Genomic DNA, 56,885 nt, shown 5'->3' on the forward strand with positions numbered 1-56,885 from the left:
AGACCCGCATCCGCGGGCAGGTGGCTGTGAAGCGTCTACCCGGCACCGCTGCGGCGGGTCAGACCGGGACCGTCCCACCGCAAGGCGGGACTACCCAACGTGTGCTCACTAAAGCTCACTGAGAGGTAACGGCGAAACTCGCGGGCGCGGATCTGCGGGGGGCGGATCTGCGGGGGGCGTATCTGATCGCCGCTGATCTGGGTGGTGCGGATTTGCGGGGCGCGGACATGATCGGTGCCGATCTGCGGGACGCGAACCTGGCCGGTGCCGATCTGAGCGGGGCGCTGTTCGTGACCCAGGCGCAGGTCAACGCTGCCCGCGGTGACGGCGCGACGCGGCTGCCGGCGGCCGTGGCCCGGCCTGCGCACTGGCCGTCTGTGGGCGCGCAGCGGCCTGCCCGCCGTCGCGGGCCTGCCGGTGGGCGAGCCGTGCCGGGGCGGGCTGCGGGGCGCGCCGGACGGCGACGATGAGGGTCTGTCGCCGCTAGGCTGACGCCGCAGGCTCCTGCGGAGAGGGCCGGCGCCCTGCGGGGCGGGTTCGGGGACGGGGAGGCCACTGTGGTCAGTGGGAGCGCGGTGGCCGGGATCGTGCTGGTGGCGTTGGGTCTGGTGCTGACTCCGGGACCGAACATGGTGTATCTGGTGTCCCGTTCGGTGACTCAGGGGCGGGCGGCCGGGATGGTGTCGCTGCTCGGGGTGGCCGCCGGGTTCGGGGTGTATCTGGTCGCCGCGGTGGCCGGGCTCACCGCCGTTTTCGTTCTGGTGCCGGCGTTGTACACGGCCGTGAAGCTCGCCGGCGCCGCGTATCTGGGTTGGCTGGCGTGGCGGACGTTGCGACCCGGGGGCAGTACGCCGTTCGCCCCGAAACCGCTGCCGGTCGACCCGCCGCGGCGGTTGTTCGCCATGGGGCTGGTCACCAACCTGCTCAACCCGAAGATCGCCGTTCTGTACGTTTCGCTGCTGCCGCAGTTCGTCGACCCTGACCGCGGTTCGGTGGCGGTGCAGAGCCTGGTTCTCGGTGGGGTGCAGATCGTCATCGCGTTGTCGGTCAACGCGATGATCGTGTTCGGCGCGGCGTCGCTGGCGGTGTTCTTCGCCCGCAGGCCGGGCTGGCTGCGGGCGCAGCGCTGGGTGATGGGCACTGTTCTGGCGGGGTTGGCGGTGCGTCTGGCGACGGACCGGTCGCGGGCGGCTCTGGCCTGAGCTGCGCCGGGCGGTTGGCGCGGGTGCGGTAGCGTCGATCGCTGTGACTTACCCTCCCCTCCCGTCTGGTCTGCCTGCGGACCTTCATCAGCGGTTCAGCGGCCTGCGTCTGGTTGGCCACAACTCGGTGGCCGAGCTGTACACCGGTGTGGAGATGACCGGGCAGCCGGTGACGGTCGTGGTGCTGCGTGCCCAGGCCGGTGCGGACCATGCGGTGCGCAGCGCGTTCGCCGAGGCGGTGAATCGGGGCAGCTACAGTTCCGACCCCGGGCAGTTGCCGATCCACGCCGCCGACCTGTCCGCGGCGCAGCCGTGGGCTGCCAGTTATCAGTCGCCGGGGCGGTTGGGCGCCGAGCGGGCGCTCGACGGTCTGCCCGGCGGTGGGGCGTTGGAGACGATGTCCTATCAGGTGTCGGGCCCCGCGCCGTTCGACGGCCGCCCTGCCCCGGCGGCGCCGGGCTGGGCGTCCCCGGCCGCGCCGGCTTCCGGTTGGGCGCCGCCGCCGGGCGGTGCGCCGTGGGCGCCGCCGGCTCCGGCGGGCGGCGGCATGTCCCGCGGTGGGTTGATCGCGCTGGTGGGGATGGTGGTGCTGGCGGTGCTGCTCGGGTCGGCGGCGGTGCTGGTACTGGTCCTGCGCGATGGCGGGGCCGGCCAGGTGGCGGCTCCGGTGAGTCCTTCCCCGGCGCCGGTGACGGCCGCCCCGTCGGCGCCGCCGAGCCCGAGCGCGCCGGCCGGGACCGGTACGCCGGACCCGGATTCGTCGGACAAGCCGCTGCTGCGGCAGGTGAACCCGGTGACGGTGCTCGGCCCGTCCTTCGCCACCGGCGACGACACGTACACGATGGCGTTCCGCGGGTGGCCGTTCGCGTTCCGTACGCCCGGTTCGTGGGGTTGCATGGCCGCTGAGGCGGACGCGTTCCCCGACGCCAGGATCTGGCGCTGCGTCGACGAGCGCAACCGGCAGTCCGGGCAGCGGGTGGATCTGGTGCTGAGTCAGTGCGCCGACGGCTGCCCGGCGGCGCGGCAGAAGCAGCTGCGCGACGAGTGGCTCGACGACCCGGACAAGGCGGTGACCTCCGGTGAGCGCACCCACTATGTGGAGTATCCGCGCAACGACAAGGGCCTGTACATGGTGGACGCCAGTCACTTCTTCGGCACGGGAGACCAGCAGTGGCACCTCGGGGTGGCTGCTCTGTCGCCGCCGGAGACCAAGGACACCGTGTTGAAGATCTTCAACGACATCGTCACCCAGGCCGGCTGAGTGTCCCGCTCCACCGGCACGGGTGTCGCCGCGCTGGCCTAGAATTCGCCTGCGATGGAGACCGAGGCGCTTGAGACGCGACCCTGCGCGCACTGTGGCCGGCCTGTCCCCCAGCGCGTGGGCGCGGGACGGCCGTTCCGCTACTGCCGTGACAACGACGGCGCCTGCCAGCGGGAGTCGCGCAATGTGCGCATGCGTCAGCGCAACTCACCCGGGTTGCCGGGGCAGGTGGCCCGCACCTGGGAGGTCGTGGAGCGTCTCGAGCAGCTGACCGGCAACCTCACCGAGGCGCTGCACGCCGAGTTGTCGCCGGTGGGGGTGGAACGGCAGTTGGCGCAGGTACGCGCCGAGACCGCTGCGCTGGTCGCCGGCGCGCAGGCCGAACGGGACGAGGCGCGCACGGCGGCTGAGACCGCTGCCGCTGCAGCGGCGCAGGCCCGCCGGGCCGCCGAGGCGGCGGTTGCCGAGCGTGACACGGCCCGCGCCGAGGCCGCCGACGCCGTGCGGCAGGCGACCCAGGCCGGTGAGCGGGCCGCGGTGGCCGTCGGTGAGCGTGACGCTGCCCGGCAGGCGGCCGGGACGGCGCAGGCGATGCGCGCGCAGGCCGAGCAGGATCGTGACGCGGTGCGGGCGCAGTTGGCGGTGGTGCTGGAGCAGCAGTCGGCCGAGCGCCGGCAGCTGGCGGAGGTGGTCCGGGACCGGGACGCCGCGCGGGCGGAGGCGGCCCGGGCGGTGTTGGCGGCGGCCGAGGCCGGGCAGTCCGCCGAGCGGGCGCGGACGCAGGAGCGGGCGGCGACGGCGCAGGCGGAACAGGACCGTGCCGAGGCCAAGGCGGCCCGTGCGGAGGCCAAGGCGGCGGTGGAGGCGGCGGCGCGGGCGCAGCGGGACCGGGACGCCGCCGAGCAGGCCCGCCGGGACGCCGAGGCGGCCGCGGCTTCGGCGCGCGCCGAGTGTGACAGTGTCGCCGGGCAGCTGCGCGGGTTGCGTGACGAGGCGGCCGCGGCGCAGGCCCGGGTGGCCGAGCTTGCCCGGCAGTTCGAGGAAGCGCAGGCCGCGCGCGACGCCGCGCAGCGTCGCGCGGAGCAGCTCGCCGGGCAGGTCAGTGATCTGGCCGCGGCGCTGGCCGGCCTCAGCGCGGCCCGTCCGGCGGCTGGTGAGGGCGCTGCCCGCTGAGGTCGCCGCCGGTTACCTCCGGTGACCGGCGGAGGGTAACCTTGCCGTGTGCCGCGCGGGTTGCCCTGCGCGGCTGCCCACTGCGGCGGCTACGCTTCATCACGTTGCCGGCGCGATGAACATCATCACGTCAGTGACGCGATGGGCGTCATCAGCGTCGTTGGCGCGATGTGCGTCGCTGTGGGGAATGCGTCTCCCGGTCGGCGCTGTTGTAACGATGAGACCAGGACATCAACGAGGGGAAGCCGATCATGGGCGAGCGCATGCTGCGTGGCAGCCGTCTGGGCGCAGTGAGTTACGAGTCCGACCGCAACACGGAGCTCGCGCCACGCCAGACCCGCGAGTTCCTCTGCGCCAAGGGCCACCAGTTCGAGGTGCCTTTCGCCGTCGACGCCGAGGTGCCCACGACGTGGGAGTGCAAGTTCGACGGCAGCGTCGCGCGGCTGGTCGACGGCAATGAGCCGGAGCAGAAGAAGGCCAAGCCGCCGCGTACCCACTGGGACATGCTGCTGGAGCGCCGGTCGATCGCCGAGCTCGAGGAGATCCTCGACGAGCGGCTGCAGGAGATCCGCACCCGCCGCGGCCGCGGCTGACACCGGCCCGCAAGACACAGCGAAACGCCCCCGCGTTCTGCGGGGGCGTTTCCGTGTCCGGTGGCTCAGCGCCGCGGTTCGATGATTTCGCCTTCGAGCACGGGCGCGGCCGGGTCGGCCGGTGCCGCCGTGCTCTGGGCGGCCGGCGGGGCGTCCGCGGGCGGTGGTGTGTCGGCGCGTGGCGTGCCCTGACGCACCCGTACCCGCCGGGGCCCGAACAGGTCCCCGGCGACCATCGACGGCATGCGGCGTTCGGTGGCGCGCTGCACACCCGCGCGGGCGCCGGCGCGCAGCGGCGGGATCAGCAGCAGCAGCCCGGTCACCCCGGTGACCACACCGGGCATGGCCAGCAGCAGGCCCGCGCCCAGCCCGATCAGCCCGTCGGTGACCTGCCGTCCCGGTGGTGTCCCGGACTCTGCGGCCGCCCGGAAACGCCGCCAGGCGCGTACCCCCTCGTGGCGCAGCACCAGCAGACCGGCCAGCGAACCGGCGAAGATCAGCAGGATCGTCGCGCCGTAGCCGATCGCCCGGCCCAGCACCACGAAGACCACGATCTCCACCAGCGCGGTCAGCGCCAGCGCGGGCGGTGCCCACTTCATTGCGCCTCGCATGTCACCCCATTCGGTTGCCGCGTGTCTCCAAGCATGACACGCCCCCGCGCTATGCCCGGCCGGCCTGGACCGCGGGGGCGCCCACGCCCCGGTGGGCCCGCCGGGGCGACATGCGGTCGCGCACCCCCCAGACGGTGATCCGCCACAGCGCCTCCAGGATGATCGCCGGGCTCATCTTGCTGGCGCCGCGTTCCCGCTCGGCGAAGGTGATGGGCACCTCCACCAGCCGCAGTCCCGCCCGGTGCGCCAGCCGGCACAGTTCCACCTGGAACGAGTAGCCCTGCGAGCAGACCGACTCCAGGTCGAGCTGGTCCAGGGCGTCACTGCGGTACAGCCGGTAGCCGCCGGTGGCGTCGGAGACGGGCATGCCCAGCAGCAGCCGCGCGTACAGGTTGCCGGCGCGGGAGAGCAGCAGCCGCCGCAACGGCCAGTTGACCACCTGTCCGCCGCGGGCCCAGCGGGAGCCGAGCACCACGTCGGCGTCCCGGGCGGCCGTCAGCATCGCCGGCAGGTCCTCCGGGGCGTGGGAGCCGTCGGCGTCCATCTCCACGACCGCGTCGTAGCCGTTGCGGGCGGCCCAGGCGAACCCGTCCAGGTACGCCGCTCCCAGGCCCTGTTTGCCGGGGCGGTGCAGCACGTGCACCCGCCGGTCGGCGGCGGCCAGGTTGTCGGCGAGCGCTCCCGTGCCGTCGGGGCTGTTGTCGTCGGCGATGAGCACCTCGGCGCGGGGCACCGAATGCCGCACGCGGGTGACGATCGCGCCGATGTTGTCGATCTCGTTGTAGGTGGGGATGACCACCAGCACCCGCCCCACTCCGGGACATCCCACCGTCGGGTCGTCGACGTTGCGCTGTTCGCTCACCGCTCCTCCGTCTCTGCCGGGCTGCCGGCGTCCCCCGTCGCCTGCCGGGCGGATCGCCGCAGCAGGCCGGCCGTGACCAGCACCGACACGGCCAGCAGCACCAGCACCGCCTCCGGCCACTGGCCGACCCGGGTGGCGACGGTCGTGCCGTCGCCGGGGCGTACCTGCCGGACCACCACCGCTTCGGTGAAGAACTCGGTGGCGCCGCTTACCCGCCCATCGCGGTCGACGAACCCGGACACCCCGACGGTGGAGGCCATCAGGGCGGGCATACCGTGCTCGACGGCCCGCAGCCGGACCATTGCCAGCTGCTGCAGCGCCTCGGCGTTGTTGAAGGTGGCGTTGTTGGTCTGCACCACGATCAGCCGGCCGCCGCCGGTGACGGTGTCGCGGACCACGTCGTCGTAGGCGACCTCGAAGCAGATCACGTCGCCGATGGTCACCGCCGGGGTCGCGACCACCCCCGGTGTGGTGCCGGCGACGAAGTCGGAACGGACCCGGTCGACTTCCTTGCTGACCAGCCGGGCGAGGTCACGGAAGGGGACGTACTCGGCGAACGGCACCGGCCGGCGCTTGATGTAGAGCTGGTCCAGGTCCGGGCCGCCGCCGGGCTGCCAGAGCAGTCCGGCGTTGCGGACCTGACCCGGTCCCGGGCCGGACAGCACGGCGCCGACGAGGATCGGCGCACCCACCGCGTCGGCCGCTTCGCTGATGCGCGCCGCGGCGGCCGGGTAGCGCAGCGGGTCGATGTCGCTGGAATTCTCCGGCCACACCACCAGGTCGGGACGGGCGGCCTGGCCGGCGGCGACCTGCCGGGCCAGTTCGACGGTGGCGTCGGCGTGGTTGTCGAGCACCGCCTGCCGCTGGGCGTTGAAGTCGAGTCCCAGCCGGGGCACGTTGCCCTGCACGATCGCCACGGTCACCGCGCCGTCGGTGCCCACCGGGTCGTCGGTGACAGCACCGGAGCTCACCGGCACCAGCAGCGCGACAGCGGCCACGGCGATCACCGCCGCCCACGCCCCGGTCAGCGGCCGCCAGCGGTGCCGCAGCGCCGCCCAGGCGGCCGCGGCGAGCAGCCCGCCGACCAGCGCCACCGCGAACGTCACCAGCGGCGCGCCGCCGAGCGCGGCGAAACGCACCAGCGGGCCGTCGGCCTGGCTGAACGCCAGCCGGCCCCACGGGAACCCGCCGAACGGCACCGTGGACCGCAGCGTCTCCTGGGCGACCCACAGCAGCCCGGTCAGCACCGGCCAGCTCGCCCGCCAGCGGTCGGCCACCGGGCTCGCCCACGCCGCCGCGGCACCCATCAGCGCCAGGTAGCAGGCTTCGAAACCGCCCAGCAGCAGCCACGGCAGGTTCCCGACCTCCAGGTTGGTCCAGCTCAGCAGCGGCAGGAAGAACGTCAGCCCGGTGAGCAGCCCCAGTCCCAGGCCGGCGCGCAGCCGGCGGCGGTGCACCGCCGCAGCCAGCAACGCCACCCCGATCGGGGCCAGCGGCCACCAGCCGTACGGGGGGAAGGCCAGCAGCATCGCCACTCCGGCGGCCGGGGCGGCGAGCAGCGCCGCCCACAGCGGCATCGGGCTGCCCGGCGGGCCGGTGACCGAAGGCGGCTGCGCGGCGGTGGTCTGCACCTGGGTCGTCACCCGCCGAAGGCTACCGGCGTGAGCCCGCGGTGCCGAGCGGGGCCACTGCGGCGCCGGCGGAGACAGAAATCGGGGCGTGACCTGTGGTCACGCCCCGATGCTCCCAGGCCCTCCCCGGCCGGTGCGATGCATGTTCGTGCGACGACCTTCGGACCGACCGGACGCGGACTGGCTGTCCCCGTCCACCCGTTGTCTACTGGCCGTGCCCGAACCTGCACCCCTGCACCGGTATTTCGCGGCCGGTTCGCGCCGCCCCGCCGACCCCCGCCCGCTGGACCTGGCCGTTGTGGCGTAGAAACCGCCACTCGGCCAGCGGACGAAGGGACGAAGCGAACAACAGCCGCCTCCCGTGGTAGGACTCAAAGACGGTACGTGGTGACCGGGGGTGCCTGTCAACTGCCCCGGCCTGTCGTGCAGTTCCCCACGGCGTGTCGCCGCCGGCGGGCGTACGGGTGCCCGCCCTCAGCCGGCCTGCGGGGTGAACTGCCGCCGCAGCAGCGCCCGCGCGGCCGCCGGATGCTCCTCGGCGAGCAGTCCACCGGCGGCCAGCACGTAGTCGGTGTCGACAACCGCCCGGGCGGCCCGGGGCAGCGCCCAGCCGCCGCCGTGGTCGGTCAGCACCGCGGCGAGCAGCGTCGCCGCGTCGCCGGGCGGGGCGTGGCGCAGCACCCCGCCGGAACCGATCAACAGCCGCACGTCGCGAAGATCACGTCCGTGGCGTTCGCCGGCGGCCGGTCCGCGCGCGTGGCGCCGCAGCGCCACGGTCGCCGCCAGGGTGGCGATGCGCAGATCCGCCGCCCGGCCCGCCGCGTCGGCGGCCAGCGTCTGCGGTTCCGCGGCCAGCGTCCGCGCCAGCGCACCCAGGGTGGTCTCCTCGCCGGGGGCCAGGAGACGTTCGGCCGCGGCCGCGGCGACCACACCGGGGGCGCTCCAGCGCATCCCCAGATCGCCCTCTACGGTCCGGGCCCGCCACAGGGTGCCCGCCACCTCCTGGCTGGGCCCGTCGGCCCGCTCGTCGGGCGTCAGGACCGAATACACGTCGGTGGTGGCGCCGCCGACGTCGACCACCGCCAGGTCGCCGCCGAGGGTGTCGGCGAGCGTCTCCACGCCGGTGAGGACCGCGTCGGGCGTCGCCGCCCGTACCAGGGCGGCGAAGCGCGGCCCCCGCGACAGGCGTTTGCCGCCGATGACGTGCCGCAGGAACACCTGCCGGATCGCCGTACGCGCCGGCACGGGCGCCAGCACCCCGATGCGGGGCAGCACATTGTCGGCCGCCGTCACCGGCACACCCGCGGCGGCGAGCAGCGCGGTCAGCTCGGCGCGGACGTCGGCGTTGCCGGCCAGCACCACCGGCACCCGCCAGCGGGCCCGCGCCAGCCGGGTGGCGTTGTGGGTGATCGTCTCGGCGTCCCCGCCGTCGGTGCCGCCGACCAGCAGCACCACATCCGGGCGGGCGGCCCGCAGGTCCCGCACCCCGGCGCCGTCGAGGCGGCCGGCGTCGACGCGCACCACCCGGGCGCCCGCCGACAACCCGACCCGCTCGCCGGCCTGCGCGGTGACCAGCCGTTCGTGTCCCACCACGGCCAGCCGCAGCCCACCACCGGCCGAGGAGCAGACGTAGCGGGGCGCGCGTGCGGCGGCGGCGCCGAGGTGCGCGGTGGCCGTGGCCACGGCGGCGTCCAGGCCGTGCAGCACGTCGGTGCCGGCCGTCGTCGGGGTCGCCGCGGCGCCCACCAGAGCCCCGTCGGCCAGCGCCACCACCGCCGCCTTCGTCCAGGTGGAACCGACGTCGGCGCAGACCGCGTAGCGGCTCACCGCGCCGGCGGGACGACCACCGTGCCGGCCGCGGTGACCGCCACCAGCGGCGGGTCGCACACCTCGGCGGCGGACTCGCCCCGGTCCGGCCGGCCCCGGCACACCACCCGCGCCTCGAACCGCATGCCGCGGCTGCGGGTGCCGGCCCGCTCCAGCGTCGCCGTCACCTCCAGCACGTCCCCGGCCCGCACCGGCCCGCGGAACTGCACATCCGAGTAGGCGGCGAACAGCCCCTCGTCGCCGTCGGTGCGGATGCACAGCTCGGTGGCGACATCACCGAACAACCCCAGCACGTACGCCCCGTCGACCAGGTCGCCGGCGTAGTGGGCGTGGGAGTACGGCACATACCGCCGGTGGGTGACGGTCGATCCGATGCGTTCGTCGGTGCTCATGCCTTCGCCTTCTGTGTGATCAGCGCGTGGACCAGGTAGCTGGCGACCTCCGCGGGGGTGGTGCCGCGACCGAAGATGCGGTCGACCCCCAGCTCGCCGGTCATCTTCTCGTCGAACCGGGGACCGCCGACGATCAGCAGCGGCCGCCGCCCGGCGGGCATCGCCTCCCGGAACGCCGCCGACATCTCCCGGGTGTTGTGCAGGTGCGCGTCGCGCTGGGTCACCACCTGCGACACCAGCACCGCGTCGGCGCGTTCCCGCCGGGCCGCCTCCACCAGCTCCGGTACGCTGACCTGCGCGCCCAGGTTGGTGACCTTCAACTCCCGGTAGTACTCCAGGCCCTTCTCGCCGGCGATGCCCTTGACGTTGAGGATCGCGTCGATGCCCACGGTGTGCGCGTCGGTGCCGATGCACGCCCCCACCACCGACAGTTTGCGGCGCAGGCCCCGCTTGACGGCGGTGTTGACCTCCTTGGCCGACAGCAGCGGGAAGTCCCGCTCCACCACCTCCACCTGCGACAGGTCCACCAGGTGGTTGACCCGGCCGTAGACGACGAAGAAGGTGAACCCCTCCCCGATCGGCTTGGCGTGCACCAGCATCGCCGGATCCATGCCCATCTTCGCCGCCAGCTGCAGCGCCGCCCCCTCGGCCCGCTTGTCGTGCGGCACCGGCAGGGTGAACGACATCTGCACCATCCCGTCGCCGGTGGTGTCGCCGTACGGCCGCACGAACGGCCCGCTCATGCCGGCACCGCCTCGAGCAGCTCGGTCGCCGGGTTGAAGTAACCGTCCTCGTGGGCGGCCACCCCCTCCAGGCCCTTGCCGCGGTCCGCGGGGCGTTTCATGATGCCGAACGTCCCCTCGGCGATCGCCTGCAGCAGCGTGTCGTCGGCGATGCGCTCCAGCAGCGTCACCGCCTCGCCGAGGACCTGATGGGCGCGCTGCTGGATGAACCCGCCCGGCGGCGGCCGGAAATCCTCGCCCAGCCCGCCGGCCGCCCCCAGCACGTAACGGACATTCTGCAGGGCGATGTCGCGGTCGCTGAGCCACGGCGTCACCACCGCCTCGGTCATCATCCCCACCAGCAGGATCCCCTGACCGGTCATCGCCCCCACCAGGTTGAAGAAGCCGTCGAGCAGGTTGCCGCGGAACACGTCACCGGTCATGTGCTTCGTCGGCGGCATCCACTTCAGCGGCGCGTCCGGGAAGAGCTCCCGGGCAAGCAGCGCATGCGCCAGCTCCAGCCGCAGCGACTGCGGCACCTCCGGGTTGATCTCGAACGCGTGTCCCAGCCCCAGCAGCGCGTCCGGCAGCCCCGCCTCGTGGGCGAAGAACTCGTTGAGCAGCTGCGACACCGTCACCGTGTGCGCCTCGTCGACCGCGTCGGCGGTGGTCAGGTAGTTGTCCTCACCGGTGTTGATGATGATCCCGGCGCGGGCGTGCATCTGCCGCGAGAACCGCTGATCGACAAAGGTGCGGATCGGGTTGATGTCACGGAACAGAATCCCGTACATGGAGTCGTTGAGCATCATGTCCAGCCGCTCCAGCCCGGCCAGCGTCGCCATCTCCGGCATGCACAACCCGGAGGCGTAGTTGGTCAGCCGCACGTACCGGCCCAGCTCCTTCGACACCTCGTCCAGCGCCGCGCGCATCAGCCGGAAGTTCTCCTGCGTGGCGTACGTGCCGGCGAAACCCTCCCGGGTCGCACCCTCGGGCACATAATCCAGCAGAGACTGCCCCGTCGACCGGATCACCGCGATCACATCCGCGCCGGCCCGCGCCGCCGCCTGCGCCTGCGGAATGTCCTCATAGATGTCACCGGTGGCCACGATCAGATAGATCCACGGCCGCTGCGGCGGATCCCCCAGCCGCTTCACCAGCCGCTCCCGCTCGACGCGGCGCCGGTCCACCTGCCGGATGCCCCGGCGCACCGCCGACAACGCCGCCCGGCGCGCCGCCGTCGCCGCCCGGCCAGCCGGACGCTGGAACCGCACCGCCCCCGCCGCCGCCTGCTGCGCCAGCAGCGTCACATCGGCGACCTGCTCACGGGCCATCGCATCGAAAACCGGCAACGCCACGCCCTGCCCCAGGCCCACATCGGCCACCACCGCGTCGACCAGCCGGTTCACCCACGGAATGCCGTCCGGATCGGCGCCGGCCACCCCGGCCAGCCGCAACACCGCCCGCTCCACCGACACCGTCGTGTGGCTGCGGGCCAGATCCACCACCGGCTGCCCCGCCCGGCGCGCCAACTGCCGCGCCCGCGTCACCAACCCCGGATCCAGATCCAGCTTTCCGCTCACAGAAGTCCTTCCTCGAAAATGACCGCACCGCGCAGCACCGTGGCCCGGCACACCGGCAACGGCGTCGGATCCTGCGGCCCCCACAACTCCGGATCCGCCGCCGTCAGCACCGGCAGACCACGGCGCACCCCCGCCGGGCTGTCCCACACCGCAAACGTCGCCGGCGCCCCCGGCGCCAGCACCCCCTCCGCGGGATGCGAACCCGGCAACGCCCGCCAGCCGCCCCGGGTGTGCGCGGCGAACGCCGCCGCCACCGTCATGCGCTGCGCCGGATTGAAATGCTGGACCGCCGCCCGCACCGACCCCCACGGATCCAGCGGCGTCACCGGCGAATCCGAACCGAATGCCAACGTCACCCCGACCCCGTGCATCGCGCCCATCGGATTCGCCGCCAGCGCCCGCTGCGCGCCCAACCGCGCCGCGTACATGCCCCGCTCGCCACCCCAGAGCCGGTCGAACGCCGGCTGCATGCTCGCGACCACCCCGAACTCCACGAACCCGGCGATCAACGCCCGGTCCATGATCTCGGCGTGCTCGACGCGATGCCCCGCCGCGCGCACCCGATCGGTGCCCAGCACCGCCGCCGCACCGGCGAAACCCGCCAGCACCGCCGCGATCGCCGCGTCCCCGATCGCGTGGAACCCGCCCTGCATCCCGTGCTCCGCGCAGTCCAGCAGATGATCCCGGACCTGCTCCGCGCTCAGATAACCGTGCCCGCACTCCCCCGCGGCGCCGTCGGCGTACGGCTGCGACACCCGCGCCGTACGCGCACCCAGCGCCCCGTCCGCGAAAAGATCACCACCGGCGCCGACCGCCCCCAGATCCCGGGCCTTCGCCGCCCCCAGCAGCTCACCCCAGTAGCCGTACACCTCCGCCACCCCGTCACCGGAAAGCGCCAGCAACGAGGTGAAATCCTCCTCGCTGGAGATCGTGGGGCCGCCGCACTCGTGCACCGAAGCGATCCCCACCGACGCCGCGTGCGCCAGCGCCCGCCGCTGCAACTGCCGCCGCTGCGACAACGGCACCGAACCCATCGCCACCGCCCGCACCACATGATGGGCGTCGCGACGCAGCCAGCCCGACGCGTCGAAACCGTCAGCGGCGGCAACCTGCGGCGCCGCCGCCAGCAACGCCTGCGACACCAGCGCCGAATGCATCGACGCCTGCGACAGATACACCCGCCGTCCACCCGCCGCCCGGCCCAGCTCCGCCGCGTCCGGCGGCACCGGCCGCGCCCAGCGCGACTCGTCCCAGCCGTGCCCCAGCACCACCGCCTCCGCCGGCAACCGCTCGGCGAACGCGGCCACCGCCGCACCCAGCTCCGCCGCCGACCGCACCCCCGACAGGTCAAGCCCCGACAACGCCAGCCCGGTGTCGGTGGCGTGCACGTGCGCGTCGACAAAAGCCGGCGTCACCAGCGCGCCACCCAGCTCCACCACCCGGTCGGCCGCCGGCGCGTCGGCGTCCGGCCCCAGCCAGGCGATGCGCCCACCGGAGACCAGCATCGCCGTGGCGCTCGGATCGGCCGGACAGTGCAGCACACCACCGCGGTACAACGTCGAGGCGTTCGTCATGGGATCAGTCTGCCGCCAGCCGCGACTCGAACAGGGCCCGCACCCCGGTCTGCTCCCGCAGCAGCCGCAACGCCAGCTCCGCGTGACCCGGCACGTAGCCGTTGCCGACCAGCATCGTCACGTCCGCGGCAAGCCCCTCCGCGCCCAGCGCCGCCGCCGCGAAACTCGTCGCCATCGAGAAGAACACGACAGTGCCGCCGTCGGCGGTCGACAGGATCGCCCCGTGCTCGCAGCCGGGCACGTCCACGCAGACAACCGTCACGTCCGCCGGCCCGCCCAGCGCCCGCGTCACCGCCGTCGACAGCCCCACCGGGTCCCGGGCGTCGGCCAGCGCCACCTCGTCGGCCAGCCCGGCCGCCAGCAGCCGGTCCCGCTCGGCCGCCACCGGCACCACACCGACCGTACGAGCCGCACCGGCCTGCCGCGCGGCCGCCAGCGCCAGCGAACCGCTCTTGCCCGCCCCGCCGATCACCGCCACCGTCACCTCGCCGCCGGCCGCACGCCGGTCGCGCACCACCCGCTCGGTCAGCGCCGGGGCGCCGCAGACGTCCAGCACCGCCAGCGCCAGCTCCGGATCCAGGTCGTCGGGGAGCACCGCGGCGATGGAACGGGCGAACAGGATCGCGTGGCCGTCGCAGGGCACCTGCTCGCCGAGACCGTCCCACCGGGACAGGCCGTCGGTGACGGCCAGCGGGGTCAGGGTCAGCGACACCAGGGTCGCCACCCGGTCGCCGGCCTTGAGCCCCAGGGGCGAGGCCGGGCCGGCCTCCTCCACCGTGCCGATGAGCATGCCACCGGATCCGGTCACCGGATTCTGCATCTTGCCCCGGGCCCCGATGATCTCCAGCACCTCGGCGCGGACCGCCGCGCCGTCACCGTCGTGGCGCTGCGACAACTGCCGGAAACTCGCCGCGTCGAGATTCAGCCGCTCGACGCGGATACGCACCTCGTCGGCGCCGATCCGCGGATCGGCATCGAGGCGCCAGGCGGCCTGCGGCAGCACCCCGGCCGGTTCGACAACCCGGTGCAATCCCACCGACGACGTCATCGCACTCCTCCTCCGTCCCCGCACGTGCCGCCATTGCTGGCTCGCATTGCGGGAAAACTTACGGCAGACTAATGTTCCTGCCGAATATTTTCCAGTATTCATCCCCGTCGTCGACCGGCACGCAGGAGGCCCCCGTGACCCCGACACCCTCGGTGCGCACCGCCCCCGCGCCCCGCACCGACCCCGCCCCCGCAACCGACGCGCAGCAGCCGGCCGCCGCCGGCGAGCAGCCGTACGAGTACCGCCGCAAGCCACTGGTCGAACCCGACTGGACCCGCTTCCCCGGCTGGCGCGACGTCACCCGCGACCAGTGGGAATCCGCCCAGTGGCAACGCGTCAACTGCGTCAAGAACATCAAGCAGCTGCGCGCCGTGCTCGGCGACACCGTCGACGAACGCTTCTACGACGACCTCGCCGCCGACCAGGCCGCCACCGCCACCATGTCCATGCTGGTGCCGCCGCAGATGATCAACACCATGGTGCCGTTCGCGCCGATGAGCACCGACGCGCTGCTCGCCGACCCGATCCGCCGGTACATGATCCCCGTCGCCTCCGACCGGCGCACCGACTGGCCCTCACACCCCTACGCCAGCCGGGACTCCCTGCACGAGCACGACATGTGGGTCGCCGAAGGCCTCACCCACCGCTACCCCACCAAGGTGCTCGCCGAGCTGCTCTCCACCTGTCCGCAGTACTGCGGGCACTGCACCCGGATGGACCTGGTCGGCAACTCCACCCCCGCGGTGGAGAAGCTCAAGCTCACCCTCAAGCCCGTCGACCGCTACGACGCCCACATCGCCTACCTCAAGGCCCACCCCGGCGTACGCGACGTGGTTGTCTCCGGCGGCGACGTGGCCAACGTGCCGTGGCGCAACCTCGAGTCGTACCTGATGCGGCTGCTGGAGATCGAAACCATCCGCGACATCCGGCTCGCCACCAAGGCCCTGATGGGGCTGCCCCAGCACTGGCTGCAGCCGGAGGTCGTCGAGGGCCTGGAGCGGGTCGCCCGCACCGCCGGCCGCCGCGGCGTCAACCTCGCCATCCACACCCACGTCAACCATGCGCAGTCGCTCACCCCGCTGGTCGCCAGGGCCGCCCAGACCGCGCTCGACGTCGGCGTGCGCGACGTCCGCAACCAGGGCGTGCTGATGCGCGGGGTCAACGCCACCGCGCCGGAGCTGCTGGACCTCTGCTTCGCGCTGCAGGGCGAGACGGGAATCCTGCCGTACTACTTCTACATGTGCGACATGATCCCCAACGCCGAGCACTGGCGGGTGCCGGTCTGGCACGCCCAGCAACTGCAGCACGACATCATGGGCTACCTGCCCGGGTACGCCACGCCGCGCATCGTCTGCGACGTGCCGTTCGTCGGCAAGCGCTGGGTGCACATGCTCACCGAGTACGACCGTGAGCGCGGCATCTCGTACTGGACGAAGAACTACCGCACCTCCATCGAGGCCGCCGACCTGGAGGCGTTGCAGAAGCGCTACGCCTACTACGACCCGATCGACACGCTGCCGGAGACGGGCCGGCAGTGGTGGGACGAACACCAGCTCGACCCGGCGTGACACTCCACCGGTAGTGACAGCAGCGGCGGCCGCGGATGCGAAGGCATCCCGGCCGCCGCTGCTGTTGACTGGAGGCCATGGGCGATCTGCTGTTGATCCGGCACGGCGAGACGGCGTGGAGCGCGGCGCACTGGCACACCTCGCACACCGAGGTCGAGCTGACAGCGCGGGGACGGCGGCAGGCGACGGCGCTGGGTGACGCGCTCGGCGGCCGGCACTACGCTGCCGTGCTCAGCAGCCCCCGCCGCCGGGCCCTGATCACCGCGGAGCTCGCTGGTCTCGCCGTCACCCGGGTGGAGCCGGAGCTGACCGAGTGGGACTACGGCGAGTACGAGGGCAGGACCACCGCGGAGATCCGGCGAGGCCGGGCCGGCTGGGACGTCTGGACCGACGGCTGCCCCGGTGGTGAGTCGCCGGCCGAGGTCAGCGACCGGGTCGACCGGTGCCTGGCCCTGGCCGAAGGGCTGTCGCACGGCGGCGATGTCGCGATCTTCGGCCACGGACACAATCTGCGGGTGCTGGGTGCCCGCTGGATCGGGCTGCCGGCCGCGGCGGGAGGCAGGCTGCGCCTGGACACCGCCGGGGTCTGCGTGCTCGGCTACGAACACGGCGAACGGGTGCTGCTGCGCTGGAACCAGCCGGTGCCGGAAGGGGCCTGACGTTCCCCCGCCAGGGCGGACGCGGGGTACCGCACCGCTCGGGACGGTGTGGCGGATACACAGACGCGGGCGCCACGAGTTTCTCGTGGCGCCCGCGTCGTGGTTCTCGGGTCAGGCCTTGAAGACGTCCTTGACGTCGCGTCCGGCGTCCTTCACGTGCTCCCCCGCCTGCTTGGCCTTCGCCTCACTGCGCTGAGCAGCACCGTCGGTGCGGATCCGCTCGTCGTGGCTGACCCGGCCGTAAGCCTCCTTGGCCGCGCCGGCGGCCTCTTCGGCCTTGTTCCTGGCCTTGTCCGCGAAGCTCATTGTCGGCTCCTTCCGTCGTCTGCCTTGCCGGAGAAGTTGCCCCTTGTTTCTCGTAGAGAAACATTCAGTGAGGGTGTTTACACCCTCTATAGCATCCTAGGATGCTAGTTCACAGGCATTCATTGACACCGCGCGGCCGGTCCAATCCGGCGCCGGCTGTCGGCCGCCGTGGGCAGCGACCGACACGTCAACGGCTACGGCCCCCACCGCAAAACCGGTGGGGGCCGTAGCCGTGTGATGAGGAGCCGTGCTCCCCCATCGGGAAGCACGTCAGGAGCCGCTCAGACGTAGCGCGACGCCTCGTCGACGAAGCGCTGGGCGTAGCTCTCCGCCGGGAAGTCCCCCAGGTAGTACCGCTTCAGGCTCCGCCGGGTCTCGGCGAGCGGGTCGGATCCGAGCATCTCGTCCAGCGAGGCGTCCAGGCCCTGCAGGCGCTTGCGGTGCGCATCGATCACATAGGAGGCCCGGGCCAGCGGGAACTCCTTCGGGAAGTCCGCGGCGGAGGTCAGCACCGAGACCATCGCGAACGGCTTCTCCGAGTAGAGGTAGTCGGCCACCACGCTGGAGACGTCCGAGACCATGGCGTCGGAGACATTGAAGCAGTCGGTAACGGACATCGTCTTCTCCGCTTCCGTCCCGAACCGGTGCGCGCGCCCCGTGCTCTTGCGGTCCTCGGCGAGGAGCCCACGGATCCGGTCGCACTCCCGCGCCAACACCGGCGAGTTCGCCGCGTACGGGTGCGGCCGGAAAACGATCGTGGCGCCACGGGCCAGCAGCGCCTTGATGATGTCGTACCCGACCGGCAGGGAGCAGTAGTTGGAATCGGCGTGGAAACCGGCCCACGTCGGCGCGTAGAGCACGGTCGGGTCGGCGAGAGCGGAGATCGGTCCCCGGGCGAGGGTGATGCCCTCGACCTGCGGCCGTCCGACAATCGCGAACATCTCGGCCGGCATGCTCACGCCGTTCGCGGCGAAGCGGTCGACGGCAGCCTGCCCGGCGACGAAGTTCTTGTCGTACATCCGGAAGACCGGGTTGTAGCTCGGCGCCTTGTCGCTGTCGCCGTGGTTGAGCTGGATGTGGGTCAGGTGCTCGTACCGCACCATGTGGCAGTTGCGGATGGCGTTGTTCATGTAGAAGACGGTCTTGAGCGACGGCACGATCACGTCGTCCAGGTCCGTCAAGGCCGTCCGCAGCACCACCGGGGCGGTCGTCAGGGCCACCGCCTCGTCGAAGTTGACCCGGGTGCGGACCACCACAATGAAAGGCTTGCCGAGCCGCTCCAGGTAGGGCAGCCACATGCCCAGCTGGTACGACGTCCCCGCCGCCGCCTGCCAGTACACCGCAAAGACCGGCTCGTAGGAGGTCAGGGCGCTGCGCAACTTGCCTTCGGCGCGGCGCCGCGCAAGCGCCGTCTGCAGGCCTCGCAGTCCCGCCACCGCCAGAGCCGCCAGGCCTCCCAGCGCGGCGACGAGCGCGGGCCAACCCGGCAGCGGCGTCAGCGCGGCGATCAGGACCACCGCCACCACCGCGCCGTTGATCGGCGGCACCCAGGGCATCAGCCGGATACGGCCCGGGGATGTCCGCAGCCCGGGCAGGTTGGAGGTGACCGGGTACCCGGCGCGCGCGACCGCCGCCAGCGTCGGCTCGAGGGTCGTCGCCAGCACGGCGAGGACCACGGCGGCCAGCAGCGCCGCGTCGGAGGTGTCCCGCGCCAGGGCGAGCACGGCGAGCGCGAGCAGGATCGCCACCCGGGGAACGACCAGTGTGCCGATTTCGACCTGTCCGGCCTTCGCCCCGCGCCACTGCCACGCCAGCAGGAGCAGCGCGATGAGCATGAACGGCAGCGACCAGGCCACCGACTGGGTGATGACCGCCACGAGTGCGCCCACGACGGCGCTCAGATTGATCGGCAGCGTGGGCGCCTTCGCTGCCGTCATGAAGCGCACCAGTCCGGCGATGCCGCCGCTGGTTTTGTCGGCCGTCGCCGTCGTCATCGTCGGACCCCCAGTGTGCTGCGTCGTCGCGGTACGCGCCGATCAGCGATGGATATTAGTCCCGGAGGTCGGCGGCCGGCCGCATCGGGTGGCCCGGTTGGTCATCTTCCCGCCCGGCCGTCCGGGATCGCCCGTGCTGTGCGGTTTCCCCGTCGGACTCCGGCCCGTCCTCGAGGGCAGGACGGATACCGCTGCGCAAACTCTCAGCCCTCGGCCGGGTCCGGCATCGTCTCCCCCGCGCCCGCACGGTTGCGGCCCCGGACCGGCCCGTCCCCCGCGACCCGCGGTGGACGGCCCTCGTACGGCGTGGAGAGCACCACGGTGGTGCGGGTCGTGACATTGGCCGCCGTGCGAATCTCCTGCAGCACGCGCTCCAGGTCGGCGGGGCCTGCAACCCGCACCAGCAGCAGGTAGAAGTCCTCACCGGCCACCGAGTAGCAGGAGTCGATCTCGGGCAGGTGCGCGAGCCGCTCCGGGGCGTCGTCGGGCTGGGACGGGTCGAACGGGCGGATCGCCACGAATGCGGTCAGCGGCAGGTCGACCGCCTCGAACGAGACCTGTGCGGCGTACCCCCTGATGGCGCCGCGCTGTTCCAGGCGGCGCACCCGCTGGTGCACGGCCGACACCGACAGCCCCACCCGCTCGGCCAGGTCGGTGTACGACAGTCGGCCGTCGGCGGTGAGCGCGGCGATGATGGCGCGATCGATCTCCTCCACGGCTGGCAACCTACCGCCTGTCACCGCCTGGCGGCGACGGCACCCGCCACGTTGCCGCAGATCGTTGCCGTGGCGGGCGCCCCGGGGGGCCGATTCTTCCTCAGCGCGACAGGGATCGGGCGATCACCATCCGCTGGATCTGGTTGGTGCCCTCGACGATCTGCAGGACCTTCGCCTCGCGCAGGTACCGCTCCATCGGGTGGTCGGCGACGTAGCCGGCGCCGCCGAGGACCTGCAGCGCGTCGGTGGTGACCCGCATCGCGGTGTCGGTGGCGAAGAGCTTCGCCTTGGCCGCCTCGATGGAGTAGGGCCGGCCCGTGTCGCGCAGCCGCGCGGCCGCCAGCGTCAGGGCCCGCGCGGCCGAGATCTGGGTGGCCAGGTCGGCCAGGAGGAAGCCCAGCCCTTGGAACTCGACGATGGGCCGGCCGAACTGCTCACGTTGCCGGGCGTAGCCGACCGCGTAGTCCAGGGCGCCCTGGGCCAGCCCTACCGCGCAGGCGGCGATGCCGAGCCGGCCGGAGTCCAGTGCGGACATGGCGATGGCGAAGCCGCCGCCCTCGGCCCCGACGAGCCGGTGGGCGGGTACTCGGGCGTCGTCGAAGGCGATCTGGGCCACCGGTGAGGAGCGCAGTCCCATCGTCCGCTCGGCGGCCTGCGGGGTGATTCCCGGGGTGCCCGCGTCGGCGAGCAGGCAGGAGATCCCCTTGGCTCCGGGGCCGCCGGTGCGGCAGAAGACGTTGTAGAAGTCGGCGTCGCGGGCGTGGGTGATCCACGCCTTCGTGCCGGCCAGGACGTAGTCGTCGCCGTCGCGCCACGCCCGGGTGGTAAGCGCCGCGGCGTCGGAGCCGCCCTGCGGTTCGGAGAGGCAGTACGCGCCGAGCAGCTCGCCGCCGAGCATGGCCGGCAGCCGTTCGCGCAGCCGCTCGTCGCCGTGGGCGGCGACGGGATAGCACGCCAGGGTGTGGACGCTGACCGCCTCGGCCACCGCCAGCCAGCGGCTCGCCAGGATCTCCAGCACCTGCAGGTAGACCTCGTACGGCTGGCCCCCGCCCCCCTGCTCCTGCGGGTACGGCAGGCCGAGCAGGCCGGCGCGGCCCAGGGTGCGCAGCACCTCGCGGGGGAATGCCGCGCGGGCCTCGAAGTCGGCTGCGCGCGGGGCGAGTTCCCGGTCGGCGAGTTCGGTGGTCAGCGCGAGCAGGTCGTGTGCCTCTTCGGTGGGGAGGATGCGCTCGACAGTCATGGGGGATGTGCTCCGGTGGTCGTTGTGCGGCGCCGCGAGGGGTGTCCCCGGGACGACGCCAGCTTAACGCTCGTTCAGAATTGGTGACCGGACGCGGACCGACGGTGATGCGCGCCGACAGCCGTCCCTCGGTTGTGACAGGCTTTCGGCCGTGACGAACCGACGCCCGCTGCTGGCGGTGGACGCCCCCAGCCTCTACTTCCGCGCATACTTCGCGATCCCGGAATCCGCCGCCCGGGCCCCCGACGGCAGCCCGGTCAACGCCGTACGGGGCTTCCTCGACATGCTCGCCTCGCTGGTGCGCACCCGGCGTCCGGACCGGCTGATCTGCGCCATGGACCACGACTGGCGGCCACAGTGGCGGGTGGCGCTGCTGCCGTCGTACAAGGCACACCGGGTGGCGCCGGCCGGCGGTGAGGTCGTGCCGGACACGCTCACCCCGCAGGTCCCGGTGCTGCTGGAGGTCCTCGAAGCGTTCGGCATCCCGGCGATCGGCGCCGCCGGCTACGAGGCCGACGACGTGCTCGGCACCCTGGCGACCACCGCCGCCGCCCCGGTGGAGGTCGTCTCCGGCGACCGCGACCTCTTCCAGCTCGTCGACGACGAACGCAGCGTGCGGTTGCTCTACATCGGCCGGGGTGTGGCCAAGCTCGACGACTGCGACGACGCGTTCGTCCAGGCCCGCTACGGTGTGCCGGCGGCGGGCTACGCCGATTTCGCGGCGCTGCGCGGCGACCCGAGCGACGGGCTGCCGGGCGTGCCGGGCGTCGGCGACAAGACCGCCGCCCGGCTGATCAACCGGTACGGCGACATCAGCGGACTGCTCGCCGCGCTGGACGATCCCAGCGCCGGCTTCGCCCCCGGACTGCGCGCCAGACTGCACGGCGCCCGCGACTATCTGGCGGTCGCCCCGAAGGTCGTCGCGGTAGCGCGCGACGTGCCGCTGCCGGCGACGGATGGCGCGCTGCCGACCGTCCCGCGCGACGCCGAACGGCTCTTCGCGCTGGCCGAGCAGTGGAACCTGGTCAGCCCCTGTCGCCGGCTCGTCGACGCCCTGGCCGGCTGACCGCTTCGGCGGGGGCCGGCTGCTGCGGCGTGAGGCTGTCGAAGTAGGCGGCGGCACGCCGGTCCTGCTCGGTCGGGGCGACCAGCAACGCGTAGACCAGTCCGATCACGACGAAGATGACGGCGAGCAGGATCGGCACCAGCAGGCTGCTCACCGTGGCGCCGGCGAGGGCCCCCGGAGTGCGGCTCGGCGTCACCGACATGCCCGCCATGCCGGTGTAGTGCATGCCGCTGATCGCCACCCCCATCACCAGCGCGGAGCCGAACAGCACGACAGGGCGGCGCACGGTGACACCGAGCCAGAGGGCGACAGTGGCCGCGACGACCGCGATCAGCACCGAGGCGACCACCAGAACCGGGTCGTAGCCGATGGTGCCGTGCAGGTGCATCGCGGCCATTCCGGTGTAGTGCATCGCGGCCACACCCAGACCGGTGATGATCCCGCCACCGATCAACCGGGCCGCTCCGGCCCGCCCGGTGGTGGCGACGATCAACCCGATCCCGACCGCCACGACGGCGATCACCGCGCTGGCGACGGTGATCGGGACGTCGTAGCGGATCTGGGTGCCGCGTACGGCGAAGCCGAGCATCGCCATGAAGTGCATCGTCCAGATCGCGGTGCCGCCGAGCGCCCAGGCGGCCAGGATGACCCACCAGGCCCGCTGCCGGCCCCCGGCCGCACCCCGGATACGGCCGGCGCAGACCAGGCCGAGCAGCGAACCGATCACCGACAGGGCATAGCCCACGGCGGGCGTGATCCACCCGTACTCGAAGTGGCTGATCTCCGCCATCCGGTCTTCCTCCTGGTTGTGCAGCGGTTGCTCATGAACAGACCTGCCTGGGCAGGCGAGAAGAGGGCGTCGTTGGCGGCGGGGTCAGGCCGTGTGGTACGCGAGGACGCCGCGGTTGACGGTCGCGATGGCCGCCCGCGCGTTGTCGCGCAGCGTCGCGGAGACGCCGTGGGCGTCGGCGATCTGGCCGAGCAGGTCGACGACCTGCCGCGCCCAGCGCACGAAGTCACCGGCGGGCATATCACCGTCGAGGTTGTGCCCGCTGGCCAGGACCTTCGCCAGCGTCTCACCCCGGGCCCACCGGTAGATCGGCCAGACGAAGCCCAGATCCGGTTCCCGGGTGACGGTCAGACCGCGGGCGGCCTCGTCGGACTCGATCTCACCCCAGAGCTTCAGGGTCGCCTCGACCGCCTCGGCGACCGCCCCGCGCGGCACCCCGGCACGGTCGTCGGTGTCCCGGCGGGCCTCGAAGACGACCACGGAGGCCGCTGCCGCCAGCTCCGCCGGGGAGAGACCGTCCCAGAGGCCACCGCGGATGCACTCGGCGACCAGCAGGTCCGACTCGCCCCAGATGCGGGCCAGCATCCGCCCGGCGTCGGTCACCCCGTCCTCCGCGGAGAGGTAGCCCCGCGCGGTCAGCAGCGCGCAGATCCGGTCGAAGGTACGGGCCAGCGAACCGGTCCGCCCCGCCACCCGCTGCCGCAGCTCGTCGGTGTCGCGTACCAGGCGGTGGCGCCGCTCGGCCCAGCGCGCGTGCTCCTCGCGGTCCGGGCAGGAGTGGCAGGGGTGCCGGCGCAGGTCGGCGCGGAGCTGGGCCAGGCGGTGGTCCTCACCGCCACCCTTGGACCGGCCGCCCCGGCGCCCACCGTGACGGTTGAGGCCGGTGGCGCTCACCTCGGCGGCCAGGTCCCGGCGCGCCGCCGGCGAGCGGTGGTTGAAGTGTTTGGGCACCCGGATGCGCGCCAGCACCTCGGCGGGGCTGGTGAAGTCCCCCGGCGTCACCCGACCGGCCCACCGGTCCTGGGTCAGCACCAGCGGGCGGGGCTCGCCGAACCCGCCGGTCCCCGGCTCCAGCACCACCGCCAGTCCGGCGCGGCGGCCCGACGGCACCCGGATGACGTCACCGACGCGCAGCCGCTGCAGCGAGTCGACCGCCGCCGCCTTGCGCTGGCTCTGCCCCTCCCGGGCCAGGGCGCGCTCCCGGTCGGCGATGGCCACGCGCAGGGCGAAGTACTCGCCGAAGTCGCCCTGCTCGCACTCCACCTCGGTGTCGTACGCCTCGATCGCCTCGGAGTTGCGCTGCACCTGCCGCGCCAGCCCCACCACCGAACGGTCGGCCTGGAACTGCGCGAAGGAGGACTCCAGCAGTTCGCGGGCCGCGTCAGCGCCGACCGACCCGACCAGGTTGACCGCCATGTTGTACGACGGACGGAAACTCGACCGCAGCGGATAGGTCCGGGTGGATGCCAGCCCGGCGACGTGGCGCGGGTCCACCTCCGGGGACCAGACCACCACCGCGTGTCCTTCGACGTCGATGCCGCGGCGCCCGGCCCGGCCGGTGAGCTGGGTGTACTCCCCCGGCGTCAGCTCCACATGGGCCTCGCCGTTGAACTTGACCAGCCGCTCCAGCACCACCGAGCGGGCCGGCATGTTGATGCCCAGCGCCAGCGTCTCGGTGGCGAAGACCGCCTTGACCAGACCCCGGACGAAGAGCTCCTCGACGATCTCCTTGAAGGCGGGGAGCATTCCGGCGTGGTGCGACGCCAGGCCCCGCTCCAGCCCGTCGAGCCACTCCCAGTAGCCGAGCACCGACAGGTCCTCACCGGGGATGGCCGTCACCCGTGATTCGACCACTTCGCGGATCTCGGCCCGCTCGTCCGCGGTGGTCAGCCGCAGCCCCGCCGCCAGGCACTGCTGCACGGCCGCGGCGCAGCCGGCCCGGCTGAAGATGAACAGGATCGCCGGCAGCAGCCCTTCCCGGTCGAGGCGCTCCACGATGTCCGGGCGCATCGGCCCGCGCCAGCGCGACCGGCCGGACCGTCCCCAGCCGGGGCCGCCGACGCGCCCCTCGCCGAGCTCCATGCGGCGCATCGTGTCGCGGGTGTAGCGCAGCAGCTCCGGGTGCACATCGTGCTTGCGGGCGGCATCGGCGTCGTGGAACAGGTCGAACATCCGCTTGCCGACCAGCATGTGCTGCCAGAGCGGCACCGGCCGGTGCTCGCTGACGACCACCTCGGTCTGGCCGCGTACGGTCACCAGCCAGTCGGCGAACTCCTCGGCGTTGGAGACGGTCGCCGAGAGCGAGACCAGCGTCACCGACTCCGGCAGGTGGATGATCACCTCTTCCCAGACGCCGCCACGGAACCGGTCGGCGAGGTAGTGCACCTCGTCCATCACCACGTACGCCAGGCCGGTCAGCGCCGCCGAGCCGGCGTAGAGCATGTTGCGCAGCACCTCGGTGGTCATCACCACCACCGGGGCGTCGCCGTTGATGGCGTTGTCGCCGGTGAGCAGCCCGACCCGGTCCGCGCCGTAGCGAGCCACCAGATCGTGGTACTTCTGGTTCGACAGGGCCTTGATCGGCGTGGTGTAGAAGCACTTGCGCGGTGGCGTGCCGCCGGCGGCGTCCGGTTCGCCGCCGGTCAGCGCCAGGTGGACGGCGAACTCCCCCACCACCGTCTTGCCGGCGCCCGTCGGGGCGCACACCAGCACGCCGCTGCCCCGTTCGAGCGCCTGGCACGCCTCTCGCTGGAAGTCGTCGATCTCGAACCCCAGACCGAGGGCGAAATCGGTGAGGGCCGGGTAGTTGCTGGCCTGGGCGGCCCGGCGGCGCGCCGCGGCGTACCGCTCGGCGGGGCTCGACATAGTCACCAGGTTAGTGTCCCGCACCGCAACGGCTCACGGAGGCGGCCTGATCGGCAGTCGGTAGGGTGCACTGCGTGCCGGAACACGTCGAACCATCCCAGCCCGATGTCGCGCCCGAACCGGGCGGGCCCGCGTCGCGGACGCGCCATTTCGACGCCGTGCTCCTGGACTTCCACGGCACCCTCGCCCAGGTGGAGGACCCGGTGACCTGGGTGCTCGCCGCGGCCCGGGCCTGCGGCAGCGACCTGGAACGCATCCGGGCAACCTCGCTGGCCGACCGGCTGCTCACCGCGGGCCGCGCCGGTGGCCCGCTGCCGGCCCGGGTCCCGCCGGCGCTGGCCGAGGTCTGGGCCGACCGGGATCTGCACCCCGACGCCCACCGGGCGGCCTACACGGGGCTGGCGCAGACCGTCGACAGCGGCGTCGCGGGGCTGGCCGAGGCGCTCTACGAGCGGCTGCTGGTTCCCGACGGCTGGCTGCCGTACGCCGACACCGCGGCGACCCTGGCCGCGCTACGCGCCGCCGGGCTGCCGGTGGCGGTGGTGAGCAACATCGGTTTCGACATCCGCGGGCACTTCCAGGCATGGGGGCTGGCGGACGCCGTCGACGCGTTCGTCCTCTCCTACGAGGTGGGGCGCTGCAAGCCCGACCCGGCGATCTTCCTGCGGGCCTGCGGGATGCTCGGGGTCGACCCGGAGCGGACGCTGATGGTCGGCGACAGCGCCGCCGACGCCGGCGCGGCCCGCGTCGGCTGCGCCACCCTGGTGCTTCCCGCCGCCCGGGCCGGCGCGGTCAACGGCCTGCGGTCCGTGCTGGACCTGACCCTGCCGGCGGCCTGAGCGCCGGGCAGTCCGGCGGTCTTCAGCCGAGCAGCCGCAGGGCGCCCGGTACGGCGGTGACTGTCACCGGCAGCGGTTCGGTCCGCTCCCCGTCGGCGTACCCGGTGATGCCCTCGGCGGCGATCTCGACGGTGCGTGCCCGGTAGCTGCGTACCTGGGGATGGCTGACGTGGGTGCCGCGGTAGACCTGGGGTTTGATGCGGACCAGTGTGGTGCGGCGTACCGGCCCGGCCACCACCAGATCCAGCAGGCCGTCGTCGGGCTCGGCCGACGGGCAGATCCGCATCCCGCCGCCGTAATAGGCGGTGTTGCCCAGCGCGAGCAGCACCGCGTCGAACTCGTGCCGGACCCCGTCCAGATGCACCGTGTAGTGCCGGGGTCGCAGCCGGGCCAGTTCGATCAGGACCGCGATGTCGTAGCGGCGCGGACCGCGGGGCAGCCGCATCCGGTTGGCCCGGTCGTTGACGATGGCGTCGAAGCCGGCGGCGAGGACGGTGCCGAACCACCGGACCACGCCATCGGGGCGGGTCATCCGCGCGAGGTCCAGCCGGCGTACCCGGCCCCGGGTCAGCGCCCCGGCGATGGTCTCCAATGCCTGTGCGGTGTCGGCCGGCAGCCCCACCCCGAGGGCGAAGTCGTTTCCGGTGCCGCCGGGCACCGGCCCCAGCGCCGTCGCGCTGCCCGCCACCGCCTGCAGGACGCCGTGCACGGTGCCGTCACCGCCGACGGTGACGATGGCCGCGGCGCCCTCGGCGACGGCCTGTTCGCAGACCGTCCGCGCCTGGGCCGCGGTGCCGGTCTCGATCGTGCGCACCGCCCGCCCGGTCGCCGCCAGGCGCTGCGCCACCTGCTCCGGCAGGCCCCGGTGCCGGCCGTGCGCCGCAGTCGGGTTGACGAGGACGACAACGGCCCCCTCGCCCAGTGGTGCGGCGGTGGGGCCGTCGAGCGGCGTGTCGGTGTCGGTCACGGCGAGCACGGTACCGCTCACCGGGCGGGTGCCGGCCGCCGCGGGCCCGGCGCTGACCCCGCGGCATCGCCGGGTCAACGCCGGGTTCACGATCAGGTCATGTCGTCGTAGCGGCCGTCGATCGGCGTGGGCCGCTCGACCGGCTCACTGGCCGGGATCGGCGCGGGCACCTCGGTGGTGGGCACGGCGCCGACCGGTTCGGTGCTCGTCTGCAGCGGCGAGGCCTGGTCGTCGTCGAGCCCGGCGTAGACCTCCTTGCCCCGGCCCCGGCGCTTGTCGTTGAGGAAGGCGACCCCGACGGCGGCGAAGTAGAGGGCACAGAGGCAGATCGCCAGCGCGGTCATGCCGAACGGGTCCGGCGTGGGCGTGACCACCGCGGAGAAGGCGAAGAAGATGAAGACCGCCACCCGCCACCAGCTGAGCAGCTTGCGGGCGCTGACCAGCCCGACGAAGTTGAGCATCAGCACCAGCAGCGGGAACTCGAACGCCACCCCGAAGATCAGGATCATGTTGGTGACGAAGGAGATGTAGCGGGTGACCTCGAGCTGGTTCGACAGGCCGGTGAGGCCCGCCTCCAGCAGGAACGACAGGCCCTTGTCGACGATGAAGTAGGCAAGGAGCGCGCCGGCGGCGAACAGCGGCGCCGCGATCGCCGCGAAGGCGTAGGAGTAGCGGCGCTCGTGGCGGTGCAGGCCGGGAGCGATGAAGGCCCAGAGCTGGTAGAGCCAGACCGGCGCGGAGAGGATCAGACCGACCCAGAGGGCGATCTTGAGTCGCAGCAGGAACGAGTCGGCCGGCCCGAGCTGGATCATCTGGCAGACGCCGTCGGCGTCCCGCACACCGGGCAGGTTGCAGTAGGGGCGCTGCAGCAGCTCGAAGACCGGCAGCGAGACGAGGTAACCGACGACGAGACCGGCCAGCACGGCCAGCGACGCCAGGAAGAGCCGGTTGCGCAGCTCCCGGACGTGCTCGATGAGGGTCATCGACCCGTCGGCGGCGCGGTCGAAGTCGCTCTTCTTGCCGCGCTTCTTGAGGGCGAAGCCCACCGTCTATCCGGCCCTTCGGCTCAGTTGTCTCGGGGACGCTGCACCGGTTCGGCCACCGGCGGCTGGTAGGTCGGCTGCGGCTGACCCGGGGCCTGCGGCGGCTGGTAGGTCGGCTGCGGCTGACCCGGGGCCTGCGGCGGCAGGGTCTGGTAGCCGGCCTGCGCGTCGGCCTTCTCGGCGAGGTCGCGATCGTCGTCGGCGAGGCTCTTGGTCTCGGCCTTGAGGATGCGCAGCGACCGCCCCAGGGAGCGCGCGGCATCGGGGAGACGCTTGGCACCGAAGAGCAGGACCAGCACGACCACCAGGACGATGATGTGCCACGGCTTGAAAACGCCACTCATTGAAAAGCTCCACTTGCTGCTCGTCGCGGCCAGGTGTTATGGCCCCCATCGTACGTGCGCTGCCCCGCGACCACACCTACCAGGGGCGGTGGAATCGGTGACCGGAGCACGAACGGTGAGCCAACCCTGCCTGCCGGCGGCGGGCCTGGAGTCAGTCGTGCCGCTTGGCCTGAATCACCGCGACCCGCTGCGCCGCCGTCTGCGCCTGCTCCTGCAGGCGGGCGAGCTGTGGGTCGAGCGTCATGGCGTGGGCCTGCAGCGACTCCACGGCCGCCTGCTGGCGGCGCAGCGTCATCACGGCCCGCTGTAGCTGCGGGAGCCGGCTGAGGACCGGCCGCACCACCGCGACGAGCAGCACGAGGGCGGACAAGACCAGCGCGAGCACGATCCACTTGACCACGACGGCCAGCCTACTGGCCGGCGGCCGGGGCCGCAGCGGCAGCCGCGCCCGGCCGGGAGTACGCATCGAGGGCGAGCGCCGCCTGCGCGCGGACCTCTTCGGCGAGCTCCGGCGGCGACACCACGGTCACGCCAGGCCCGAGACCGAGTACGAGGCGGCGCGCCCAGGCCAGATCGGTGACGCGCAGCGACACCAGCCACTGGTCGCCGTCGGGCCGGACCTGCTCGCACGGGTAGTACTCGGTGATCCAGCGAGCGCCACGCCCGACCCGCAGGGTGATCAGCGGCAGGTCCGGGGCGGGGCGGAAGACTCCGGCGCTGACGTCCTGCGGGCGTACGTGCGGCGGCACCGCCGCGGGCTCGTCGAGTTCCAGGCACTCGTCGATGCGGTCGGCCCGGAACATCCGCATCCCCTCGGCACGACGGCACCACGCCTCCAGGTACGCGCGCCCGCCGACCATCAGCACCCGCAGCGGGTCGACGGTGCGCTCGGTGGTCTCGTCCCGGGCCGCGGTGTAGTAGGTGATCCGCAGCGCGCGGCCGCTCTGGACGGCGGCTCGCAGCCGCTGCACCCGGTCGCCGTCGCCCGGCAGCCGGACCGCCACCGGTGCGCCGGCCAGGTCACCGGCCGCGTCCTCGATCTTGGCGAGGGCGCCTTCGACCGCGTCCCGGTTGTCCACGCCCGGGGTCTCTGCCAGCAACCGCAGCGCCACCACCAGCGCCAGCGCCTCGTCCTGGGTCAGCCGCAGCGGCCGGTCGATGCCGGCGTCGTAGGTGATGGTGACCCGGTCGCCGTCAAAGGCCATGTCGATCAGATCGCCGGGACCGTAGCCGGGCAGGCCGCAGACCCAGAGCAGCTCCAGGTCCTCGCGCAGCTGCCGCTCGGTGACGCCCAGGTCCCCGGCGGCCTCGGCGATCTCGATCCCGGGCCGGGCCAGCAGGTAGGGCACCAGGTTCAGCAGGCGGGCCAGCCGGTCCGCGGAGGCGCGCGAGCCGGTCGCGCGGCTCACAGCCGGCCCCCGGTCGCCGCGAGCTCGTCGTGCCGGACGGCGATCTCCTTGAGCCGCTGGATCACGGCGTCCCGGACCTCCGGCGGCTCCAGCACCTGCACGTCGGCGCCGTAGCCGACGAGCTGACCGGCGAGCGCCTCGGCGTCGGAGTAGGGCAGCACCAGCCGGTCGCCGTGCCGGCCCGGCTCGCTGTGCAGCGCCCAGCGGCGCAGGCCGGCCGCGCGACCCGGCACGGCGAGCACCACGGCCCGGGCTGCCGGCTCACGCTCGCCGGACCAGCGCGCCACATGGGAGATCAGATCGAGCTCAGCGGGGGGCGCGTAGGCGCCGGCCGGCCCGACGCAGCGCACGGTGCCGGTGACCCTGGAGAGGCGGAAACACCGGGTGGCGTCCCGGTCCAGGTCGTGCCCGACCACGTACCAACGGCCCCGCCAGCACGCCACGCCCCAGGGCTGCAGGCGACGGCTGGTCGCGACGTCCTCGGCGGGCACCCGGTAGTCGAAGCGCACCTCGCGCCGCTCGCGGGCGGCGGTGGTCAGCGGCGCGAAGGCCGGGTCGACGGTGACCACCGGCTCCAGGGCCAGGGTCGCGCGGGAATCGACGTCGATGCCGCCGGCCCGCAGCTTGGCCAGCCCCGAGGAGGCGGCCGCGGCCAGGCCGGCGTGCTGCCAGAGCCGGGCCGCGATCCCGACCGCGGCGGTCTCGTCCGGCTCCAGACGGATGTCGGGCAGCGCGTACTCGCGGTGGGCGATGCGGTAGCCGGGCTCGGTGTCGAAGGCGCTCGCGGTGCCCGTCTCCAACGGAACACCCAGCTCACGCAGCTCCGCCTTGTCCCGTTCGAACTTCCGCTGGAAGGCTTCGTGGTCACGGGGATCGTCGGCGTCGTGCTCATATCCGGGCACGGTCGCCGCGATCTGGGCGGCGGTCAGGAAGCGCCGCGTGGAGAGCAGGCAGATCACCAGGTTGACCAGGCGTTCGGTACGGCTGCGGGACACGCGCAAGACGCTAGCAGTCGTACCCGCCGATGCGGGCACCCACGCCGCACCGGCGACGGGCGCCCCGCTGTACGGCGACGGCCCCTGGCCGTGGCGTACGGCCCGCAGACGATACCGTGCCCGCATGGTGCGATGGCGGGCAGCGGTGGTGACGGCGGTACGGCGACGCTGGGCCGGTGCGGTGGAGTTGGAGACCGTGCTGGCCGACGGCTCGCCGATGCGGGCGCTGGCCTACCCGCGGCTGGTCGGCGACCCCGGGCCGGGCGACCGGGTACTGCTCAACGCCGGGGCACTGCTGATGGGGCTCGGCACCGGCGGCTACGCCCTGGTGGTGGCGCTACCGGACCGGCTGCCCCCGGACCCGGTCGAGGCGGTCGACACCCGCGACGCCGGCCACCTGGTCAAGGCCCGCTACACACCACTGCAGCCGATCCTGCTCGGCGTCGACGAGGAAGCCTCGCCGTACCGGGCGGTGCTGGAGCACGCCGAGTCGCTCGACGGGATGCCGGTGGTCACCGCGGACCTGCACTCGGCGCTGCCGGCCGTGCTCGCCGGGGTGCTCGCCGAACAGCCGGGCACCCGGGTGGCGTACCTGATGACCGACGGCGGCGCGCTGCCCGCCTGGTTCTCCCGGACCCTCGCCGGGCTGGCCGGGCAGCTGGCCGGGACGGTCACCGTCGGCCAGGCCTTCGGTGGCGACCTGGAGGCGACCAACCTGCACAGCGGTCTGCTCGCCGCCCGTCACGTCCTGCACGCCGACGTCGCCGTCGTGGCGCAGGGCCCCGGCAACCTCGGCACCGGCACCACCTGGGGCTACTCCGGCGTGGCGGTCGGTGAGGCGATCAACGCCGTGCACACCCTCGGCGGCCGCGCGGTCGGTTCGCTGCGCATCTCGGCGGCGGACCCGCGACCGCGGCATCGCGGTCTGTCGCACCACAGCCGCACCGCGTACGGCAGGGTGGCGCTCGTGCCGGCCGACCTGGTGGTGCCGGCGGGGCTGGACGCGGAACTGGCCGCCGAACTCGCTCCGGCACTGGCGGAGCTGGCCGGACGGCACCGGATCGTCACCGTCGAAACGGACGGGCTGGACGCCGCCCTGCGCGCTTCGGTGGTGCCGCTGTCCACGATGGGACGGGGCCTGGACGCCGACCACGCCTACTTCCTGGCGGCAGCGGCCGCCGGGCGGCACGCCGCCCGGCTGGGGATGCAGGGCCCGCCGGCCGGCTGAAGGCCCCGGCTGCCCGCGCCTTCAGCTGAAGATCACCAGGGCGAGCCAGCCGCCGACGATCGCCGCGAGCGCCAGCGCCAGCACCCAGGTCGGCACCGTGTACTCGCCGCGCCGGTTGCGTTCGATCTCCTCACGGATCTTCTCGCGGCGACGCTGCAGGTAGTTGAGCTTCTCGGAGTGCTGGTCCGGGCCGGGGCCACCGGGGGGACCGGAGGGGTTCGGGTGTGTCATAACCCGACCAGCCTATCCCCGGCTACATGCTGGCGATCAAGCGCTCCACCCGCTCGTCGTACGCCCGGAACGGGTCCTTGCAGAGCACGGTCCGCTGGGCCTGGTCGTTGAGCTTGAGGTGCACCCAGTCGACGGTGAAGTCCCGCCGCTTCTCCTGGGCGTGCCGGATGAACTCGCCGCGCAGCCGTGCCCGGGTGGTCTGCGGCGGCGTCTCCTTCGCCGCGAAGATCTCCAGGTCGGTGGCGACCCGGTCGACCTCGCCGCGGCGCTCCAGTAGCCCGTAGAGCCCCCGGCCCCGGCGCACGTCGTGGTACGCCAGATCGAGCTGGGCCACCCGGGGATGGGACAGCGACAGGTCGTGGCGGCTCTGGTAGCGCTCGATCAGGCGCAGCTTGCTCACCCAGTCGATCTCCCGCGCCACCGGTTCGAGGTCGCCGGACTCCACGGCGTGCAGAACCCGTCCCCAGAGTTCCACGACGCGCTTGGCGGTCTGGTCGCCACCGCGGCGCTCGACGAACTCGGCTGCCTTGGCGAGGTACTCCTGCTGGATCTCCAGCGCGCTGATCTCCTTGCCCGACGCGAGGCGGATCTTGCGCCGGCCGGTGACGTCGTGCGAGACCTCGCGGATCGCCCGGATCGGGTTCTCCAGAGTGAGGTCGCGCATCGCCACGCCCGCCTCGATCATGCGCAGCACGATGTCGGCGGAGCCGACCTTGAGCAGGGTGGTGACCTCGTTCATGTTGGAGTCGCCGACGATCACGTGCAGCCGCCGGTAGCGCTCGGCGTCGGCGTGCGGCTCGTCGCGCGTGTTGATGATGGGCCGGCTGCGGGTGGTCGCCGAGGAGACGCCTTCCCAGATGTGCTCGGCCCGCTGGGAGAGGCAGTAGACAGCGCCGCGCGGCGTCTGCAGCACCTTGCCGGCGCCACAGATCAACTGCCGGGTCACCAGGAACGGGATCAGGACATCGGCCAGCCGGCCGAACTCGCCGTGCCGGGAGACGAGATAGTTCTCGTGGCAGCCGTAGGAGTTGCCCGCGGAGTCGGTGTTGTTCTTGAACAGGTAGATCTCACCTGCGATGCCCTCGTCGTGCAGCCGCTTCTCGGCGTCGATGAGCAGCCCCTCGAGGATCCGCTCGCCGGCCCGGTCGTGCGCGACCAGGTCGAGGACTGAGTCGCACTCGGGGGTGGCGTACTCGGGGTGGGAGCCAACGTCGAGATAGAGCCGGGCGCCGTTGCGCAGGAAGACGTTGCTCGACCGCCCCCAGGAGACCACCCGGCGGAAGAGGTATCGCGCCACCTCGTCCGGAGAGAGCCGCCGCTGCCCCCGGTAGGTGCAGGTGACGCCGTACTCGGTTTCGATACCGAAGATTCGCCGTTCCATGAGAAGACACTAGCCGCCTGGAGGCCTGGTTGGTCACTCTGGCGCGAGACCTTCATGTCAGAGAGTGGTCTGCAAACCACCCGCATTCAGACTTTCCACATATGACCGACAGGTGTCGTAGGAGGGCAGCAGGCCGGCCTGGCCCGCCTCGGCCAGGTTCGGCGCCGCCTGGTCGCGGGCCGAGAACAGCGGCACCTCGGCCGGCCAGTCGATGGCCAGTGTCGGATCCAGCGGGTGCACCGAGTGCTCCGCGGCCGGCTTGTACGCCGACGAGCAGAGATAGCTCAACGTTGCGTCGTCGGTCAGCGCGCAGAAACCGTGGCCCAGCCCTTCACCGATGTAGACCGCGCGGCGCTGCTCCTCGTCGAGGCGCACCCCCTCCCACTGCCCGAAGGTGGGCGAGCCCTCGCGCAGGTCGACGACCACGTCAAGGACGGCACCCCGGACGCAGGTGACGTACTTGGCCTGGCCGGGGGGCACGTCGGCGAAGTGGATGCCGCGGACCACGCCGCGGGCCGAGACGGAGAGGTTGGCCTGCGCCAGCCGCAGCGGATGCCCGACCGCCTCGGCCAGCCGGTCGCCGCGATACCACTCCATGAACAGGCCCCGGGGATCACCGTGCTGCTGCGGGGTGATCTCCCAGGCGCCCTCGATGCTCAACGGCGTGACCTTCATCGGTGCGCACCCTCCGTCCGTTCGGTGAGCAGTCCCCGCAGGTAATTGCCGTAACCGCTCTTGAGCAGCGGCTCGGCGAGCGCCTCGAGCTGGGCGTCGTCGATGAGGCCCGCCCGCCAGGCGACCTCCTCGACGCAGCCGATCTTCATCCCCTGCCGCTCCTCGACGACCCGGACGAACTCCCCCGCCTGCATCATCGAGGCGAAGGTGCCGGTGTCGAGCCAGGCGGTCCCGCGGTCCAGCACGCTGACCCGCAGCGAGTCGCTCTCCCGGTACGTCTCGTTGACCGCCGTGATCTCCAGTTCGCCCCGGTCGCTCGGCTTGAGCCCGCGGGCGATCTCGACGACCCGGTTGTCATAGAAGTAGAGACCCGGCACGGCGTAGCGGGACTTCGGCACCGCGGGCTTCTCCTCGATCGAGAGCACCCGGCCGTCGGCGTCGAAGTCCACCACGCCGTACTCCTGTGGATTGGCCACCGGGTAGGCGAATATGTGACCGCCTTTCATTTCACCCTGCGCGGCCAATTGACGGCCGAGTCCCACGCCGTGGAATATGTTGTCGCCCAGGATCAGGGCGACCGACTCGGCGCCGATGAAGTCCGCACCGAGCAGGAACGCCTGCGCGATTCCCTCCGGCCGGGCCTGGGCCGCGTACTCCAGGCGCAGTCCCCACTGGCTGCCGTTGCCGAGCAACCGCTGGAACTGGAGCTGGTCCTCCGCCGTGGTGACGACGAGGATATCCCGGACGCCCGCCAGGACCAGGGTGGAGAGCGGGTAATAGATCATCGGCTTGTCGTAAATAGGCATCAATTGCTTGGAGACGCCCCGGGTTACCGGCCAGAGCCGGCTTCCGGTCCCGCCCGCCAAAAGGATTCCACGCATTGCCGGGACCCTACCGGCAGGCGCGGGCAACTATCGCACACCGAGTGCGAAGTGTCGGACAATGAACATCGCAGATGCGGTGGAGTCCCCTTGCTCGGGCGTAGACTCCCGTACCTGTGAGGATTCTTGTCACCGGCGGGGCCGGATTCATCGGGTCCGAGTACGTACGCATGCTTCTCGGCACGGCCGACGACCCCGCGACGAACTCGGCGCCCCCGTGCGATCCGAGCGTGGTCACGGTGCTCGACAAGCTGACCTACTCGGGCAATCTCGAAAACCTCGCGCCGGTACGCGACGATGCGCGGCTGCAGTTCGTCCGCGGCGACATCTGCGATCCGACGGTCGTCGACGAGGTGGTCGCCGGCCAGGACGTGATCGTGCACTTCGCCGCCGAATCCCACGTCGACCGGTCGATCGAGGGCGCCGCGCCGTTCGTCACGACCAACGTGCTCGGCACGCAGACGCTGCTCGACGCCGCGCTGCGCCACGGAGTGGGCCGGTTCGTGCACGTCTCCACCGACGAGGTGTACGGCTCCATCGAGGAGGGCTCCTGGACCGAGGCATGGCCGCTGGCGCCGAACTCCCCCTACTCGGCGTCCAAGGCCGGCTCGGATCTGCTCGCGCTGGCCTACCACCGCACCCACGCCCTGGACGTGGTGGTGACACGCTGCTCCAACAACTACGGGCCGTACCAGTTCCCGGAGAAGGTCATCCCGCTCTTCGTCACCAACCTGCTCGACGGCGGGACGGTTCCCCTCTACGGCGACGGCGGCAACATCCGCGACTGGTTGCACGTGCGCGACCACTGCGCCGGGATCTCCCTGGTGCAGCAGAAGGGCCGCTCCGGTGAGGTCTACAACATCGGCGGCGGCACGGAGCTGACCAACGCCGAGCTCACCGAACGGCTGCTGGCCGCCTGCGGCGTCGGCTGGGAGCGGGTCGTGAAGGTGCCCGACCGCAAGGGCCACGACCGACGTTACTCACTCGACATCACCAAGATCAGCGACGAGCTGGGGTACGCCCCGCGCATCGGCCTGGAGCAGGGCCTGGCCGCCACGATCGCCTGGTACCGCGACAACCGCGACTGGTGGGAGCCGCTGAAGGCGGCCGGCGCGGGTTCCGGCGCCGCATGAGCGCCGTCCTGGTCACCGGCGCCGCCGGGATGCTGGGGCAGGACCTGCTCGCGGTCCTGCACGGCAGCGGCGCGCACAAGGTCACCGCCCGCACCCGCGCCGAACTCGACATCACCGACCCGGCGTCCGTCGCCGCGTCCGTCGCCGGCCACGACGTGGTGATCAACGCCGCGGCGTGGACCGACGTGGACGCCGCCGAGACGCGGGAGCAGGAGGCCACCGCCGTCAACGGCGCCGGGGTCGCCAACCTGGCTGCCGGCTGCGCCGAGACCGGGGCGCGGCTCATCCACGTCTCCACCGACTACGTCTTCGCCGGGGACGCCACCGTCCCCTACGCCGAGGACGCGCCGACGGACCCGATCAACGCCTACGGCCGCAGCAAGCTCGCCGGGGAGACCGCCGTGCGCCGGCTGACCCCCGACGGCGGGTACGTGGTGCGCACCGCCTGGCTCTACGGGGCCCATGGGCCGAACTTCGTCAAAACGATGCTGCGGCTGGCCGGCGAACGCGAGCAGCTCGACGTGGTCGATGACCAGCGTGGACAGCCGACCTGGTCGTTCGCCCTGGCGCAGCAGCTGGTGGCGCTCGCCGACGCCGCCGTGGCGGGCCGGGCCGCGCCCGGGATCTACCACGGCACCGCCGCCGGCGAGACAACCTGGTACGGCCTGGCACGGGCGGCCCTGGCCGAACGCGGGCTCGACCCGGACCGGGTACGACCCATCACCAGCGAACGCTTCCAGCGGCCCGCCCGCCGGCCCACGTACTCGGTAATGGGGCACGGACGCTGGGCGGCGGCGGGGATCGACGTGCAGCCGCACTGGCGCGCCGGCCTCACCGAGGCGCTGCGGCACGGCGACTGGTAGCCACGGCCGGGCTGTTCAGCTCGGTGCGCCGCCCAGCCACTGCCAGAAGGACGTCGACGGAGAATGCCCGTTGACGTCCTTCTGGCTCCTGGCTCGGAACTACTGGTCGGTTTCGGTCGCCGGCGTGTCGGGCTGCGTCTGCGGCCCGGTGGCGGGCGGGCCCTCCAGGTCGGCCGAGCCCGCCGAACCGGTCGGCTTCTGCCCGCCGGAAGCCGGCGTCACCGGCTCCGGGCGGGTCTCGGCGGCCTCGGCGGCCTCGGCACTGGCCGCGGCGGCGCCGCCGCCGAGCAGCGCGGTGAGCGCGTCTCCGGTGATCCGCCGGAAGGTGCGCCCGACCCGGTTGCGGTCCAGCACGGCGACCTCGAGCTGGTCGGCCGCGATCTCGCGGGGCGCGCCCGCCTCTCCGCCGACGCCGGCCAGCGCGCGCACCGCCACCGCGATCGCGTCGGTCAGCGACATCTGCGGATCGTGCTCGGCGCGCAGCACCCCGGAGATGGCCTCGGCCTGGCCGCCCATCGCCATCCGGCCCGGCTCGTCGTTGACCGAGCCGTCGTAGGTCAGCCGGTACAGCTCGTCGTCGGCGGGGGTCGCGCCCACCTGGGCGACGCAGATCTCCACCTCGAACGGCTTGGACTGCTCGGTGAAGATGGCACCCAGCGTCTGGGCGTACGCGTTGGCCAGGGCCCGGCCGGTGACGTCCCGCCGGTCGTAGCTGAGCCCGTTGAGGTCCGCCATCCGCACACCGGCCCGGCGTAGATTCTCGAACTCGTTGTACCGCCCGACCGCGGCGAAGCCGATCCGGTCGTAGATCTCACTGACCTTGTGCAACGCGCTGGAGAGGTTCTCGGCGACGAAGAGCACGCCACCGGCATAACTCAGGACGACCGCGCTGCGCCCCCGGGCGATGCCCTTACGCGCCAACTCGGAGCGGTCTCGCATGATCTGCTCGGGTGAAGCGTAGAACTGCATGGCCACGGCGAGGGTTCTCCTTCGGACTGGTTCGGCGAGGGCGGACGGCGACGCGCGGCGGTCAGCCGCCGGGGTTCTCCATGCGGGCGGCGACCACCGCTTCGGCGACCGCGGCCGTCTCGGCCTGGGTCAGCCGGTGGGTCCCCTCCGCCGTCGCGGTCATCACCACCGGATAGATGCGCCGGGTGACGTCCGGGCCGCCGGTGGCGGTGTCGTCGTCGGCGGCGTCGTAGAGCGCCTCGACCGCCAACCGCACCGCGTCGTCCACTGAGACGCCGGCGCGGTAGCGCTTCTTCAGCGCCGCCTTGGCGAAGAGCGAACCGGAACCGATCGCGTCGAAGCCGGTCTCCTCGTACGGGCCGCCGGTGACGTCGAAGCTGAAGATGCGGCCGGCGCGGGCCGGATCGGCGGCGGCGAGGTCAAAGCCGGCGAAGAGCGGCACCACGGCCAAGCCCTGCATCGCCGCGCCGAGGTTGCCCCGGATCATCGCCGCGAGCCGGTTCGCCTTGCCGTCGAGGGAGAGCATCGCGCCCTCGATCTTCTCGTAGTGCTCCAGCTCGACCTGGAACAGCCGCATCAGTTCGATGCCGATGCCGGCGGTGCCCGCGATGCCCACCAGCGAGTACGCGTCGGCGGGGTGAACCTTCTCGATGTCGCGCTGGGCGATGAGGTTGCCCATTGTGGCCCGCCGGTCGCCGGCCATCACCACACCGCGGTCGGCGGCCACGGCGACGATGGTCGTCGCGTGCGGGGCCAGGTCGGCGGCCATCCCGGGCGGCAGCGGCCGGCGGCCGGGCAGCAGCTCGGGCGCGGCCATGCTCAGGAACTGGGTGAAGGAGGACGTCCCGGCGTTGGTGAAGACATCACCAAGACGCCCGGACGCATCGAAACCGGCTGCCACGTGGTTCCTCTCAGGTAGATGATCGCCTGGACCGGCCGGCTGCCGCTGGCGCGGAAACCGGCCGAGACCACCGTTGCGGTTGGGAGAAGATTATCTCGCACGCTGCCGGCGCGCGATCTTCCTGGCCGTCGGGGTGACGTCAGTGGCAGGGTGCTGCCGCCGCGGTCACTGACCGCCCTTCTGGACGTAGCCGCGGACGAACTCCTCGGCGTTCTCCTCCAGCACCGAGTCGATCTCGTCGAGCAGGTCGTCGACCTCCTCGGTGATCTCCGCGTGCCGCTCCGCCACCTCGGGGTTCGCCTCGGTGGTGACGTCCTCGATCTCCTCGTCGCGCTTGGCCTTGCCCGACTGGGACTGACCGCCGGTGTCACGGGTAGCCATCTCGGTGCCTCCTCACGATCGCCTACCGGAAACTTACCCTGACTGGACGACGAAAGGGGCTGCTGCCGCGTCGGGCACGACCGGCATCGTCCACCTCAGCCGCCGGTCAGGGTCTCCAGCAGGTCCTTGGCGCTGGCACAACGGTCGAAGAGCGCGCCCACGTGCGCCCGGGTTCCCCGCTCGGGCTCCATCATCGGCACCCGGACCAGCGACTCGCGGCCGACATCGAAGATGACCGAGTCCCAGCTCGCGGCGACCACCTCCGAGGCGTACTGCGCCAGGCAGCGGCCCCGGAAGTACGCGCGGGTGTCCTCCGGCGGTTCGGTCATCGCCCGCCGGATCTGCTCCTCGTCGAGGAGGGTCTTCATCGCGCCCCGGGCGACCAGACGCTGGTAGAGGCCCTTCTCCGGCCGCACGTCGGAGTACTGCAGGTCGACCAGTTGCAGCTTGTGCGACGCCCAGCCGAGGCTCTCGCGGTCCCGGTACCCCTCCAGCAGCCGCAGTTTCGCCACCCAGTCCAGCTCGTCGGCGCAGAGGAAGGCGTCGCGGCCGAGCCGGTCCAGCACACTCTCCCAGCGCCGCAGGACGTCGATGGTGTCGGCGTCGGCATCGTCGCCGTACCGGTCGGCCACAAAGGCGCTGGCCCGCTCGTAGAAGGCCCACTGCAGGTCCAGTGCGGTCAGCCGGCGCCCGTCGCGCAGCCGGACCAGGTGCGTGAGGCCCGGGTCGTGGCTGACCGCCCGCAGCTCGCTGACCGGGTCGGCGATCCCCAGATCGCCGGTGAGCGCCTTCTCCTCGATCATCGCGAGGATGAGCGCGGTGGTGCCGACCTTGAGGTACGTGGAGGTCTCCGACAGGTTGGCGTCGCCGATGATTACGTGCAGCCGGCGATAACGGTCGGCGTCGGCGTGCGGCTCGTCGCGGGTGTTGATGATGGGGCGCTTGAGCGTCGTCTCCAGCCCCACCTCGACCTCGAAGAAGTCGGCGCGCTGCGAGATCTGGAAGCCCGGCCGGGAGCCGTCCTGGCCGATGCCGACCCGCCCGGCGCCGCAGACGATCTGCCGGGTGACGAAGAACGGCGTCAGGTACGCCACGATGTCGGCGAACGGCGTCTGCCGGCGCATCAGGTAGTTCTCGTGCGAGCCGTAGCTGGCACCCTTGTTGTCGGTGTTGTTCTTGTAGAGGTTGATCGGGGCGCTGCCGGGGATGGTGGCCGCCCGGCGTGCCGCCTCGGCCATCACCCGCTCGCCGGCCTTGTCCCAGCGCACCACGTCCAGTGGATTGGTGACCTCGGGAGTGGAGTACTCCGGGTGGGCGTGGTCGACGTAGAGGCGGGCGCCGTTGGTCAGTATGACGTTGGCCAGGCCGAGTTCCTCGTCGGCGAGCGACTCCGCCGGGTCGTAGGCGGCGCCGGAGTAGGTGAAGCCACGTGCGTCGCGCAGCGGCGACTCCTCCTCGTAGTCCCACCGGGCCCGGCCACCGCGGGAGAGCTCCGGCCGGGCGCCGTAGGCGTTGACGATCTGCGAGGAGCTGATCATCGGGTTGGCGCCGGGCTGCCCCGGCACGGAGACGCCGTACTCGACCTCGGTGCCCATGATCCGTCGTACGCTCATGCCGTCAACCCGCTTCGCTCGCCGCGCCCGATCGTTTCCTGCCCGTCGAGCCTAGCCCGCCGTACGCCCGACCGGGGCCGGGCACGCGAGCCGCCCGTTCCACAGTGGCGGCCGATGGCAGTGACGCCGGCCGCGCGGGCGGTGCCGCGGGCCGGCGTCACGCCGATGGTCAGAGGTACTGACCGGTGTTGCTGGCGGTCTCGATCGACCGTCCCGCCTCGGTGCCCTTGCCGCCGGAGACGAGGGTGCGGATGTAGACGATCCGCTCCCCCTTCTTGCCGGAGATCCGGGCCCAGTCGTCGGGGTTGGTGGTGTTGGGCAGGTCCTCGTTCTCGCGGAACTCGTCCAGGCAGGCGTCCAGCAGGTGCTGCAGGCGCAGGCCCTTGCGGCCGGAGGAGAGGAACTCCTTGATGGCCATCTTCTTGCCGCGGTCGACGATGTTCTGGATCATCGCGCCGGAGTTGAAGTCCTTGAAGTACAGGACCTCCTTGTCACCGTTGGCGTAGGTGACCTCGAGGAAGCGGTTGTCCTCGGTCTCGGAGTACATCCGCAGCACCACGGCGTCGATCATGGCGGCCACGGTCGCCTGGGCGTCGCCGCCATGCTCGGCCAGGTCGTCGGGGTGCAGCGGCAACCCGGCGAGGATGTACTTGGTGAAGATGTCCCGGGCGGCCTCGGCATCCGGCCGCTCGATCTTGATCTTCACGTCGAGGCGGCCCGGCCGCAGGATCGCCGGGTCGATCATGTCCTCGCGGTTGGAGGCGCCGATGACGATGACGTTCTCGAGCCCTTCGACACCGTCGATCTCGCTGAGCAGCTGCGGGACGATGGTGTTCTCCACATCGGAGGAGACACCCGAGCCACGGGTACGGAAGACCGAGTCCATCTCGTCGAAGAACACGATCACCGGCGTGCCCTCGCCGGCCTTCTCCCGGGCCCGCTGGAAGATCAGCCGAATGTGTCGTTCGGTCTCGCCGACGTACTTGTTGAGCAGCTCCGGGCCCTTGATGTTGAGGAAGAAACTGGTGTGCTTCTCCTCGCCGCGCCGCTCGGCGATCTTCTTCGCCAGCGAGTTGGCGACCGCCTTGGCGATGAGCGTCTTGCCGCAGCCGGGCGGACCGTAGAGCAGGATGCCCTTGGGTGGGCGCAGCTGGTGCTCGCGGAAGAGGTCGGCGTGCAGGAACGGCAGCTCCACCGCGTCGCGGATCTGCTCGATCTGCGACTGGAGTCCCCCGATGTCGGAGTAGTCGACGTCCGGGACCTCCTCGAGGATGAGCTCCTCGACCTCGCTCTTCGGGATGCGCTCGTACGCGTAGGCCGAACGCGGTTCGATCATCAGGGAGTCGCCGGCGCGCAGCGGCTCCTCGATCAGGGTATCGGCGAGGTGGACGATCCGCTCCTCGTCGGCGTGCGAGATCACCAGCGCCCGGTCACCGGAACCGGTCGAGGGATCGTGCAGCACCTCCTTGAGCATCACGACCTCGCCGGCGCGCTCGAAACCGAACGCGTCCACGATGTTGAGTGCGTCGTTGAGCAGCACCTCCTGGCCGCGGCGCAGCTGCGCCACATCCAGTGAGGGAGACACCGTCACCCGCAGCTTGCGACCGCCGGTGAAGACGTCCACCGTGCCGTCGTCGTGCAGCGAGAGGAAGACGCCGTACCCGCTGGGCGGCTGCGCCAGCCGGTCGATCTCTTCCTTGAGGGTGACAATCTGGGTGCGCGCCTCTTTGAGGGTGTTCACCAGGCGGTCGTTGTTCTCGGTCAGCCGGGCCAGTTGCGCCTGGGTGGCCGCCAGCCGCTCTTCGAGCTGCCGGACGTGTCGGGGGCCTTCGGTCAACTTCCGCCGCACGAGAGCGAGTTCCTCCTGGAGAAACGCGACCTGCGTGGAGAGATCGTGGGCCTCCTTCTCCCACCGTGCGGCGCTTGAATCCGCGTCGTCACTGCGTGCCACGTCCCACCTCCCCGGGGGGCTTGAACGTTGTGAGCTAACACTAGCCGGTATGGCGTCGATTGGGACCCATGCAACGCGCCCGTCACCCAAGCTTGATCGGTCCGGTACGCCCTGCGGGCCATTACCGCCATTCGGGTAACGTCGGGGGCGTGGGACTTGGGAACATGGGGGGTGCACTGTGACGGCGCAGGTGGAGACGGGCAGCGACCAGCTGCGGGTCTGGGTGGACCAGGATCTCTGCACCGGCGACGGGCTCTGCGTGCAGTACGCGCCCGAGGTCTTCGAGTTCGACGTCGACGGCCTGGCCTACGTCAAGGACGACTCCGGTGAGCTGCAGACCGATCCGGGCAGCCGGGCATCGGTCCCGGCGCACCTGCGGCTCGAGGTGATCGACTCGGCGAAGGAGTGCCCGGGCGAGTGCATTCACGTGGTGCGCGTCGCCGACGACGTCGAGGTCGCCGGACCGGACGCCGAGCAGGACTGACAGCGGGGCGCGTTCGCGCGCCCCGGCCGGTAGCCACCCGCCGCCGGCGCCCATCGGGCGCCGGCGGCGGTTCTGTCTCAGCAGCGGCGGTGTCGGCGGCCCGGCCGACATCCGGCCCGGCCTGCAACCTCAGCCCACCTGGACTGCGGAAACACCGGGACGGCCGCAGCCCGGCGGGCGGTTCAGAGCAGCGGGCGACCCACCACCGAGGCGACCAGCCGGGCGAACTCCTCCAGGCGCGCGATCTGCCCGGCGCCGCCGTCGTCGACGGTCTTGCCGAACCGCAGCGCGTCGTGCCGCGCGCCCGGCACGCCCTCCTCGCCGCCCGAGGCGGACTCGTCCAGTGAGGCCAGCAGCAGGTAGACGTCGATGCTGTCGACACGGACCCGGCCGGACTCCGTGCGGTGCAGCCGCCGCCGGCAGCCCACCTCGGTGACGGTGGAGACCGGCACCACCCGCAGCGACGAGGTCATCGAGAGGTTGGGGCCGTCCTCCTCCGGCACGTCCTCGCCGTGCCAGAGGATCAACCGGCTGCCGTCGCAGATCGCGACCTCCTGCCAGACCCCGTTGACCTCGTTGACGAAGCGTTCGAGGGTGAAGCCGAGCACGGAGCCGCCGCGCAGCACACCCTCGAGCGCTTCGAGCGCAATGTCCGGATCGCGCAGATACGCACGAGCCGCAGATTCCAGATCCTGGTACGGCGACCAGTCCGGGAAGACCGCGGGCAGGTCACCGCCGCCGAATTCGGGTCGAGTCATGCGACGGCCGACCGCCACTCACCGCTCACCGGGGACCTCCTCCACGGCCGACTGCGCCGAACCCGGCTCCGCGGTGGCCGGCTCCGCGACAGCCGTCTGCCGGGCCTCGGCGTCACGCAGAGCCTGGCGCCGTGCCACGTACGCCTCGGCGCCCTTGCTCGGCTTGCGGCGCCGCGGCGGCGCGGTGACGCCCGGGGCCAGCTTGCGGGTGCTCACCAGGAAGGCGGTGTGGGCGATCATCCGGTGGTCCGGTCGCACCGCGAGACCGTCGACGTGCCAGTCGCGCACCAGCGACTCCCACGCCCTCGGCTCGGTGAACCCACCCCGCTCGCGCAGCGCCTCCACCAGCTCCGACATCTGCGGAGTGGTGGCGACGTACCCGATGAAGACCCCGCCCGGCACGAGCGCCCGCTCGACCAGGTCGATCATCTCCCACGGGGTGAGCATGTCCAGGATGATCCGGTCGAAGCCGGTCTCGGCGCAACCGGCGACGTCGCCGACGTGCAGGTTCCAGGCCGGGTGCGGGGCGCCGAAGAACGCCTCGACGTTGCGGCGGGCGATCTGGGCGAAGTCGTCGCGCAGCTCGTAGGAGTGCACCTCTCCCCCGGTGCCGACCGCGCGCAGCAGTGAACAGGTCAGCGCGCCGGAACCGGCGCCGGCCTCCAGCACCTTGGCGCCCGGGAAGACGTCGCCCATCGCGACGATCTGCGCGGCGTCCTTCGGGTAGATCACCTGCGCGCCCCGCGGCATGGAGAGCACGTAGTCCGACAGCAGCGGCCGCAGCGCCAGGTAGGCGGTGCCGCCACCGGAGGTGGTGACCACGCTGCCGTCGGGGAGCCCGATCAGCCCGTCGTGCTCCAGGATGCCGCGATGGGTGTGGAACGCCTTGCCGGGCTCCAGAGTGACGGTGTGCATCCGGCCCTTGGGGTCGGTGAGCTGTACCCGGTCGCCGGGGCGGAACGGGCCCCGGTGGGCGGGCACCGGCGCTGTCGCGCCGGACTCCGGTGTGCGGGACTCGGCCGGGCCGGCGGAGGGGTGAGGGGTCACTTGGTCATCTTCCGTCTGGGTTCGAGGAACTGCACGAGGTCCGTGATGTGCAGGACGCCGACGATATTTTCTCCCGAGGTCACCGCGTACTGCGCCCCCGGGTGGGCGCGCACGGTTTCGATCACGTGCTCCCCGTCGGCGCCGAGCGGAATCGCCGGCAGCTTGCCCACGTCGCGGGCGACCGAGTCCACCGCCAACCAGGGCCGGCGCTGCTCCGGCACCGCCTCGGCCGCGGTCCGGTCGACCAGGGCGATCAGCCGGCCGGCCGAGTCGGCCACCCCGATCACGTCGTCGCCGCGGCCGGCCTCGGCGGCCCGCCGCTGCGCCTCCGCCAGGGGTGTGCCGCCGGCCACCGTGAAGACCGGCCGCGCCAGCGCCGCCAGGTCGATCAGCGGGAACCGCCGGCCCAGCCGGGCCGACTGCACCGCCTGGCCGGCCCCGCGCCAGAGGGTGAAGGCCACCAGCAGCACCAGCGGCAGGGCCACCGGCCGCAGCCAGTCGATCAGCACGAGCCAGACGACCAGAGCCGCGGTGCCGACCGCCAGACCACGGCCCACCTTGCCGGCGACCTCGGTGCCGAGGTGCCGGTCCCGGGTGATGGCCCAGACCCCGGCGCGCAGCGCCCGCCCACCGTCCAGCGGCAGGCCGGGAAGGCTGTTGAAGACCGCCACCAGCACATTGCTGACGGCGAGCTGGAAAGCGAACTGGTACGCCAGGCCCTGCGACGGCAGCGCCACGGTGACCCCGATCGCCGCCAGCCCGAGGACGAACGAGACGGCCGGACCCGCCAGCGACACCAGCAGGTCGACGCGGGGGCTGGGCGCGTCGCGGTCCATCTCCGTGTAGCCGCCGAGCAGCTCAAGGGTGATCCCGCGCACACCGATGCCGAAGTGCCGGGCCGTCAGCGCGTGCCCGAGCTCGTGCAGCAGCACCGAACCGAGCAGGCAGAGCACGAATCCGAAACCGGCGACGTAGCCGGCGACCGCCGAGAGGTCCAGCAGACCGCGGACGAGTTCGCCGTACATCACCGTCACCAGCAGCGCCAGCAGCGCCACGGAGGTGTGCAGGTGGACCGGTACCCCGAGCACACGGCCCAGGGCGATGCCCGGGGCGCGCACGGGCGCTTTCGGTGGCGGGGACGTCTGCTCCATCGGCCCGATGCTACGGACTGTGCCTGGGAGCGCAGCCGCCACGCTGCGCGGAGGTGACGTCGTACCGGTGGAATAGCCTTCGGGGCATGACGGCGGAACCGGTGACCCAGCAGTCCGCACCCTCGGCGCAGCCCAGGCCCGGGCACGACGCGCTCCCGGGCACGGCGGCGACGCCCGCCGCGCAGGCCGGTCCGGCCGCCTCCCGCAGCCCACTGCCGCTGGTACGGGCGTCGCTGTCGCCATCGCGGGCGGCGGACTTCAAGACCTGCCCGCTGCTCTACCGCTTCCGCAGCATCGACCGGCTGCCCGAGCGCACCACCCCGGAGCAGGCGCGGGGCACCCTGGTGCACGCGGTGCTCGAGCGGCTCTTCGACCTGCCTGCGGCGCAGCGCACCCCGCAGGCCGCCGCCGCGCTCGTGCCCGGCGAGTGGGAACGGCTCGTCGCCGAGCAGCCGGAACTCGCCGGGCTCTTCGACGCCGCAGCGCCGCCCGCAGCCGGCGCCGAGTTCCTGAGCTCAGCCACCGCGCTGCTGGACGGATACTTCGCCGTGGAGGATCCCAGCCGCCTCGAACCGGCCGAACGGGAGAGCCTCGTCTCCGCCCTCGTCGACGACGAACTACTGATCCGCGGCTACATCGACCGGCTCGACGTGGCACCCGACGGCGCGCTGCGGGTGGTCGACTACAAGACCGGCGGGGCGCCCCGCGAGGCCTTCGAGGCGCGGGCGCTGTTCCAGCTGAAGTTCTACGCCCTGGTCCTGTGGCGCACCCGCGGCGTGGTCCCCCGGGTGCTGCGCCTGGTCTACCTCAAGGACGCGCAGGTCCTGGACTACACCCCGCAGGCCGACGAACTGGTGCGGTTCGAACGCACGGTGATGGCGCTCTGGCGCGCGATCGAGCAGGCCATCGCCCGGCAGGATTTCCGTCCCTCACCGAGCCGGCTCTGTGACTGGTGCAACCACCAGGCCCACTGCCCGACCTTCGGCGGCACTCCGCCGCCCTTCCCCGAGCAGCACCCCGCCGACCCCGTCGCCGCCGACCCGGCCGTGCCCGGCGCGGACGAGTGAGCCGGGCACGAACGCGGCCGGCCGGCGGGCCGACGGCCCCGCCGGTGCGGATCCTGCTCGTCGACGAACAGCCGATGCTCCGGGCCGGTTTCCGGACTGTGCTCGGCGCCGAGACAGGGCTCGACGTCGTCGCCGAGGCAGGAGACGGCCGGACGGCCCTGGAGCTGGCCCGGCGGCTGCTGCCGGACATCGTGATGATGGACGCGCGTACACCCCGCCTGGACGCCGCCGGTCTGCTGGGAGCCCTCACCGCGGCCCGGCTGCCGGTACGTGTGCTGGTGCTCGCCACCGACGGGCTGGACAGCGCCACACTGGCCGCCCTGCGCGCCGGCGCCCAGGGCGTGCTGTCGAAGGATGTGCCGGCGGCCGACCTCGTCGCCGCGGTCCACGCGCTGGCCACCGGCGCCGGCGTGCTGGCGCCGGGGCTGCTCGCGGAGCTTCTGAAGGGCGTGGACGTGGATCGGCCCGAGGTGCCGCCGGCGGCCCCGCACGTGCTCACCGTGCTGACGGATCGGGAGCGGGAGGTCCTCGGTCAGGTCGCCCGGGGGCTCTCCAACGCCGAGATCGCCCAGGCGCTGTCGGTCAGCGAGGCCACCGTCAAGAGCCACGTCGGCAACGTGCTCACGAAGCTGGCGCTGCGCGACCGGGCGCAGGCGGTCGTGCTCGCCTACGAAACGGGTCTGATCCGCCCCGGCTCCCGGTGACCGCTTCCTGAGAGCACGCATCGGACTGTCAGGGAAAACCCCTACTCCGTCCTGGGTGGTCCCCGCAGCAGAAATCCGCCCGCGCTCCACCGGGAGTTGGACGAAACCGCGCTCGGCCGGGCCGATGATGAAGTGGCCGCGGCGAAATCTGTCCGCGGCACCGACATCAGCGACAGAGGGAGTACCAGTGACCGCGACGGTCGACCGCACACCGCAGGCAGCGGCCCGTGCAGATGAGGTGTGGAAGGTCTACGGCAGCGGCGAGGCGCAGGTCGTCGCGCTGCGCGGAGTCAGCACTGAATTCGCCCAGGGCCGCTTCACCGCGATCATGGGGCCTTCGGGGTCCGGCAAGTCCACGCTGATGCACTGTCTGGCCGGCCTGGACAGTGTCACCCGCGGCACGGTCTCCGTCGGCGGCACCGTCGTGACCGGACTCAACGACGCCGGCCTGACGCGGCTGCGCCGCGACAAGGTCGGTTTCATCTTTCAGCAGTTCAACCTCCTGCCGACGCTGACGGCCAAGGAGAACATCCTGCTGCCGCTGGCGATCGCCGGGGTCAAGCCGGACCCGGCGTGGTTCGACCGGGTGATCGAGATCGTCGGGCTCGCCGACCGGCTCGGCCACCGCCCCAGTCAGCTCTCCGGCGGTCAGCAGCAGCGGGTGGCGTGTGCGCGGGCCCTGGTCGCCCGCCCTGAAGTGATCTTCGCCGATGAGCCGACCGGCAACCTCGACTCCCGCTCCGGCGCCGAGGTCCTCGGGTTCCTGCGCGACTGCGTACGCGAACACGGGCAGACCATCGTGATGGTCACCCACGATCCGGGCGCGGCCTCCTACGCCGACCGTGTCATATTCCTGGCCGACGGCCAGATCGTCACCGAGCTGACCAGCCCGACCGCCGAGACGGTGCTCGACACGATGAAGAAGCTCGACGCCCCGGCCGAGGTGGCCTGATGCTGCGCGCCACCCTCAAGAGCCTGCTGGCTCGCAAGCTGCGTCTGCTCCTGTCCGGTCTGGCCGTGGTGCTCGGCGTCATGTTCGTCTCCGGCGCGTTCGTCCTCACCGACACCCTCGGTCGCTCCTTCGACGCGCTCTTCGCCCAGGCGTTCGAGTCCAGCGACGTCTACGTCTCCGCCGCGCCGGCCGTCTCCTCCGACGGGTTCGACCAGAGCGGCGCCGGCAAGCCGTTGCCGGCCTCGCTGGTGGAGACCGTGGCGTCCAACGACGCGGTGGCCGCCGCCGCCGGGGCCGTCTACGCCGACGGCGCACGCCTGATCGGCAGCAACGGCAAGGTCGTCACCAGCTTCGGCGCGCCGCAGGCCGGGCAGAACTGGATGGGTGAGGGCGGTGGGCTCGAGCTTCGCTCCGGACGCGAACCCCGCGCCGACGACGAGATCCTGATCAACGCCGGGCTGGCCGAGGCCGCGCGGGTGTCCGTCGGCGACCGGGTCGGCGTCCTCACCCGGGAACCGAAGCGGGAGTTCACCCTGGTCGGCATCGTCGGCTACAGCGGCGGACGGGACAGCCTGGGCGGCAGCAACGAGGTCTTCTTCACCACGCCGGTGGCACAGCAGCTCATGCTCGGCGAACGCGACGTCTACACCCACGTGACGGCGCAGGCCGTCGACGGCACCAGCGCCGAGCAGCTGCGTGACGCCCTGGCGAGCAGCCTGGGCGGCGACTACGTGGTCAAGACCGGCGCGCAGATGGCTGCCGAGTCCTCCGACGGGCTCAAGGAAGGACTCTCCTTCTTCAACAAGATCCTGCTCGGCTTCGCCGGGGTCGCCCTGCTGGTCGGCACCTTCCTCATCCTCAACACCTTCTCGATCATCGTGGCGCAGCGGACCCGGGAACTGGCCCTGCTGCGCGCCATCGGCGCCAGCCGCCGGCAGGTGGTCGGCTCGGTGCTGGTCGAGGCGATCGTGATCGGGCTGCTCGCCTCGGCGCTCGGACTGGCCGCCGGAGTCGGCATCGGCGCGGCACTGGCGTACGCCTTCGGGCAGTTCGCCGGCGGCCTGACCCTCGCCGGCCTCGGCGTGCCGGCGATTGCCGTCTACAGCTCCTTCGGGGTGGGTGTGCTGGTCACACTCCTCGCCGCGCTGCTGCCGGCGCTGCGGGCCTCCCGGGTGCCGCCGATCGCCGCCATGCAGGATGTCGCCACACCCGACCGGCCACTGACCAGAATCACCACCGCCGGCGCGGTGGTCCTCGCCGCGGGCGCGGCTCTGCTCGCCGCGGGGCTCTCCGGCAACGCCGGCGACCAGGCCCTGGCCACGATCCTCGCCGGGGTCGTGCTGGCCTTCATCGGAACCGCGCTGCTCACCCCCCTGATCAGCCGGCCGGTGGTGAGCGCCCTGGGCGCCGCTTTCGCCTGGTCGGTGCCGGGCAAGCTGGGCCGGCTCAACTCCGGTCGCAACCCGCGCCGTACGGCGATCACCGCGGCGGCGCTGATGGTCGGCATCTCCCTGGTAACCGGGATCACGGTGGTCCTCGACTCGGCCAAGTCGAGCATCGCCGCAGAGGTGGACGAGGTCCTCGACGCCGAACTGGTGATCTCCGGCGCGCAGACCGGCCCGGTCGCGCCGACCTTCGACGCCACGGTCCTCGACGCCGCGGCGGCGCTGCCGGAGGTCGCGGTCCTCGCCGGAATCTGGCAGGAGCGGGCACTGGTCGACGGCCAGACCCGGTGGGTAACCGCCTCCAACGACTTCGCCGCCGCCGGACGGGTCTTCCGGGCTGTCCCGACCGCCGGCGTCATCGCCACCCTGCGCCCCGATCAGGTGGCGCTCGGCGCGGGCACCGCCGAAGACCTGGGCCGTACGGTCGGCGACACCATCACCGTCGAACTCACCCAGGGCGGCAGCCAGCGGTACGAGGTCAGCGCCGTCGTCCCCGACGACATGATGTTCGGCGGTGTGGTGCTGCCCGTGGAGGCGGTGGCCGGCTTCACGGTCGCCCAGCCGATGATGGCGCTGATCAAGCTGAACGACGACGCGGACGCCGACGCCGCGCTGGCCAAGGTCGAAGCGCTGCTGGCCGACAGCCCGGAGGTCTCCGTGGTCAACCGGGCCGGCTACGTCGAGCAGCAGCTCGGCGTCTTCGACACCCTGCTCATGATGATCCAGATCCTGTTGGCCCTGGCCATCGTCATCGCCGTGCTGGGCATCGTGAACACGCTGATCCTGTCGGTGATGGAGCGCACCCGGGAGCTGGGACTGCTGCGCGCCATCGGGCTGCAGCGCGCACAGATGATGCGGATGGTCACCGTCGAGGCGGTGGTGGTGTCGGTCTTCGGCGCGCTGCTCGGCATCGGCGTCGGCGCCGCCATCGGTGCGGTCGTGGTGCGGGCCCTGCACGACGAGGGCATCACCGACCTGGTCATGCCGTGGCAGCAGATGGGGCTCTTCGTGGGGCTGGCCGCGCTGGTCGGGGTGGTCGCCGCGATCATCCCGGCGATCCGGGCGGCCCGGATCAACGTGCTCGCCGCGATCGCGCACGAGTGAGCCAACGCGCCGGGCTCCGCCGCACCTCAGCTGCGGCGCAGCCCGGCGCGATCGGCGTCCGCGGGCAATCGGCATCCGGTCGCGATCGGCGTCCCGGGGTGGTCAGCGGGTCGCGTGCAGTTCGGCGAGCACCGCCAGGTCGACCCCGGTGAGGCTGCCGCGCAGGTGCACCCCCTGGATCGCCTCGACCGCAGCGCCGGCCGGCACATGCAGCACGGTCGCGCCCGCCGCCAGGGCGCTGCGCACCCCGGTGGGAGAGTCCTCGATCGCCACGCACTCGCCGATCGGCACCCGCAGCAGCCGGGCGGCCCTCAGGTACGGCTCCGGGTGGGGTTTCGTCGCGTCGACCTCGTCACCGCAGACCACCGCGTCGAAGCTCTCCCGGCCCAGCGTGTCCAGCGCCACCTCGACCAGTTGCCGGCCACTGGAGGTGACCAGGGCGGTCGGCACACCCGCCTGCCGGACGGCGGCCAGCAGCTCCATCGCGCCGGGACGCCACTGCAGCCCGCCCCGGAACAGTTCGAGGATGCGCTGGTCGATCCAGGCGGCACTGCGCTGCGGATCACGCCAGGGCTGCCCGATGTCGGTGTGCAGCAGCTGCATCGCCGTTGCCATGCTGGTGCCGACGATCGCGTGCCGGGCCGCCTCGGAGAGGACGGCGCCGTAGTGGGCGGCCAGCTCGACCAGGACGACGTCCCAGAGCTTCTCGCTGTCGACCAGGGTCCCGTCCATGTCGAAGAGCACGGCGGCGGGACGGGCCGGGTACGGCATGATCTGCGGAAGTGCGGAGTCCATACCTGCGATCCTGTCAACGCCGGTGGCGATGACGCGCGGCGATGTGGCCGACGCCATCGGCGTTACCCGCTCGCGCCGGTGCCGGCGGGTGTCAGGAATCTTCGTCGGGGCCGGCGTCGGCTGCCTGCCGCAGGGCCGAGACGAAGAGCTCGCTGCTTTGCGCGCCCGAGACGGCGTACCGGCCGTCGATCAGGAAGAACGGCACGCCGGTGACGCCGATCTGCCGGGCCGCGGCGAGATCCTGCCCGACCGCCGCGGCGTAGCGGCCGCCGGTCAGCACCGCCCGGGTCTCGTCGGCGTCGAGGCCGACCTCCGCGGCGAGCTCGACCAGTTCCTCCACCCGTCCCAGGTGGCGGCCCTGCTCGAAGTACGCCTGGAAGAGCCGCTCGACCAGCTCCTGCTGCAACCCGTGCGCCTTGGCGTGGTGCAGCGCCTGATGGGCCAGCCCGGTGTTGGTGTGCTTCAGTGCGTCGAAGTCGTAGCGCAGCCCTTCACCGGCGCCGGCCTCGGTGACCCGGGCCAGCATCTGCTCCACCTGCTCGCGCGGCACGCCGATGCGGCTCGCCAGGTAGTCGACCTCGTTGCCCTCGTAGTCGGTGGGGCTGTCGGGGGCGAGCAGGAAGGAGTGGTACTCGACCTCCACCGGTGACCCGAACTCCCGCACGGCGGCCTCGAAACGGCGCTTGCCGATGAAGCACCACGGGCAGGCGATGTCGGACCAGATGTGGACGGTGAGGGGCCGGCCGGGGGCGGTGGAGCTCATGTGTGGCATCCCAGGGGTCTGCGGTCAGGGCGGACGATCGCCTCTGCGACAGAACCGATCACCGTGGTACCAAGTCTGCCAGCGCGGCGAAGCGTGACGACGCACACCCCGGTGCGGCCGGGGTCGCCACAGCTGCCGGCTGCGGCGACCCCGGCCGGGGTTGGTGCTGATCCGCGGGACCGCGACCGGTCCCGCCCCTCGTCACTGCGGGAGAACGGGGCCCGTGCGCTGGCCCTCGGCGATCTTGCGGTCGAAGCCGCGCGGCGACCGGTCCTTGTCGAAAACGGTGCGCAGACCATTGGTGTGCATGAAGTCGAGGTAGTTGCGGAATCGCTCCGGCTGGAGCTGGTTGAACGGCTCCACGTCGGTGCGTTCCCACAGCTCGGCAGCCGACGGCGGCTTCTCGAAGTCCGACAGCAGGCTGTGCGGGATGGCGTGGTAGCGCGCCAGCTCCAGCGTGCGCGAGTCGTGGGCCAGCAGGTGCACCGGCGTACCGGCGAGCAGCGCGGCGATGTTGCCGTGCAACCGGGTGCCGAAGGCGAAGCGCTGGGACTTGAACGACTCGATCCAGCCCCAGGGACTGGGGTAGAAAACCAGCCGGCGTTCCTTGTACAGCCGGTGCCCGGTGTGGATCGGCAACCGCGAGTCGAACTTCGACATGTCGTACTTGTCGACACCCGTAATGATCATGCGGGCCGACTTCGAGTCCTGTACGGGGCTGGTGAGTTCCGGGTAGAGCTCGGAGTTGAGCTCGACGACGTCGGCCATGCCCTTGACCCGGTAGTCGACGTTCATCGAGATCCGGGACTCACGGGTCAGCGGGCCGGGCGTCTTCTCGATCCGCAGGTCGGAGCCCCAGGTGAACAGCGACGGGCAGCCGATGACGGTGACCCGCTCGTCCGGGATCCCCAGTGACACCAGGTAGCGCTTGGTGACCTCACCGCGTACCCCGAACGTCGCGCTGCGCTCCAGCACCGTCTCGACGAAGGTGCGCACCACCTGGTCGTGCCGGCGCGCCACCTCCTCGTCCGGGACGCGGGTCTTGCCGGTCTTGGTCATCCGCAGCTCGTCGCTCTCGGCTGCGGTGACGGTGGTCTGCGCACCGATGCCGACGACTGTCACCGGGATCTCGAGACGCCGGATGATCTCGGTCATCTTGACGAGCTTGTCGGTGAAGCCCGACCGGAAGACGTTGGCCAGCGGGACCACGTAGTGGTCGTAGGTGCGGTTGACGTCCTTGATGAACTTGGAGGGGTCCTCCTGGGTGTGCGCGTCGAAGCCACCCGTGTCGATCCGGGTCCAGCGCGTGCTCAGTGCCCGCACGACTGCGTTGGCGTAGAGGAGGTTGCCGGAGTTGCCACCCATGCGGTGGCTGGACTCCATGGGCTCCAGAACGGTCCGCGGATCCTGCGCGGCCCTGACAAGAATACGCATCATGCCACCTGGCCCGGGGTCTCGGAGGGGCGCGACGGGCGACCATGAGCGGTGGACGTCGGCTCACCGTCGTATGCCGTGGGGGAAATCTTCGCAATGACCAGCACCCGGCCACGCTACCCGACGACGTGTGGATTGGGCGTTCCGGGCGGGGTGGTACGGCGCGGCGATGCGGCGGTGCCGCTGCGTACCCACCGCCGGGCACCATGCCTGCCAGCCTGACCAGCGCCGATGAGGCAGATCACACTGAGTCGCCGAGCCTGCGGAAGGCCTCGCCGCAGACGTCGACACAGTGCGCCAGCACCACGTCGGCGGTGAGCACCCTGGTCGTGGTGAAGTGGAAGACATCGCGCTCGATGCGTTCGACCGACTCTGTCCACGGGGCGGCCGTCAACACCTGCTCGAAGAGGTCGCTTCCGGGATGGGAGAGGTCGAACAGCGAGAGCATCCCGTCGTCGAAACCGAGAGTCCACTCCCGGCCGTCCGGCGTGGCGACCGACAGGTAGTCCGGCAGATCGGCCAGGACGGGATCCTGCGGCAGACCCGCGGCCGCCTCGATCACCACGGGCTGCCCGGCCAGGGCATCCCCGGGAAAACTGTCCCAGCCGTTGCTGCCGCGGTCCGGCTCCACACCGTTGACCCCGTACTCAGGACGGGACCTACGCAACCAACCCATGACTCCCACCATCTCTGCAGAGGTGGCCCGGTGTCGCCACCGGGCCACCCGCTCGTCTCGTCCTGGCAGCAAAAAGTTGATCAGGGCGAGAAGGAACCGTCCGACGCGTGAATCATGAACGGGATCCGGTTGCGCCGCAGGCAGTCCAACAGATCCTGCGGGACTCCCTGTGAGGCGTTGGCATGTGGCAGGAAGTGCCACAGCACGTTGTCGACCTGACTTGTGTCGAGAAGGTGCCGGTCCTGGTCACACTGCTTGAGATAAGACTCCCGGTGCCCCGGCTCACCGGTCTTGACCTCGTGCAGGTTGCGCGGCGGACCAGTTTCCAGGAAGTCCGGCTCACGCGCCGAGTTGGGTCTCGGCACACCGGGCATTTCGATCCGGGCTGCCCGGCCGCGCAGACCCGGCCGGCCCGCCATCAGCACGTCGGCGAAGTAATCCTCACCAGCCTGCCAGCCACGCAGCCACGGCGTCGAGGCCGCACCCGGCACCGCATCGGTCAGCGCGTCCGCCAGACGCGACAGGCTGTTGCTGGGCCTGCGAGCCATCCGCAGAATAACCGCGTCGGACATACCCGCATCGGTCAGTTTGCCGTAATTGCCCAGCAGGATGGCGCGGATGGTCAGCGTCTTGACGCTGTCGGAGATCTTGTCGTACCTCGCGACAAAGGTGATCACCTTGTCGAGCCGGTGCAGATACCGCAGCGCGAACTTCGCAGCCTTGCCCGGGATCGCCACCGCGTCGCCGGCATACGGGATCAGGCCCATGATGCTCAATCCGGCGCCGACCCAGTCCGTCTTGATCAATGCGGCGACGGTGTCCCGGAGATCAGCGAGGCCCCCGAGCACCCAACCGACCACCGGGATCAGACTCAGACCGCCAGAGCACAGATAGCCGGCCAGCCACGCCATCGAATCGCGCGGCGAGAAGTCTCCGGCGATCAGACCGACGACGAAATCAGTCACGTACGACCACTTGCTGACCCGCTCGTCCGGAACAACCGGATCAAGGCCCTGGTCCT

The 56,885-nt window shown here is 72.1% G+C and carries 54 protein-coding genes and 1 pseudogene (1 of these 55 running past the window's edge); 17 read left to right on the forward strand and 38 right to left on the reverse strand.

Annotated features, from left to right (window positions below; translation table 11 throughout):
• Positions 1-131 precede the first annotated feature (131 nt).
• The 5 genes and pseudogenes from ACK8GG_RS18600 to ACK8GG_RS18620 form a co-directional block, all read left to right on the forward strand.
• Positions 132-470: pseudogene (locus ACK8GG_RS18600) on the forward strand (pentapeptide repeat-containing protein); the annotation flags it as partial.
• A gap of 87 nt (positions 471-557) precedes the next feature.
• Positions 558-1,202: a LysE family translocator gene (locus ACK8GG_RS18605; RefSeq protein ID WP_440353134.1), complete on the forward strand. Its 645-nt coding sequence runs from the start codon at positions 558-560 to the stop codon at positions 1,200-1,202.
• A gap of 127 nt (positions 1,203-1,329) precedes the next feature.
• Entirely contained in the window at positions 1,330-2,463 is a 1,134-nt protein-coding gene (locus tag ACK8GG_RS18610) for a hypothetical protein (protein WP_440353135.1), read from the forward strand.
• Positions 2,464-2,517: 54 nt separating this feature from the next.
• Positions 2,518-3,636: a coiled-coil domain-containing protein gene (locus ACK8GG_RS18615; RefSeq protein ID WP_440356892.1), complete on the forward strand. Its 1,119-nt coding sequence runs from the start codon at positions 2,518-2,520 to the stop codon at positions 3,634-3,636.
• A gap of 251 nt (positions 3,637-3,887) precedes the next feature.
• Positions 3,888-4,229, forward strand: a complete 342-nt coding sequence (locus tag ACK8GG_RS18620) for an RNA polymerase-binding protein RbpA (protein WP_440350911.1) — start codon at positions 3,888-3,890, stop codon at positions 4,227-4,229.
• A 65-nt stretch (positions 4,230-4,294) separates the two neighbouring features.
• Here the strand turns inward: ACK8GG_RS18620 and ACK8GG_RS18625 are convergent, their stop codons facing one another.
• The 9 genes from ACK8GG_RS18625 to kdd all read right to left on the reverse strand — a co-directional run bounded on the left by ACK8GG_RS18625 (position 4,295) and on the right by kdd (position 14,476).
• Positions 4,295-4,840, reverse strand: coding sequence for an FxsA family protein (locus ACK8GG_RS18625; protein ID WP_440353137.1), 546 nt, complete (start codon positions 4,838-4,840; stop codon positions 4,295-4,297).
• A 49-nt stretch (positions 4,841-4,889) separates the two neighbouring features.
• Positions 4,890-5,702, reverse strand: coding sequence for a polyprenol monophosphomannose synthase (locus ACK8GG_RS18630; protein ID WP_440353138.1), 813 nt, complete (start codon positions 5,700-5,702; stop codon positions 4,890-4,892).
• Positions 5,699-7,279: an apolipoprotein N-acyltransferase gene (gene lnt, locus ACK8GG_RS18635; RefSeq protein WP_440353359.1), complete on the reverse strand. Its 1,581-nt coding sequence runs from the start codon at positions 7,277-7,279 to the stop codon at positions 5,699-5,701. The genes ACK8GG_RS18630 and lnt overlap by 4 nt, the downstream gene beginning before the upstream one ends.
• Before the next feature lie 528 nt (positions 7,280-7,807).
• Positions 7,808-9,160, reverse strand: a complete 1,353-nt coding sequence (locus ACK8GG_RS18640) for a glutamate mutase L (protein WP_440353139.1) — start codon at positions 9,158-9,160, stop codon at positions 7,808-7,810.
• A complete protein-coding gene (gene kal / locus ACK8GG_RS18645; protein WP_440350907.1) occupies positions 9,157-9,552 on the reverse strand; it encodes a 3-aminobutyryl-CoA ammonia lyase in 396 nt (131 codons plus the stop codon). The genes ACK8GG_RS18640 and kal overlap by 4 nt, the downstream gene beginning before the upstream one ends.
• Entirely contained in the window at positions 9,549-10,295 is a 747-nt protein-coding gene (gene kamE, locus ACK8GG_RS18650; RefSeq protein WP_440353140.1) for a lysine 5,6-aminomutase subunit beta, read from the reverse strand. The genes kal and kamE overlap by 4 nt, the downstream gene beginning before the upstream one ends.
• Positions 10,292-11,854, reverse strand: coding sequence for a lysine 5,6-aminomutase subunit alpha (gene kamD / locus ACK8GG_RS18655; RefSeq protein WP_440353141.1), 1,563 nt, complete (start codon positions 11,852-11,854; stop codon positions 10,292-10,294). The genes kamE and kamD overlap by 4 nt, the downstream gene beginning before the upstream one ends.
• A complete protein-coding gene (locus ACK8GG_RS18660; protein WP_440353142.1) occupies positions 11,851-13,428 on the reverse strand; it encodes an amidohydrolase in 1,578 nt (525 codons plus the stop codon). Before ACK8GG_RS18660 ends, kamD begins: the two co-directional genes overlap by 4 nt.
• A 4-nt stretch (positions 13,429-13,432) precedes the next feature.
• The gene (gene kdd, locus ACK8GG_RS18665; protein ID WP_440356893.1) at positions 13,433-14,476 is read right to left on the reverse strand and encodes an L-erythro-3,5-diaminohexanoate dehydrogenase; all 1,044 of its coding nucleotides are present in this window, start codon (positions 14,474-14,476) and stop codon (positions 13,433-13,435) included.
• A 134-nt stretch (positions 14,477-14,610) separates the two neighbouring features.
• Here kdd and ACK8GG_RS18670 point away from each other — a divergent pair, with 134 nt between their 5' ends.
• Together ACK8GG_RS18670 and ACK8GG_RS18675 are read left to right on the forward strand one after the other, a co-directional pair.
• Positions 14,611-16,044, forward strand: coding sequence for a KamA family radical SAM protein (locus ACK8GG_RS18670; protein WP_440353144.1), 1,434 nt, complete (start codon positions 14,611-14,613; stop codon positions 16,042-16,044).
• Positions 16,045-16,121: 77 nt separating this feature from the next.
• Positions 16,122-16,703 (forward strand): histidine phosphatase family protein, encoded by a 582-nt coding sequence (locus tag ACK8GG_RS18675; RefSeq protein ID WP_440350901.1) that lies wholly within the window; start codon positions 16,122-16,124, stop codon positions 16,701-16,703.
• Positions 16,704-16,814: 111 nt separating this feature from the next.
• On the opposite strand, the gene ACK8GG_RS18680 is transcribed toward ACK8GG_RS18675, so the two are convergent.
• The 4 genes from ACK8GG_RS18680 to ACK8GG_RS18695 form a co-directional block, all read right to left on the reverse strand.
• The gene (locus ACK8GG_RS18680; protein WP_440350900.1) at positions 16,815-17,009 is read right to left on the reverse strand and encodes a CsbD family protein; all 195 of its coding nucleotides are present in this window, start codon (positions 17,007-17,009) and stop codon (positions 16,815-16,817) included.
• A 281-nt stretch (positions 17,010-17,290) separates the two neighbouring features.
• Positions 17,291-19,003, reverse strand: coding sequence for a CDP-glycerol glycerophosphotransferase family protein (locus tag ACK8GG_RS18685; protein ID WP_440353145.1), 1,713 nt, complete (start codon positions 19,001-19,003; stop codon positions 17,291-17,293).
• A 203-nt stretch (positions 19,004-19,206) separates the two neighbouring features.
• On the reverse strand, positions 19,207-19,719 hold the full coding sequence (locus ACK8GG_RS18690; RefSeq protein WP_440353146.1) for an Lrp/AsnC family transcriptional regulator: 513 nt from the start codon (positions 19,717-19,719) through the stop codon (positions 19,207-19,209).
• 100 nt (positions 19,720-19,819) lie between these two features.
• Positions 19,820-20,959 carry an acyl-CoA dehydrogenase family protein gene (locus ACK8GG_RS18695; RefSeq protein WP_440353147.1) on the reverse strand — a complete coding sequence of 380 codons (1,140 nt, stop codon included), beginning with the start codon at positions 20,957-20,959 and terminating at the stop codon, positions 19,820-19,822.
• Positions 20,960-21,110: 151 nt separating this feature from the next.
• On the opposite strand from ACK8GG_RS18695, the gene ACK8GG_RS18700 reads away from it, so the two are divergent.
• A complete protein-coding gene (locus ACK8GG_RS18700; protein WP_440350896.1) occupies positions 21,111-22,025 on the forward strand; it encodes a 5'-3' exonuclease in 915 nt (304 codons plus the stop codon).
• Here ACK8GG_RS18700 and ACK8GG_RS18705 read toward each other — a convergent pair.
• The gene (locus ACK8GG_RS18705; RefSeq protein WP_440350895.1) at positions 21,985-22,815 is read right to left on the reverse strand and encodes an MHYT domain-containing protein; all 831 of its coding nucleotides are present in this window, start codon (positions 22,813-22,815) and stop codon (positions 21,985-21,987) included. The genes ACK8GG_RS18700 and ACK8GG_RS18705 overlap by 41 nt on opposite strands.
• An 84-nt stretch (positions 22,816-22,899) precedes the next feature.
• A complete protein-coding gene (locus tag ACK8GG_RS18710) occupies positions 22,900-25,680 on the reverse strand; it encodes a DEAD/DEAH box helicase (RefSeq protein WP_440356894.1) in 2,781 nt (926 codons plus the stop codon).
• A 74-nt stretch (positions 25,681-25,754) separates the two neighbouring features.
• Here ACK8GG_RS18710 and ACK8GG_RS18715 point away from each other — a divergent pair, with 74 nt between their 5' ends.
• The gene (locus ACK8GG_RS18715) at positions 25,755-26,519 is read left to right on the forward strand and encodes an HAD family hydrolase (protein ID WP_440356895.1); all 765 of its coding nucleotides are present in this window, start codon (positions 25,755-25,757) and stop codon (positions 26,517-26,519) included.
• Positions 26,520-26,541: 22 nt separating this feature from the next.
• Here the strand turns inward: ACK8GG_RS18715 and ACK8GG_RS18720 are convergent, their stop codons facing one another.
• The 6 genes from ACK8GG_RS18720 to ACK8GG_RS18745 form a co-directional block, all read right to left on the reverse strand.
• Positions 26,542-27,486, reverse strand: coding sequence for a diacylglycerol kinase (locus ACK8GG_RS18720; protein ID WP_440356896.1), 945 nt, complete (start codon positions 27,484-27,486; stop codon positions 26,542-26,544).
• Between the two features lie 92 nt (positions 27,487-27,578).
• On the reverse strand, positions 27,579-28,532 hold the full coding sequence (gene tatC / locus ACK8GG_RS18725) for a twin-arginine translocase subunit TatC (protein ID WP_440350891.1): 954 nt from the start codon (positions 28,530-28,532) through the stop codon (positions 27,579-27,581).
• Positions 28,533-28,552: 20 nt separating this feature from the next.
• Positions 28,553-28,873, reverse strand: coding sequence for a Sec-independent protein translocase subunit TatA (gene tatA / locus ACK8GG_RS18730; RefSeq protein WP_440353152.1), 321 nt, complete (start codon positions 28,871-28,873; stop codon positions 28,553-28,555).
• 151 nt (positions 28,874-29,024) lie between these two features.
• On the reverse strand, positions 29,025-29,273 hold the full coding sequence (locus ACK8GG_RS18735; RefSeq protein ID WP_440353153.1) for a hypothetical protein: 249 nt from the start codon (positions 29,271-29,273) through the stop codon (positions 29,025-29,027).
• 10 nt (positions 29,274-29,283) lie between these two features.
• Positions 29,284-30,282 (reverse strand): helix-turn-helix transcriptional regulator, encoded by a 999-nt coding sequence (locus ACK8GG_RS18740; RefSeq protein ID WP_440353154.1) that lies wholly within the window; start codon positions 30,280-30,282, stop codon positions 29,284-29,286.
• Complete coding sequence (locus ACK8GG_RS18745) at positions 30,279-31,277, reverse strand: helix-turn-helix transcriptional regulator (protein WP_440353155.1); 999 nt, start codon at positions 31,275-31,277, stop codon at positions 30,279-30,281. Before ACK8GG_RS18745 ends, ACK8GG_RS18740 begins: the two co-directional genes overlap by 4 nt.
• Positions 31,278-31,401: 124 nt before the next feature.
• On the opposite strand from ACK8GG_RS18745, the gene ACK8GG_RS18750 reads away from it, so the two are divergent.
• On the forward strand, positions 31,402-32,505 hold the full coding sequence (locus ACK8GG_RS18750) for a DUF3866 family protein (RefSeq protein WP_440356897.1): 1,104 nt from the start codon (positions 31,402-31,404) through the stop codon (positions 32,503-32,505).
• Positions 32,506-32,526: 21 nt separating this feature from the next.
• Here ACK8GG_RS18750 and ACK8GG_RS18755 read toward each other — a convergent pair whose 3' ends face one another.
• From ACK8GG_RS18755 to rfbA, 4 genes are read right to left on the reverse strand one after another with little or no spacing between them, the layout of a single operon-like run.
• On the reverse strand, positions 32,527-32,736 hold the full coding sequence (locus ACK8GG_RS18755; protein ID WP_440350885.1) for a hypothetical protein: 210 nt from the start codon (positions 32,734-32,736) through the stop codon (positions 32,527-32,529).
• A gap of 22 nt (positions 32,737-32,758) precedes the next feature.
• Positions 32,759-34,117 carry a Pup--protein ligase gene (gene pafA / locus ACK8GG_RS18760; RefSeq protein ID WP_440350884.1) on the reverse strand — a complete coding sequence of 453 codons (1,359 nt, stop codon included), beginning with the start codon at positions 34,115-34,117 and terminating at the stop codon, positions 32,759-32,761.
• A 57-nt stretch (positions 34,118-34,174) separates the two neighbouring features.
• Positions 34,175-34,792, reverse strand: coding sequence for a dTDP-4-dehydrorhamnose 3,5-epimerase (rfbC, locus tag ACK8GG_RS18765; RefSeq protein WP_440350883.1), 618 nt, complete (start codon positions 34,790-34,792; stop codon positions 34,175-34,177).
• Positions 34,789-35,673: a glucose-1-phosphate thymidylyltransferase RfbA gene (gene rfbA, locus ACK8GG_RS18770; protein WP_440350882.1), complete on the reverse strand. Its 885-nt coding sequence runs from the start codon at positions 35,671-35,673 to the stop codon at positions 34,789-34,791. Before rfbA ends, rfbC begins: the two co-directional genes overlap by 4 nt.
• Before the next feature lie 116 nt (positions 35,674-35,789).
• On the opposite strand from rfbA, the gene rfbB reads away from it, so the two are divergent.
• Positions 35,790-36,806 (forward strand): dTDP-glucose 4,6-dehydratase, encoded by a 1,017-nt coding sequence (gene rfbB / locus ACK8GG_RS18775; protein ID WP_440350881.1) that lies wholly within the window; start codon positions 35,790-35,792, stop codon positions 36,804-36,806.
• On the forward strand, positions 36,803-37,669 hold the full coding sequence (gene rfbD / locus ACK8GG_RS18780) for a dTDP-4-dehydrorhamnose reductase (protein ID WP_440350880.1): 867 nt from the start codon (positions 36,803-36,805) through the stop codon (positions 37,667-37,669). The genes rfbB and rfbD overlap by 4 nt, the downstream gene beginning before the upstream one ends.
• Positions 37,670-37,768: 99 nt before the next feature.
• Here rfbD and prcA read toward each other — a convergent pair whose 3' ends face one another.
• The 5 genes from prcA to arc form a co-directional block, all read right to left on the reverse strand.
• Entirely contained in the window at positions 37,769-38,644 is an 876-nt protein-coding gene (gene prcA / locus ACK8GG_RS18785; protein WP_440350879.1) for a proteasome subunit alpha, read from the reverse strand.
• Between the two features lie 55 nt (positions 38,645-38,699).
• Positions 38,700-39,539: a proteasome subunit beta gene (prcB, locus tag ACK8GG_RS18790; RefSeq protein WP_440350878.1), complete on the reverse strand. Its 840-nt coding sequence runs from the start codon at positions 39,537-39,539 to the stop codon at positions 38,700-38,702.
• Between the two features lie 165 nt (positions 39,540-39,704).
• Positions 39,705-39,920, reverse strand: a complete 216-nt coding sequence (locus tag ACK8GG_RS18795) for a ubiquitin-like protein Pup (protein WP_440350877.1) — start codon at positions 39,918-39,920, stop codon at positions 39,705-39,707.
• Positions 39,921-40,015: 95 nt separating this feature from the next.
• A complete protein-coding gene (gene dop / locus ACK8GG_RS18800) occupies positions 40,016-41,533 on the reverse strand; it encodes a depupylase/deamidase Dop (RefSeq protein WP_440350876.1) in 1,518 nt (505 codons plus the stop codon).
• 169 nt (positions 41,534-41,702) lie between these two features.
• Positions 41,703-43,484 (reverse strand): proteasome ATPase, encoded by a 1,782-nt coding sequence (arc, locus tag ACK8GG_RS18805; RefSeq protein WP_440350875.1) that lies wholly within the window; start codon positions 43,482-43,484, stop codon positions 41,703-41,705.
• Positions 43,485-43,662: 178 nt separating this feature from the next.
• Between arc and ACK8GG_RS18810 the strand changes: the two genes are divergently transcribed.
• On the forward strand, positions 43,663-43,968 hold the full coding sequence (locus tag ACK8GG_RS18810; protein ID WP_440350874.1) for a ferredoxin: 306 nt from the start codon (positions 43,663-43,665) through the stop codon (positions 43,966-43,968).
• A gap of 182 nt (positions 43,969-44,150) precedes the next feature.
• On the opposite strand, the gene ACK8GG_RS18815 is transcribed toward ACK8GG_RS18810, so the two are convergent.
• Genes ACK8GG_RS18815 through ACK8GG_RS18825 form a run of 3 tightly spaced genes read right to left on the reverse strand, consistent with a single transcriptional unit; the run spans position 44,151 to position 46,924 of the window.
• On the reverse strand, positions 44,151-44,726 hold the full coding sequence (locus tag ACK8GG_RS18815) for a hypothetical protein (protein WP_440350873.1): 576 nt from the start codon (positions 44,724-44,726) through the stop codon (positions 44,151-44,153).
• A gap of 18 nt (positions 44,727-44,744) precedes the next feature.
• On the reverse strand, positions 44,745-45,773 hold the full coding sequence (locus ACK8GG_RS18820; RefSeq protein ID WP_440356898.1) for a tRNA (adenine-N1)-methyltransferase: 1,029 nt from the start codon (positions 45,771-45,773) through the stop codon (positions 44,745-44,747).
• Positions 45,770-46,924 carry a site-2 protease family protein gene (locus tag ACK8GG_RS18825; RefSeq protein ID WP_440350871.1) on the reverse strand — a complete coding sequence of 385 codons (1,155 nt, stop codon included), beginning with the start codon at positions 46,922-46,924 and terminating at the stop codon, positions 45,770-45,772. Before ACK8GG_RS18825 ends, ACK8GG_RS18820 begins: the two co-directional genes overlap by 4 nt.
• A gap of 86 nt (positions 46,925-47,010) precedes the next feature.
• On the opposite strand from ACK8GG_RS18825, the gene ACK8GG_RS18830 reads away from it, so the two are divergent.
• The 4 genes from ACK8GG_RS18830 (at position 47,011) to ACK8GG_RS18845 (ending at position 52,196) form a co-directional block, all read left to right on the forward strand.
• Positions 47,011-47,991 (forward strand): RecB family exonuclease, encoded by a 981-nt coding sequence (locus tag ACK8GG_RS18830; RefSeq protein WP_440350870.1) that lies wholly within the window; start codon positions 47,011-47,013, stop codon positions 47,989-47,991.
• Complete coding sequence (locus ACK8GG_RS18835) at positions 47,988-48,695, forward strand: LuxR C-terminal-related transcriptional regulator (protein ID WP_440350869.1); 708 nt, start codon at positions 47,988-47,990, stop codon at positions 48,693-48,695. The genes ACK8GG_RS18830 and ACK8GG_RS18835 overlap by 4 nt, the downstream gene beginning before the upstream one ends.
• Positions 48,696-48,882: 187 nt before the next feature.
• Positions 48,883-49,647, forward strand: a complete 765-nt coding sequence (locus tag ACK8GG_RS18840) for an ABC transporter ATP-binding protein (protein WP_440350868.1) — start codon at positions 48,883-48,885, stop codon at positions 49,645-49,647.
• Positions 49,647-52,196 (forward strand): ABC transporter permease, encoded by a 2,550-nt coding sequence (locus tag ACK8GG_RS18845; RefSeq protein ID WP_440356899.1) that lies wholly within the window; start codon positions 49,647-49,649, stop codon positions 52,194-52,196. Before ACK8GG_RS18840 ends, ACK8GG_RS18845 begins: the two co-directional genes overlap by 1 nt.
• A 102-nt stretch (positions 52,197-52,298) precedes the next feature.
• Here the strand turns inward: ACK8GG_RS18845 and ACK8GG_RS18850 are convergent, their stop codons facing one another.
• The 5 genes from ACK8GG_RS18850 to ACK8GG_RS18870 form a co-directional block, all read right to left on the reverse strand.
• On the reverse strand, positions 52,299-52,940 hold the full coding sequence (locus ACK8GG_RS18850; protein WP_440356928.1) for an HAD family hydrolase: 642 nt from the start codon (positions 52,938-52,940) through the stop codon (positions 52,299-52,301).
• Between the two features lie 142 nt (positions 52,941-53,082).
• Complete coding sequence (locus ACK8GG_RS18855) at positions 53,083-53,754, reverse strand: DsbA family oxidoreductase (RefSeq protein ID WP_440350866.1); 672 nt, start codon at positions 53,752-53,754, stop codon at positions 53,083-53,085.
• Between the two features lie 201 nt (positions 53,755-53,955).
• Complete coding sequence (locus tag ACK8GG_RS18860) at positions 53,956-55,188, reverse strand: polysaccharide pyruvyl transferase family protein (protein ID WP_440353164.1); 1,233 nt, start codon at positions 55,186-55,188, stop codon at positions 53,956-53,958.
• A gap of 241 nt (positions 55,189-55,429) precedes the next feature.
• On the reverse strand, positions 55,430-55,864 hold the full coding sequence (locus tag ACK8GG_RS18865) for a hypothetical protein (RefSeq protein ID WP_440352082.1): 435 nt from the start codon (positions 55,862-55,864) through the stop codon (positions 55,430-55,432).
• An 80-nt stretch (positions 55,865-55,944) separates the two neighbouring features.
• Positions 55,945-56,885 carry the final stretch of a hypothetical protein gene (locus ACK8GG_RS18870; protein WP_440352081.1) on the reverse strand. 1,201 nt of this gene lie beyond the right edge of the window, so only the last 941 of its 2,142 coding nucleotides appear in the window; the start codon falls outside the window, past its right edge — the gene reads right to left on this strand; it ends in the stop codon at positions 55,945-55,947.

It is taken from the genome of Melissospora conviva (assembly GCF_049523535.1).
GTDB lineage: Bacteria > Actinomycetota > Actinomycetes > Mycobacteriales > Micromonosporaceae > Melissospora > Melissospora conviva.

Coding starts and splice junctions, on each gene's coding strand:
- ACK8GG_RS18795 (WP_440350877.1), bottom strand. CDS start 39,920: ATGGCTACCCGTGACACCGGCGGTCAGTCCCAGTCGGGCAAGGCCAAG.
- rfbD (WP_440350880.1), top strand. CDS start 36,803: ATGAGCGCCGTCCTGGTCACCGGCGCCGCCGGGATGCTGGGGCAGGAC.
- pafA (WP_440350884.1), bottom strand. CDS start 34,117: ATGGAACGGCGAATCTTCGGTATCGAAACCGAGTACGGCGTCACCTGC.
- kdd (WP_440356893.1), bottom strand. CDS start 14,476: ATGACGTCGTCGGTGGGATTGCACCGGGTTGTCGAACCGGCCGGGGTG.
- kal (WP_440350907.1), bottom strand. CDS start 9,552: ATGAGCACCGACGAACGCATCGGATCGACCGTCACCCACCGGCGGTAT.
- ACK8GG_RS18830 (WP_440350870.1), top strand. CDS start 47,011: ATGACGGCGGAACCGGTGACCCAGCAGTCCGCACCCTCGGCGCAGCCC.
- ACK8GG_RS18815 (WP_440350873.1), bottom strand. CDS start 44,726: ATGACTCGACCCGAATTCGGCGGCGGTGACCTGCCCGCGGTCTTCCCG.
- ACK8GG_RS18675 (WP_440350901.1), top strand. CDS start 16,122: ATGGGCGATCTGCTGTTGATCCGGCACGGCGAGACGGCGTGGAGCGCG.
- ACK8GG_RS18695 (WP_440353147.1), bottom strand. CDS start 20,959: ATGACTGTCGAGCGCATCCTCCCCACCGAAGAGGCACACGACCTGCTC.
- rfbC (WP_440350883.1), bottom strand. CDS start 34,792: ATGAAGGTCACGCCGTTGAGCATCGAGGGCGCCTGGGAGATCACCCCG.
- dop (WP_440350876.1), bottom strand. CDS start 41,533: ATGAGCGTACGACGGATCATGGGCACCGAGGTCGAGTACGGCGTCTCC.
- ACK8GG_RS18865 (WP_440352082.1), bottom strand. CDS start 55,864: ATGGGTTGGTTGCGTAGGTCCCGTCCTGAGTACGGGGTCAACGGTGTG.
- ACK8GG_RS18615 (WP_440356892.1), top strand. CDS start 2,518: ATGGAGACCGAGGCGCTTGAGACGCGACCCTGCGCGCACTGTGGCCGG.
- ACK8GG_RS18680 (WP_440350900.1), bottom strand. CDS start 17,009: ATGAGCTTCGCGGACAAGGCCAGGAACAAGGCCGAAGAGGCCGCCGGC.
- ACK8GG_RS18755 (WP_440350885.1), bottom strand. CDS start 32,736: ATGACACACCCGAACCCCTCCGGTCCCCCCGGTGGCCCCGGCCCGGAC.
- ACK8GG_RS18750 (WP_440356897.1), top strand. CDS start 31,402: ATGGTGCGATGGCGGGCAGCGGTGGTGACGGCGGTACGGCGACGCTGG.
- lnt (WP_440353359.1), bottom strand. CDS start 7,279: ATGCCGCTGTGGGCGGCGCTGCTCGCCGCCCCGGCCGCCGGAGTGGCG.
- ACK8GG_RS18660 (WP_440353142.1), bottom strand. CDS start 13,428: ATGACGAACGCCTCGACGTTGTACCGCGGTGGTGTGCTGCACTGTCCG.
- ACK8GG_RS18685 (WP_440353145.1), bottom strand. CDS start 19,003: ATGACGACGGCGACGGCCGACAAAACCAGCGGCGGCATCGCCGGACTG.
- ACK8GG_RS18845 (WP_440356899.1), top strand. CDS start 49,647: ATGCTGCGCGCCACCCTCAAGAGCCTGCTGGCTCGCAAGCTGCGTCTG.
- ACK8GG_RS18825 (WP_440350871.1), bottom strand. CDS start 46,924: ATGGAGCAGACGTCCCCGCCACCGAAAGCGCCCGTGCGCGCCCCGGGC.
- ACK8GG_RS18860 (WP_440353164.1), bottom strand. CDS start 55,188: ATGCGTATTCTTGTCAGGGCCGCGCAGGATCCGCGGACCGTTCTGGAG.
- kamE (WP_440353140.1), bottom strand. CDS start 10,295: ATGAGCGGGCCGTTCGTGCGGCCGTACGGCGACACCACCGGCGACGGG.
- tatA (WP_440353152.1), bottom strand. CDS start 28,873: ATGAGTGGCGTTTTCAAGCCGTGGCACATCATCGTCCTGGTGGTCGTG.
- ACK8GG_RS18710 (WP_440356894.1), bottom strand. CDS start 25,680: ATGTCGAGCCCCGCCGAGCGGTACGCCGCGGCGCGCCGCCGGGCCGCC.
- ACK8GG_RS18625 (WP_440353137.1), bottom strand. CDS start 4,840: ATGCGAGGCGCAATGAAGTGGGCACCGCCCGCGCTGGCGCTGACCGCG.
- ACK8GG_RS18620 (WP_440350911.1), top strand. CDS start 3,888: ATGGGCGAGCGCATGCTGCGTGGCAGCCGTCTGGGCGCAGTGAGTTAC.
- ACK8GG_RS18855 (WP_440350866.1), bottom strand. CDS start 53,754: ATGAGCTCCACCGCCCCCGGCCGGCCCCTCACCGTCCACATCTGGTCC.
- rfbA (WP_440350882.1), bottom strand. CDS start 35,673: ATGCGTGGAATCCTTTTGGCGGGCGGGACCGGAAGCCGGCTCTGGCCG.
- ACK8GG_RS18705 (WP_440350895.1), bottom strand. CDS start 22,815: ATGGCGGAGATCAGCCACTTCGAGTACGGGTGGATCACGCCCGCCGTG.